Source organism: Psychrobacter sp. Ps6 (assembly GCF_022129235.1).
Classification (GTDB): Bacteria; Pseudomonadota; Gammaproteobacteria; order Pseudomonadales; family Moraxellaceae; genus Psychrobacter.
In genome coordinates this window covers 1-57,671 of sequence record NZ_JADQAI010000005.1, presented here as the reverse complement: position 1 = coordinate 57,671, position 57,671 = coordinate 1, and the positions used below count along the sequence as shown (strand labels likewise).

The following is a 57,671-nucleotide window of genomic DNA, read 5'->3' as shown; positions in this document are numbered from 1 at the left end:
GTCACGACGTATAGAATCCGCTACGTCGACCTGCGCTTGCACTTTGGCTTGCTGGATTTTAGAGACCAGCATTTTCATCGCATGCGCACGGTTTTTGTGCTGACTACGCTCTTGCTGACACTCTACCACAGTACCCGTCGGAATATGCGTCAAACGTACGGCTGAGTCAGTGGTGTTCACGTGCTGACCACCCGCACCGCTTGAGCGAAAAGTATCCATTTTGATATCGGCAGGATTGATATCAACGGTATCATCGATTTCAACTTCTGGCATGACCGCAACCGTACAAGCTGACGTATGCACGCGACCTTGGCTTTCGGTTTCAGGGACACGCTGTACGCGGTGAGCGCCAGATTCAAACTTTAAACGTCCATATACGCTATTACCCGACACGCGAGTGATGATTTCTTTATAACCACCATGCTCACCTTCATTTGCAGAGAGCACTTCTAGTGTCCAACCTTGACTCTGCGCGTATTTTTGATACATACGGAACAAGTCACCAGAGAAAATCGCTGCTTCATCGCCGCCCGTACCTGCGCGAATCTCCAAGAATGCTGGCACCTTATCGTTAGGATCTTTTGGTAGCATCATGACATTAAGCGCTTCTTCCATCTCTATGATGGTATCACGCGCCGTCTCAATTTCGTCTTGCATCATCTCTTTCATGTCAGGATCTGTCGCGTCAGCTAGCATCGCCTCAGCGTCGGCCTGATCCGTTTCTGCGCCCAAATAGTTCTGCCATAAGGTCGTGATATCCATCAAGTCGCTGTGCTCGACAGACAATTCGCGAAATTTATTATTATCACTGATGACACTAGGATCGGATAACAAGGCGGTGACCTCTTCATAACGGTCTACCATCTGGTCTAAACGCAGGCGTAAGGATTCTTTCATAAAAGGACTTTTAATTGGATAAGAGGAATAAGCCCGTGATTATAGCAAATTTTTTGGGGTAAATTAAAACCTCTAATCATTCTTCTCAATATTCTGAGCAATCTTGTCACTATACTCTCAAATATCTCTACTTATTCTTAAATAAAGATACTTGGTTCTGATATCAAGATTAGTAGACAAAAAAATAGCTAAGAAGACTCTCAGCTATTTTTATCTATATAAAGGTGTCGTATTGAGACGTTAGACTTTGCGAACCAATACTGAGCCAATAGAGTAACCCGCACCAAATGAGCAAATAACACCCAAATCACCTGATGCCAGCTCATCTTTATAGCGATGGAATACAATCATAGGGCTTGCTGAGCTGGTATTAGCAAATTCAGCAATGACGCTTGGAACAATCGCTTTATCTGCTTCTTTACCGATGACAGTGCGTAAAATCAAATCTAGCATATTGGCATTAGCTTGATGTAGCCACATCATCTTAACATCAGAGGTCGGTATATCATTTTCTTGTAGATGTTCAGTGATAACCTCAGATACCTTTGGACAGACTTCACGGAATACTTTGCGACCATTTTGCAAAAACAGTTTATCAGTGACCGGCGCTTTGATGTCTGGATACATTTCAGTCTGCGCGGCTAGATACTCTGAGCGATCCATAAAGCCATATTCGTTTTTGATATTGGTCGAAAACTGAGTAAACAGTTTAGCGTTTAGAATCTCATAACCCTTTGGTGTGTCTAATTCTTCAACAATAGAAGCTGTCGCCACATCACCAAAGATAAAGTGGCTGTCACGGTTGCGCCAGTTTAGATGCGCTGAAGTGATCTCAACATTAACCACAGCGATACGCTTAGCCAGACCAGAAACGATAGAGCCATGCGCTTGCGATAAACCAAACGTTGCAGCACTACAAGCAACGTTCATATCATAAGCAAACCCGCCAACCATCCCAATCTCATTTTGAATTTCGATGGCAACCGCTGGATACGTACGCTGAAAGTTTGAGCAAGCAAGGATGATACCATCTAGATCGTTGGCCTCAAGTCCAGCATCAGCCAATGCATCTTTTAACGCAGCCGCGCCCATTTCTGCCATCACAGAAAGCTCTTCGCCTAAGTTACGATAGGCAATAACTGGTGCCATGATTTCAGGGTCTAAAATACCGTCTTTTTCCATCACATAACGTGATTTGATCCCAGATACTTTTTCGATAAAAGCGGCTGAAGAAGGCTGAAGTGCTGTAACAGTCTCTGCTGCTATCTCATCAGCATGCTTTGCATTATAATTTTCAACATACTGGTTAAATGATTCTACTAACTCTTCGTTACTGATGCTGTAAGGTGGGATATATAGGCCTGTGCCTGTGATACAAGTCGTCATGATACGCTTCCTTGTCTACTACTGTGGTGCTTGGAATAAGCATAAAAGTGAAAAATAATAGCCATTCAGTTTCAGTGAATAACTGTAAACTTAAAATCAGTGTGTTTATTATGCCTGAATATTATAATTTTTCTAATACTTTGTTACAAATAATCTGTTTCTTGCCATAAATTAGCAAAGACTGGCGTCCTTTTGCGGTAGCTACGTTATAATTGACATCATTTTATTCTGTATTATTCATCGAACTATCTTAATTATTCAGAACATTGATACACGCTCACACTTAGGAATGCTAATGGCAGAACTTCTCAACTGGTTATTTGGTCAATATGCGGACTACTCTACGATATTCATCATTCTTGAACTGATTGCCGTTATCTTTGGTGTGGTTAGCGTATTGCTTGCCAGCAAAACCAATATATTAGTCTTCCCTATCGGTCTGGTCAGCACTGCTATATTTGTGTATTTACTATGGAAGTGGCAGCTGTTTGGCGATATGTTCATCAATGCCTACTATACGGTGATGAGTTTATATGGTTGGATTAACTGGTCAAAAAACAAAAAGAATCAGTCTATAGAGACTCATGAGTCAAACAACGTCCGTATTGAGCACTTACATGCAGGCGATATACCTATCTTGTCTGCTTTGGCAGTAGGAACCATGTCGTTTGTGGCGCTGATATATTATTTCCGTCCAGTGATTAATAATGGCTTTAGCTTTGATGGTGCCGTTCTTGGTGTGCATTTATTCACTTGGGTTGATTATACCGACATGCTCACTACAGCTTTGTTTCTAATGGCAATGTGGCTTATGGCAAGGCGCAAAATTGAGCATTGGATACTATGGATCATTGCTGATGCGATATCGGTACCACTATACTTTTATAAAGGCTTTACTTTTACCGCGCTACAATATGTAGTCTTCACTCTCATCGCAATCTGGGCATATTATGAATGGCAACGACGCTACCGTATACAACCTCAAGCAGCATACGCCTGAATCTGTCATTACTGTCGCGGTTTTGGGCGCAGAAAGTACGGGGAAGACGACCCTATGCCGTGATTTGGCAGCGCATTTCGATAGTCTGTGGGTGTCAGAATATATGCGTACTTACTTGCAAGCGAAGTGGGATGATGAGCAGCTGACTTGTACATGGGATGACCTGCTACCTATCGCACAAGGTCAGATAGCGTCAGAGAACAAACTGGCCAAACAAGTCACCCAAACGTCTGATAAAAACCGCTATTTGTTTTGTGATACCAGTCTGTTTGAGCTGATGGTCTACTCTCATTGGTATTATGGCGACTGCCCTGCCGCTCTTGAGCAAGCAGCATTGGCGCATCATTATGACTTGGTACTATTAACTGAGGTTGATATACCATGGGTGGCTGATGACCTGCGAGACAGTCCGCACCAACGTGATGAGATAAGCGCCTATTTTGCCAGTCAATTAAACAAGCATCAAAAACCTTTTCAGCGTATTAGTGGCGATAGAAAAGAACGTATCCGGCAAGTAGTAGCGCAGCTTACTGATATAGCCAACATATCGAACGACTAAAGCTAGATTTAATAATGCCCATAAACTTACCTATATTTATATCTTTAAAAATTTTTTGTATTTGAAACTGAAGAGATACCCATGCTAAAGAAGTTTGAGCTTTACTTAGAAAAAACCATATTTAATAGCCGCTGGATACTGGCACCTTTTTATCTAGGATTGGTGTTAGGTATTATTTTATTATTCATTAAGTTTGTCCAAAAGCTATGGTATATGTTCGCTGATATTTTTATAGCCTCTGAGGCCAGCGTGATCGTAGACATACTGGTATTGGTTGATATCTCGCTGGTTGCCAGCTTATTGCTCATCATTATATTCAGTGGCTACGAAATTTTTGTCTCAAAAATCGACACTGGCACCCATGATGATCGTCCTAGCTGGATGGGAAAGGTGGATTTCTCAGGCTTAAAACTAAAAGTCATCGGAGCGATTGTCGCTATTTCGGCGATTGATCTTCTGAAATCCTTTATGGATATCTCCAGTGATATGAGTGAACTTGATGCTGACAAGCTCATGTGGAAAGTTGTTATTCACATGACCTTTGTATTGTCTGGCTTGTTATTCGCTATTATGGATAAAGTCGTTGGCGATACCAAAAAGCATTAATACTCAAAAAACACTGATTCAAAAATATTGACTCAAAAATCCTGATACCTACCCTTTCACACTCTTTTCATAGTTCCTGCACATTTTCTCTTTATGCCCTCCCTATGATGTTTTTTAAAGCCACAGCCTGCTATCTCTGCAGCTGTGGATTAAAGACACGTAGGAGGCGACAACATGCAAAAAACATTATTGACTAAGTTATCCATCATTGTAGTACTTTGTATTGTCTTTTCGATTGGACTCACTATGATTAGCGATATCATATATGAGAGGCAATACTACGCAGCGTCAGTGATAAAAGAAATCACTCAGCAGCATGTCAATCCACAAGAAGTCATTAATCCATTTATCGCCATCCCTACGACAGTCACACCAGCATGTCAGGCAAATGCATCTGATACGCCAAATGTAAATAGCAAATGTGAACCGTCATACTCGAAGATTGAGACGATTTTTGCCTCTCAGACGCAGGCTGCACAAAACCTAAAAGTAAGCACAGACACTTATAAGCGCGGTATCTATAGTGCTACTAGCTATAATGGTCAGCTGACATTCGATCAGAGTTATACGTTTGCAGATACTTTAGAAAATTTAGATCAGGCTGGCACTACAATTGACGATGATGCAGATTCAGTCGGTATATCTTCTAATGCAGATAAGACACAGCCAGCCAAAACCATTACCCACTGGAATAAGGCAAAACTGATCATTCCTGTGTCTGATTTACGCGGTGTCGCTACCCTGCCTGCCGTCACAATCAATCAAAAATCGATTGCAGCGAGCTATCCTCAGATACCAATGATAGAGAACTTGACCTATGTTGAAGTCAATATTCCTGAAGACGTATTGGCTCAATTAATCAATCCTACTAGCCAGCAGAATAAAGAGACCCTCGTTGCCACAGGCGCAATGGATAAAAACCCAGATAAATCAGAGGTAGATCGCCAACCATCTAACCCCAAAGACAATCAAACGCTCAAGATTACGATCGATTTGCCCTTATCTGGTATTAGCAATTTGACGACGGTGCCTACTGGGCAGAACTTTACGCTGTCTATGCACAGTGATTGGCAAACACCAAACTTTATCGGCAAGGCGCTACCAAACACTAAAAGTATTACCGATGAAGGGTTTGATGCCAGTTGGCAAAATCAGTATCTGACCGTCGCCAACAATCAATCTCTCTCCCAATGTATCAGCACGCCTAATCATTACTGCACCATCATCAATCAACCCACTCTCAATCCCGATAGCCAGTCGTACAACCCTAATTCGTTTGACTCATCAAGAGGGATGACAGCAGACAGTGCGGCGGTAGCTGGTAGCAATCAAAGCTTTCTGCTAAACAGCTTTGGAGTTAGTTTCGCGAGTCCTAATGATGTCTACCTACAAACTGAACGAACCATGAAGTATGCCCTGCTATTAATTTTGGTATCGTTCGGCACTTTCTTTTTATTTGAAGTGCTTAAATCCAGTCGCATTCACCCTATTCAGTACCTGCTCGTTGGCTGCGCGTTATTTGTTTTTTATGTCCTATTGCTACCACTTGCTGAGCAAATCGTCTTTTGGCAAGCATATACTATAGCCGCTAGCGCGTGCGTGGGACTTATTGGTTGGTATAGCTACTATATATTTGGCGGTTTGAAACGGGCTTTAATCTTTACCGCAACACTCGCCGGGCTATATGCTGCCTTTTTCGGCATTCTAAGTACAGAAGATCTCAATCTATTACTGGGCGCGATATTCTGCTTTATGGTACTTGCCTGCGTCATGGTGATGACTCGCAAACTCGACTGGTACAAAGTTACATAAGTGATATAAGCCACTCGCTGTATGAAGAAAGCCACATAAACTGATAATAGTTTGAAATAATGCTGCCTTAGCTTAGTTGATAAGGCAGCATTATCGTTATATTAGCCTAGTCGTTACACTACTTGACTATCTGATTGTTTAACGCTTTAGCCCAGTTATTGCAATTATCCTCGCAGCGTGGGCAGCATTGATTAGGGTCAGAGATTTCATCAACGTAACCGCAATACATACAAGCATAGTAAACCCCTGCTTCTACTTGCTCGACCGGTTGGTATTGCTTGGGGAAAAGCGGCATCCCGTAGTCTGTTTTTTCAGAGGTGTGCAATAAAATACTAAAATTGCCATCAGCTTCGAGCAGACCGACACGAACTTGCCCTAAATGCTCAACCCCTTGTTGGCGCATTTCAGCAAAAAATTCATCGTGTGACATTTTGCCTTTTTTAATCTTATCCAATACCAGCATGCTATCTTCTACGATATAAAGTGATTTGCCTTCCAACAAGTCTTCAAAAGGCTGCCATTTCATCATAACCCATGTGCAGATTCGGTAAAGAATAATGACTGAACCCATGATCAGTACCGCTTGGATAATGGGCAGGTCTTCGGTGAACATAGGATCACCTGCAATAGAGCCAAGTGATAGGATAATGGTCAGTTCGAAAATAGAGAGCTGACGGACACCCCGCTTACCAGTAAATCGTAAAAATGTGATAATTAATACAAACATTACAGTGACACGTATTAAAATTTCTACGGCAAACAACCAAGTTGTGTCATAAATAAAAATACTTGCCCAATCCATATTCTCGTTTCCAATTTATTTATCTGATGTATTGTGTTTAATGAATGTTGTTCTAATAGTTCATTTGATACGACGGACGCACATCATCCCTATTTTTAGACCTTATCGTCAATACAACTATCGTTATTCTGATTTAAAAGAGACTTTTTGCCATAAGTACGACAGAATATCCTGTCCTGTGAGGGTTGCCCTACGAACCATAAATTGAATTAATCAGTTATGAATCTATTATCTTTGCTAAGAAATAAGCGTTCGTTATAACAGCGTATCTCAAGACCCAAAACTAAAATCCTATGCCTGCTGATTTTATGCTCCCTTATTCATTGTAGGAATTATTTTTGAAAGCTACTGTTTATACTATTATTGCGTTGATCGCATTTGCCGCAAATTCCCTGTTTTGCCGGATGGCACTAGCAGAAGGCTATATAGATGCTTGGAGCTTTACGGTCATTCGTCTGCTCAGTGCGGCTGTCTGCTTAGTGTTTATCATGACGATTCACGCCTACAGACTACAGCGTCAAGCACTCGCCGCTGACAAGCCTTCTATTGATGCTATCTTAAATGACAAAGGTAGTTGGCTCAGTAGTGTCAGCTTGGTCATTTACGCGTTATGTTTTTCGATTGCATATGTAGAGCTTGATACTGGCACTGGGGCATTGATTTTGTTTTCGGCGGTTCAGCTGACGATGATTGGCTGGGGTATCTACAAAAAAGAACAGCTCAGCACACTACAGTGGTTAGCGTTTGTCGTTGCAGTGGCGGGGTTTGTATATCTGATGTTGCCATCAGCTGCCATGCCGTCGACATTGGCGGCAGCGTTAATGGCTATGAGCGGTATAGCCTGGGGAGTATACAGCATACGCGGTAAATCATGCATCTCACCGCTACGAGCGACAGGGTTTAATTTTGTGCGAAGTTTGGTAGCCGTTCCGATACTACTGCTGGTGGGCCTAATGTATCTGGATGAAATGGGCTTAAAAAACATTAGCTTAGAAAGCATTACCAGCGAAGGGATATTGCTTGCCTGTGCGTCAGGAGCGATCGCATCAGGGATGGGCTACAGTATCTGGTATACTGCAATGCCATTATTAAAGAACACGCAAGCGGCTATTGTTCAGCTATGCGTGCCTGTGATTGCGACTGTACTAGGCGTGATATTTTTATCTGAGCAATTAACGTTACCATTTATTATTGCCAGTGCAGTCATTTTAGGTGCAGTCTTGGTCTTTACCTTAAATAAAAAAGTGTAAGCCTAGGGCTTGTCACTACTTTAAAAATGGTAATAAACGTTTGAATTAGGGACACGCCCTAGTACGGTGATTACTTATGATGCTCTATCACTAGCTCGGCTAATGACAAAAGTTTCGCGCTACTATTCTATTCTACTAGATAGCATAAAACCGCCCTGATTTATAAAAATCGGGGCGGTTTTGTGTAAGCTATCATATTGAATTAATGATTCGCTCGCTACCAGTAAAAGCTAAAAGCCTTTAAATAACGTTCACTTCTAAGCGGACATCTACATTGCCACGAGTGGCATTAGAATATGGGCACACCTGATGTGTGGCTTCGATCAACTGTTGTGCCTGCGCTTCGTCAACACCCGATACTTCAACGTGCAACTCTATATCCAAGTTGTAGCTACCATCTGCTTTCATACCGATACCGACTTGGGCAGAGGTTTTAGAAGCGGTAACAGGCAATTTCATGTGCTGTGCTGTCATGCTCAAAGCGCTATCAAAACAAGCGGCATAACCCATGGCAAAAAGCTGTTCTGGGTTAACGCCTTCTTTATCTTGTTCTTGAAAAGATACCAAGTCAAATCCTAACGAACCATCGTCTAACCCAGTATGGCCAGAACGTCCACCAGTAGCAGTTGCGCGTGTTTTATAAAATATTTTCATGATCTATAATTCCTTATCTATATTATTAGAGGTTGTGCTTACGCTGTTGCGATAAGACTATTATAGAATCGCTGGCAGTTATCCGTTAGAACAGACCTCTATAACTCTTGCCTAATCCTATAAATTTTTATACTATCAGTCAGTCTTATAACACAAGCTATCCTCATGAATCAAGAAACCATAGACCGACTTCTTAATATACTGCCTAGGAATCAAACCCTCGAATCTGCTGTCTCAGGGCTATTTTTTTACTGTGCCGATAAACCAAGCAAAGCTGTTAGCTATATCCAAGAGCCAAGCATCTGCATTGTCTTGCAAGGCGAGCGTGAGATTTACTTAGGAGCAGACTGCCAAAGATTCAGTAATAGCCATTTGATGTTTTGTCCTGTCAATATTCCGCTGAGCATGCATATAAAACATGCCTCAGTAGAGAATCCTGTTATCGTCTTATCTATGAAATTAAATCTCGCCATGATTAGGGAGATATTGGCACAAACACCCTCTAAAACACCCACAGCAAATGGTCATTTAGGCATAAAGTGGCCGTTAGATGATGCAATAATGGCGGCATTTGATCGATTGATACGCTTGCTTGATTATCCAAACGATATTGAATTTTTGGCGTCACTGATTCAGCAAGAAATATATTATCGACTACTCTCAGCGGAGCAAGGTAACAAGCTTAGGCAGTTGGTCGTTGATGGTAGCCATACACACCGTATTGCCCAAGCCACTGACTGGATCAAGTCACATTTAAATGAGCCTATTATGGTAGAGAGTCTAGCCAGTAGATGTGGTATGAGTGTCTCAGGGTTTCACCAGCACTTCAAAGAAATCACCCAGTTGAGTCCACTACAGTATCAAAAAAGCTTAAGATTAATGGAAGCAAAACGATTGATTAAGATACACGGGCAAGGAGCACAAATATCGCAAATAGCCATGCAAGTTGGCTATGAAAGCCCCAGTCAATTTAGCCGGGAATACAAGCGGCTGTTTGGAGTCAGTCCAAGCAGTGAGCTAATGTGATAACTGCCTCATCATGTATACCTATAGTGGCAAGATTTTATTATCGTTGTGATGGTAACTCTGAGACTTATCGAGTTTGGCATAACAGACTCAACATCAGGCCTACCTCCCTTATCTTGACCAACTTCAAGCGCTTATCAACGTGAGGTATATGACGCCTTTAGAGCAAAACCATCTCTGCAGCATACTTACAGAACGATTCAATGAATTGATCATTTATTTACCGCCACAGATTAGTGATTGATCAACTATCCTTCGAGTACTTTCTAGCGCTGTTATCTTGTGTCTACAAGAGCTCATCTGAGTATCGAGATATCTACTGATATAGTTAATTCAGTCTAAAAGAGATACAAGGCAACCGAGCGCAGATGTATATGTGATACTTCAAGTGAGGTTAACGCTATAACTGTTTCATAGAGGATTGACTATAAATAGGTTTTAAGGCAAATATCTACTTAAAATATCTCTATATTTTCTTATTTTTTAGCCAAAAGAAATTTGTTATTTGAATAAAAAAACAGTTGACTCACCAATATATTCGTATTATAACATATAATATATATTCAAAATTTTGGATATATAGCGTAGTTTTCTTTACGTATGTTTATCGAAAAGCTTGGGGAGGAAATGACATGATTCGTTTAAGCTACACTCTCAAATGCTGGGCGCTAGGTATCACTTTTTTTTCAGTGTTCTATTTTATGGTCGTCATGAGTGACCCAGGCTTTAGCAAATATATCTATATGTTAGCCCTTAGCACTCTACTCTTCCCCATCGCCAAGCGTGCAGTGGATGTGATGACAGATTTTTTTACCCCAGATCTCGAGCTATTTAATGGATTGCTGCCGTCAATTCTGATTAATGTGGTGATTTGGATACTCACACCATTTATCGTAGCACTGACATTGATTGCTTTCATGCTTTATAGTATGGGCGTGCTCACAGAAAAGATGAGTCATTAAAACCTACTTAAATAAAAGGCCAGATCAGCAGTTGCTAATCTGGCCTTAACATTCAAAAAAACTCTTGGTTCTAGCCCACTTTGTCCCACATTTTACTAAGACGCTTGGGCGAAACTGCCATACGAGTTTTCATTGGCTGAGCAAATAGCTGGATACGATACTCCTCCACCATCCAGCGATATTCGCTAATGGCTTCTTTGTCCGCACGCCCTGCCAATCGCTCCATATGCAAGTCAAGCGCGTAGACACCGTCGAGGTCGGCATCCAAATTATGCTCAAGACGCTCTAAGCGAATCTCTAGTGCCTCAAGATAACGTGGATACTGCTGCCAATGACTATAATCCATTCGATAAACAAAATCAGCCAAATACAAATCTTCTAATTGGTCTTCGATATCATCAATAGATTCTCCAAATATCTCGCGGTCCAACATCAATAGACTTTGGCGAATACGCTGCCAGCGCGTATAAACATTTTTCAGCGTTTTTATGACGCTTTGACCAGTCAATAAGAAGTTATTTAACACAACTTCTAGCGTCTGTGCATATTCCTCAGGCGTAAACGGTAACTCCTCGCTCAATCCAACTGCGATATCGTCAGCGCTCTCAGGCAGGCTCTCGGTATGATCAAATAACACATAATGCTCTTCAAGCGTAGCATCCAATGTGGCATCAATGACGATTGTCTTTAGCTTTTCCATATCACCAAGTGGTGCAAAAGCCAGTTTAAATATTTTATCTACTTGACTGGTGAGCTGTTTTTTCTTCGCGCCAAGTTTGCCTTTAATTAAGGTCAATACGCCGATACGATGCGCTTGTAGTGCTGCATTGACATCGGTGTACTGATGAATCGATACCGCTTCGCCTGCTTCATCAGCAACGAGAGCCGCAAACTGCTTCATGACCACGCCTGCACTATGATGGTTTTTGCTAAAGGCAAAATGCTCAGGGAATTCAGTATGCGCGCCTTGTTGCTCATTCACCGCTTGACTGGTCTCGGAGGCATGACGAATCTGTAGCGTTTGCAGATCACGACCTTTTTCGATAATGCGGTTTTTGTCATCGACCACACAAATTTGTGGCTGCAAATAACGGTCAATCGTAGAAGGGCTAAAGCTCTCCGGCGTCACCGACATGATACCGCGGCGATTGAGCGCTTGGCACAGTTGTTTTAACAGCCCTTGTCCACCTTGCTGCTGCAACTCATCAAACAAACTATCTGCGGTATCAGGTATCGGGACGATCTGACGACGGATATCTTTTGGCAATGATTTGAGCAACTGTAGCACCAACTCATAGCGCCAACCTGGTACACCCCATAGTAGCTCAATCGCGTCGAGCTGTGGTAATGCAGCAAGCGGTACGCGTATGGTCACGCCATCATCATCGCTTGCTGGATCAAAGACATAACGCAGTGGCAGTTTTAGATCGCCCAGCTTCCATACCTCTGGGAAGTCGCCCGTGGTCGGTGCTTGACTAGTAAGTACATCTTCATCGGTAAAAAACAAATACTTAGCATCGTTTTTTTCTACCTCTGCCCGCCAATCTTCAAACGTTTTGCGACTGGCGACGTGCTCGGGAATCTTTTTATCATAGAATTGATATAGCGTTTCTTCATCAACCAATAGATCCCGGCGACGTAGCTTGTCTTCGATGCGCTCAACATGAGCAATCTTGTCCATATTGTGCTGCAAAAATGGTGCATTGCGACCGAAGTTACCAGTCACTAGACCATCACGAATGAAAATCTCTCGTGATTCAGCCAAGTTTACTTGCTCATAATTGGTCAGCTGTTTGCTGATGATAATCAGACCAAATAGGCTGATCTGCGCGTAAGCTTTGACCCGTCCTGTTTTCTTGGACCAATGTGGTTCAAAGTAGTGATATTTAAGCAAGTCGCCTGCCGCTGAGATAATCCACTCGGGTTCGATTTTGGCAACGGTACGCATAAAGACTTGCGAGGTTTCAACCATCTCAAACGCCATCACCCAAGGCGGTATTTGTTTGAACACCGTACTCGCTGGGAATATCTTGGCTTTTTGCTGACGCGCCGCCAAATACTCACCGCGACTTTCGGTTTTATGCGCAATAATAGACAATAGACCCGTCAATAATGCTCTATGCAAATTGGCATATTTGACGGCTTTTAGTTCTTCATCTTCAATCGCAGTTGGGTCATTCTTAGCGACATTTTTATCAGACGCTTGTGAGTCATTGGCATCTGTCAATTTAAGCTCAGTCACCATTTGTACCAGTTGACGATGTGTCTGGTGCCATTCACGGACACGCGGGAAGCTCAGATAGTTCTTTTTCGCAAACTGCTTACGCTGATTACCAGACAGTTTGTTGCCGTCTTCATCTTTTTCAAACAGTGCTTTCCACAGACTTAAATAAAACAAAAAGTCAGAGTCGTCTTGACGGAAGACCGCATGCTTTTGATCCGCTTGCGTACGTTTATTGGCAGGACGCTCTCGTGGATCCTGTACAGCAAGCGCTGCCACAACGATTAGCATTTCACGAATACAATCAAAGTCGGAACCAGCCACCAGCATACGTGCCAGCCTTGGATCGATTGGCATACGTGCCATTTTCTGACCAGTCACTGTCAAGCGCAGGTGATCGAGTCCTTTTTGACGTTTTGGTTGTTTATTTTTGTCTTGAGCAGCGATGTCCTTTTTGGAAGTGATTGCCCCCAGCTCATCAAGCAATTTATGACCATCCGTAACCAAGCGGCTATCAGGCGGCTCAATAAATTCAAAGTCATCGACACTGCCCAATCGCAGGTTTGCCATCTGCAATATCACAGATGCCAAGTTGGTACGTAGAATTTCAGGCTCAGTAAATTCAGGACGACCGCTAAAGTCCTCCTCAGAATATAGGCGAATACAAACACCCGGAGCGACACGGCCACAACGACCTTTACGCTGGTTGGCAGCCGCTTGCGAAATCGCCTCAATCGGTAGACGCTGCACACGTGAGCGATACGAATAACGCGAAATCCGCGCAAATCCCAAGTCAATTACATAGCGAATACCCGGTACGGTCAACGCCGTCTCCGCAACGTTGGTCGCAATGACAATACGTCGACCTCGACCTGATGGCTGAAAGATACGCTGCTGCTCTTCATACGTCTGCCGTGCAAACAGTGGCAACACTTCGGTATGACGTGGACCATGGCGCTCAAGCACTTCTTGCATTTCACGGATTTCTGCTTCAGTCGCGGCAAATATCAGAATATCTGCTTGATCGGCATGACCCTTATTTTGCGCGTCGCTAAAACACTCCTCGACAGCAGCAACCACAGCACGCGGCAGGTTCTCTTCAAAATCGTCATAGCTGTCATCTTCTGAGCTGTTTACTGGCTCATCCGTCAGCGGACGATAACGAACTTCTACCGGAAAACTGCGTCCCTCGACATTAAAGATAGGTGCAGGAACTTGCCGTTTTAATTTTGCATCGTAACGACTAAAGTACTCACTAAAGCGCTTGGTATCGAGAGTCGCTGAGGTAATAATGACTTTTAAATCTGGACGCTTGGGTAACATCTTTTTGAGATAACCCATGATGAAATCGATGTTCAAGCTACGCTCATGCGCTTCATCGATAATAATCGTATCGTACTTACTTAAAAAACGATCATGACCAAGCTCAGCGAGCAAAATACCATCAGTCATCAGCTTGACTACAGATTGCGCTGAGCCTTGCTCATTAAAGCGAATCTTAAAACTGACGGTATTACCTAATGGCTCTCCCAGCTCTTCAGCAATACGGTTCGCGACACTGCGCGCGGCCAGTCGTCTTGGCTGCGTGTGCCCTATCTGTCCAGTAATACCGCGTCCTGCCAGCATGGCAAGCTTAGGTAACTGCGTGGTTTTACCCGAACCTGTCTCACCCGCCACGATAATCACTTGATTATCAATGATTGCTTGTACCAGATCTTCCGCGCGTTGACTAACAGGCAAATCAAGATTTAATTTGGCAGGTAAGTCGCTTGGGATACTATCAATACGTGCCTGCACTGCTTCCTGAGAGCGCGTTTTTATCTTGTCGTATTGGGCACGCTTCTTGGCAAGGACATCGTCGTGATTGTTTTTTTGCTCAGAAACATCATTGGATTTTTTATTTTTGGACACAGCAGCGCGCGCCAGCTCTCGTTCGAGACGGCTTAAGTAATAGCTGTCTTTGGCAAGCACTGGTAAATCACTCAGTAATTCCGCTGGTCGCTTTGCACTGTTAGTTTCATCTACAGTAGATGTTTTTAGACTGGTATTCTCAAAAGTATCAGACATATTTACTTAGGCTATTTATTATGTATAAGTGGTTAGATTATGGAGACAAATGCAGGGTGATTCAAGGTAGTTATGAGGACAATAACGCCTCTATCCCATAAGCAGTATTAAACGAAGATACACTTAGTCCATAAATATTAAATTTCATATCATTAAAGGCATAGAAATGGTCTAAATGAGAAAACTAATTACTAACAGTATAAATAACCTGTTGGTTAGTCGCAGCCCCCACAAAAAAGGTGTGCATTTTTTGCAGTGCCAGCCTAGGAAAAGGAAGATGTAGTGACAGTATCAATTTTTCAAACCCTAACATCTCATTAGCTAACTCTTTCGCTACGTCAGGATGAATCTGCGGGTTTTCATAAATATTGTCAATTAACCACGTTAATCGTGGAAATTTTGCGTTATCATGGATTTGATAAAGCGTAGGTAGTAGGTCATCAGATATCTGACAGCGCGCTTTGCGGATTAGACCACTTTTATAATACATATCTAGTGACATATCAGGATAATTTCCTTAAATTTTTAATACTCAGATAACCCACGTATTTTTTGTCCTCTTTGATATCGACACCGTCTGCATCAACGATAGGCTCAATCAACAGCTGAACATTTGAGAGCAAATCATTCACGTTATAGATATCATCTATATCGACCTCAAACTTATCATCGATATGAGAGGCAGCGTCGAAAGGTGAGTCTTTATCTTTAAAGGTGAACTGTTTATAAAACTCGCTTTGCTTTGCTTGCTTAATGGCTTGTGCCTGACTGGTGGCAACAATAAGCAATTTATAATGAAACTCTTCAAAACTACCCTGCTGATAGCCGCCCAAATTGATAAAAAACAGCTTTAAGTCAGTCTCTTTGTTTACTTGTTTATCTGACTCAACCAGTTTAATCGCATAGCCATCAACCTTAGTAATCGCTCGATATGAATCAATGTGCCATTTGTTTTTGACTTCTGGCCAATGCTGATTGATATCCTCTACCAGCTCGCTGACGTGATTGGCCACACCAAAAAAGATGTCATGCTGTTCAATCAAGCGACCTTTGGGACGGCCACCAAGTTGAGCCATATATAGAGTGAGCATATAACGTAGTCCTGATAAATTTTTCATTGTAGCTAGTTTTAATTGAGCATAATATCGAGCGCGTCTTATTACAATACCCGCCCGGTATTCAATGCAAATGCCCAATCTCTACGTCCATTTTTGAGCGCCAGTTCTGCTGCTGCTTCATGATCATAAGCGACCTTAATATGCTCAGTCTGCCAGCATTTACCTTGCGCCGTTTCTATACAGGTTATAAGCGCGTAGCTGGCATGAGGCGAATACGTTTGCATCTTATGAATAATCGGCAAATCATCTTCGTAAGCTGGGTAACCAACGCTACCACTATTAATAACCATTTGCCCTGATGACAGTGTGACTGTACGTGGAATATGCGTATGTCCACAGACAATGACAGGGCTATCGATACCATTCAATAATGACAAGATGTTCGAGTCGCTACGTACTGTCGGTGCGCCTGTTGCGATATCTTCAAGCAAATATACCATGTCATCGGTTGGCGTCCCATGACAAAGATAAATATACTCACTTAAATGACAATCGAACGGTAAAGCGCGCAGCCATTCAATTGCGTCTTTAGAAAGATCACTGACAATAAAATCCATCGTTGGATTATCAGCGATTTCTGCTTCAGTCGCTTCATAAATCTGCCTATCTTGATTACCCCGAATGGTAATAATATCATCTCGATGTGCCATTAATAATTCATAGGTCGCCCTAGGCGCTATCGGCCCATACAAAATATCACCAAGATTGACGATTTGATTGACACCGCGTTTTTTGATATCGCCAAGCACAGCGTCAAGCGCAAAGACATTGCTATGAATGTCTGAAATAGCAGCGATTGTAATGAGAGTCTTACAGCTAGAGGGTATCATGCGGTCTATTATCCCCATAAGTTATGATGTGATAAATGAATAGAGTATAAAAAATAAAAACCTGATGCCTCATTAATATTGGGACATCAGGTTCTATTTATTATGGTAATGCTAATGGTTCGTTAGACTTATAGTAGGAAAAAATACGCCCAACACCCAACGATAACAGTAGAGATGATATTGAGGATAACACCTGTACGCACCATCTCTGTTTGCTTGATCAAACCTGTACCAAACACGATAGCGTTTGGCGGCGTGGCAACAGGTAGCATGAAGGCACAAGACGCACCGATCCCAATAATAAGTACTAAGACTTCGCTCGGTATACCCATATGCTCTGCAATTGCCACAAACACAGGCACTAAGAGCGCGGCTGATGCGGTGTTTGATGCAAACTCTGTCAAGAAAATAATAAAAGCTGAGATTGCAAGCATTACGACCAATAGTGGTGCAGTTTGTAAGCCATTAGCAACCGTCTCGCCTAGTACTAATGATGCGCCTGATATTTTTAGAATATTTGATAGCGCAATACCGCCACCAAATAACATCAATACACCCCAATCCGTGTTGTCTGATACTTGTTTCCAAGACACCAGACCCAAACTCACGACCGCCACTGCTGCAAGTAATGCAATAACGGCATCCGTATCTTCGATACCAACTGCAGCACCAATTTGCTTAGACAGTATCCAGCTGACTGCTGTTATAACAAAAATGGCAATTGTCAATACGCGCGGCTTGGTCCAATGGATGTTCTCATCCTGTTGCAAGGTCATCGTGCGGTTTAGGTTCGGCTTTAGATACAAATACATCGCACCCAACAGTACTGGTAATAGTATCAGCATCATTGGAATACCAAACTTCATCCAATCAACAAACGCAATATCCAATGCTTTTGCGGCAATTGCATTTGGCGGCGAGCCGACAATCGTACCCAAACCACCGAGACTTGCTGAATAAGCAATACCAAGTAGTACAAACACAAACGTACCGCGATCTTCTTTACTATCGACTTGCGTCAAAATACCGAGTGCAAGCGGTAACATCATTGCCGTTGTCGCCGTATTTGAGATCCACATGGACAAAAACGCAGTCACGCCAAAAATCAACAAGACCGCGGTACTTAGCTTACCCCCTGATAAGGACAAGATTTTTAGTGCAATCTTTCTATCAAGTTTTTGTACATGTAATGCGGCTGCTAAGGCAAAACCACCAAAGAAGAGATAAATAATGGGACTAGCGAAGCTTTGCAGACCGACTTCAGCATTAAAATCAGGAATGCCAATTAATGTTCCAACCACAACCACCAAGATTGCAGTGATAGTGACATGTATCGCCTCAGTGAGCCATAACACGCCGATAAAAAACAGCATTGCTAGCCCTTTATTGGCACTGACCTCAAATGGCAATACACTGTAGATAATAAAACTAATGATTGCCGCAATGGCGACCACGATCAATCCTTTTCCCGTTCCCTTTGGGAATGTATCCGTAAATAAATACTCGTTACCATCATCAGGAATATGGCTATCCAGCTTTTTCTCTGACATAAATTATCCTTATCACATCCAGAGTGAGTATGAAGTCGAAAATTACTACAACACATACTTGTTATAAGACATCATAATATTCATATAGTGAACATTACGCGCGAAAATATCATATCAGAATAACTTATATATGAATATGGTTTGATTAATTTTTTTTAATGTATCCGCTTGATTTATTAACAATAGTAAACTCCTAACTTTATTTTATAATTTAGAAGTGGCTTTCTGCTTCTTATGAATATTCCGCTTGGTAAATTACACAAAGCTTGCAAAAATTCATTAATTAGCGCTATACAAGTAAAAACTGATACCACATAATTGTAAGGTTAGATAGATAATCATCAATAAAAACAAGAGGAATGATACTATGACAGATGCAAATAAAACCGATGCAACCACAAAAATGGCGCCAAAAGACATTAATCAAGATGGTCTGGCCAAAGAAGATCAACAGCGTACTGACGACTCAGCGCTAGATATGATGCAAGGTATGCATGAGCATGAAGATCATCAAGAAGAAGGCACAAAATAAAAGATGGTAGAACGGCAGATAAAGCCAGTTATCTAGCATTAACAGCAAAAATAAGAAGCGCTTGTCATGATGATGAGCGCTTTTTTAGTTTTGGTTCTCTTTGTTCTGGCAAGTGATTGGAGACATAGTTATATATAAATGCTGCTTCAAAATATAGCGCACACCTGTAACGACGGCCTAGTGTTGAGGATGTCTGTCCAATGACAAAACCGCTTAGTATTGCCCCTGACAAAATAGACAATAGTAGCGCACCTATATACAAAATACTGCGAGAATCTGAGTAAGCGATAGCTGCTGCAAATAAGCTGACATTACCAGTGACATGCGAGACCGATAAGTTAGCAAATCCCATTAATGCGGTTGTGTTCACGCAGCCGGCGCTAAATGCCAATACCGCCCCACCCCACAATATCCACCTTGGTAACTTGGTTATCATATTGGTCACCTAAAGGCACATTGACAAAAAGACTCATAGTATCACGAGAAAAGGCAGCCAATTGGCTGCCTTTTCAATAGTTGAGCAAATCATTCATAATGACCATCAACGCAAAAGATAGTTAAATGATTATTGCGCTGGCTCATCAAGCATCATCAACTGCTCACTGATAGCGACGGTATTAAAGCCTGCATCAACAAACATAATCTCACCCGTGATACCAGATGCCCACGGAGATAATAGGAATAGTGCTGCGTTGCCTACTTCCATCTGATTGACATTACGTTGTAGTGGCGCGATTTTTTCGCTGATATCGAGCATTTTGCGGAATGATTTAATGCCACTAGCAGCTAGCGTGCGAATTGGACCTGCTGAGATCGCATTGACACGAATACCTTCGCCGCCCATAGAAGTCGCTAAGTAGCGCACGCTGGCTTCAAGACTGGCTTTTGCCATACCCATGACATTGTAGTTTGGCAATACTGAGATACTGCCTTCATAAGTCAAAGTCAGCATAGAACCATGACGCATTGCCAGCAACTCACGAGCGGCTTTTGCCAATGCAACGAAGCTGTAGCTAGAGATATCGTGCGCGATGTGGCTGCCTTCACGCGTGGTGGCATTCACAAAGTCACCATCTAGCTGATCCATCGGTGCAAAACCAATGGCGTGTACCACACCATCAATACCATCACCCCAATGGGCGGTTACTTGCTCAAAACAAGCAGCAATAGACTCATCAGAGGCGACATCACATTCTAGTACCAAATCCGCTTCGAACTGTTCGGCAGCCATGTCCACACGCTTTTTGATTTTATCGTTCGGATAAGTCAAGATCAGTGAGGCACCTTCACGATGCAGTGCTTCTGCGATAGCCCAAGCGATAGAGAGTTTACTTGCGATGCCAGTTACGACAAATCGTTGTCCTTGCAATAGCATAAGATTTCCTTTTGAATCAATCGAGATGATTTAGAATATAGGTTTATTTAGAGTAATTAGAAAGTGACGCGTCATGAAATGATGCAAATCAAAAGATGACTTATTATACACGAATTAGTTTAAGTAAACAGTCGTAAACTGTACTTGGTTACTATCATTAGTGTCGCAATAATACTAATGAAATATCATCATTGTCACCGTTCTAATTGTATCTATAACAGTCCTATAATGACTAAACTCTGAACTACTCACCACAGCAGTATGAAGTTCAGCAGATTTCGAGTATAATCACAGCCCTTCCCAGCTTGCACAATTTTATAAGAATCCTGACATGATAGGATTCAACGTTAAGCTACACCCACATTTTGGATGGCTGCCAAACTTATGAGTAACACCCCAATAATAACCCCAGATTATAAAGAAAGTACCGAATCCTATCGCCAACTGATTGGTTCGACTGGCGAAGACTTAGATCGTCCTGGTTTATTAGACACGCCTGTACGTGCGGCAAAGGCTTTCGCTCACCTGACCAAAGGCTATCATCAAAGCATTGAAGAAGTGGTCAATGATGCTGTCTTTCCATCAGCCAATCGTGAGCTAGTACTGGTACAGAACATTGAGTTTTATTCACTGTGCGAGCATCATATGCTACCGTTCCATGGTGTCGCTCATATTGGCTACCTGCCTGATGGTCAAGTACTGGGACTGTCGAAGTTTGCCCGCATTGTCGATATGTTTGCCCGTCGTCTGCAAATACAAGAAAACCTGAGTGAGCAGATTGCACAAACCATCATGGATGTTACCGGCTGTCGCGGTGTAGCAGTAGTCATGGATGCCTCGCACATGTGTATGATGATGCGCGGTGTCAGCAAACAGCACTCAACCACGCGTAGTACCGCGATGCTTGGTGAGTATCAGCATAATAATCAAGCTCGGAATGAATTTTTGGGTGCCGTCCCTAAGCGCCAACCAGCGTTTTAAACTGTTAATGGCTTAGGCTATGTTAAATAAAAACCAAACAAAAAGGACGCATTATATGCGTCCTTTTTTTTAACTATATAAAGTAATATTTCAAGTTTTAGCAAATCAATGCTAGCTCACTGGTTTGACCTCATCTATCCATTGACCGTAACCAGCAGCTTCCATCTGTGCAAGTGGAATAAAGCGCAATGCCGCTGAGTTCATGCAATAGCGCTTACCTGTTGGTGCTGGACCGTCATCAAATACATGGCCCACATGTGAGTCTGCGTAACGACTACGAATCTCAGTACGTGTCCCAAAGATACCGCGATCTGCTTTTTCTACCACCATATTCGTGTTCAATGGACGAGTGAAGCTCGGCCAACCCGTGCCAGACTTGTATTTATCACGAGAAGAAAATAGTGGCTCACCAGATACGACGTCTACATACAATCCAGGCGCTTTATTATCCCAATACTCATTATTAAAGGCGCGCTCGGTACCATCTTTTTGAGTGACTTTATACTGGATATCAGTAAGCGATTTTTTTAGTTCATCCTGCGATGGTTTGACAAAGGTATCTGGGTTAAACCCTGTACTTGCTTTACTGTTTGGCGTTTGACTGGATGTAACTGGCTGTGCACTATCTGCAGTCGGCTTGAACTGACTAAAATCAAGCTCATAGTCTTTGCCGTACACACTTTCTATAAACTGATAGCGGCCAGAATTAAATGTGTAAGCCTTATAACGTATCGGATTCTTTTTATAATAATCCTGATGATACTCTTCGGCAGGATAGAACTTGCCGGCAGGAACAATCTCAATTACGACTGGTTTGTCATATACCCCAGAGTCTTGTAATGATTGCTTGGCAGCTTCTGCTATTTTCTTTTCTTGCGCATTGTTATAAAAAATAGCTGGACGATACTGTGTGCCACGATCGACATATTGTCCTTGATCATCAGTGGGGTCAGCGATTCTCCATAATGCTTGTACGATACCATTGTAAGTAATTTTCGTAGGATCATAATACACTTGCGCCGCTTCCGTATGACCCGTACCACCTGCCGACACTTCTTTGTAGGTTGGGTTTTCGGTATTGCCACCCGTATAGCCAGACACCACTTCTACGACGCCTGGGATTTTCTCGTAACCTGCTTCGACACACCAAAAACACCCGCCAGCCACTGTAGCAACTGCCAGTCCTGGGGTTGTCGGTGCATAGGGATTAGCAGCATCTGCATTTTTTACAGTAGTGCTATTGTCGGTAGACGCGCAGCCTACATAAAGGGCACTACTCGCTACGATAACCAGTCCCATAACTTTAGACGATAATGTGCGATTCATAAAAATCTCCCAAACGTAATATCATTTAACCATCGTAACGCTTATGTATCACTACAACATTCCTGTATTGTTATATATTTACAATTTATTAAGTTATTTTTTATTAATTAAGTCGTAGCACAAGATAAATTAAACGATGGTTTGATTATGACAAAGGCTTTAGTATAGTTAATATATAGAGATAAACCATTTTATTTCAAGATCTTATATTTTTTTAAACGCGTTAAAAAAGCCTATCCTCAAAAGAGTTATAGGCTTTTTTGTCTATCATAAGTCTGTCAGTACAAGCAAAAAGTTATGATGCTTTCTGAGTGTCTTTATCAGCGCACTCATCACTTACTTGCTTAATTTTTGTTAAGATTTCCTTAATTTCAGCTGCTGAGAGATAGGTTGGTACGGCATAAGTATCACTGACTTCTTTCGCTGCTGCTTTTGCAATATCATCAAAGTCACTGGCCTGCATACCGCTAACGGTCGGATCAATATTTAGATCTGCAATAAGCGCTCTGACTTGTTCAATGAGATGATTTGCTATTTCTTTATCGCCATGACCAGCTTGGCCGTCTGCTACCATACCCGTTCTTTTTGCCAGTGCGGCCAGTCTCTGCTTGCTTGCTTTACGATTAACATCAAGCACATAAGGCAACACGATCGCATTAGCACGACCATGAGGAATGCTATAGTAGGCACCTAATTGGTGAGCAATAGCATGCACATAACCCAAGCCTGCTTTGTTAAAGGCGATACCACCATAATGAGCGGCAATTCCCATCTCTTCTCTTGCTTTTAGATTGCCGCCGTCTTTGTAAGCTAGCGGCAGGTAATGCATGACCGATTTGACGGCAGAGGCCGCATAGTAATCCGTCTCCACACTGGCATTGGCACTCATCCAGGCTTCTAATGCATGGGTCAACACGTCAATTCCCGTATCAGCGGTGATATGTGCTGGCATACCTTTCATAATAACGGGATCAATCGCTGCGGCGAGCGGCACCATTCTTGGATCAATAGACAATGCTTTTTGGTGTGTTTTATCATCAGATATCACTGCACCAAGGGTTGCCTCTGAGCCAGTACCGGCTGTTGTAGGCACGCAATATAATGGCGCCGATGGCTTTCTTGCTTTAAGGATACCGATCAGTTGCTGAGGCTTGCATTTATTGCCTTGAGACATAGCGATCATTTTGGCAGCATCGATCACTGAGCCACCGCCAATGGCAATAATAGAGTCGCAATTTGCTGCTATAGATTGGCGCAGTCCTTCTTCGACTACGTTAAAAGTAGGGTCTGGTGTAATGCCATCATAGACATGATAGCTGATGTTTTTTGCATCTAGATAATCAGTGACTTTTGCAGGGATACCGAGTTTGTTTAGTACCGCATCAGTGACAATAAAGACATTGGTATTACCTTCGTTGATGAGCATGTCGCATAGCTCATTGCAAGCGGACTCACCTACAAATAACATCGGTCTTCTGATAGGTATCACGTAAGAGACTGCTTTGAGTACTTTAGCGCGTGTCTTAGCCACTGCCAAATAACCAGCATGCTGCAAGCTGTTGTTCTTTACTAATTTAGTAATACTGTTTTGTTTTTTCATGGGTACAAAAATCCTTTTCAATGATGATTTTAACCGCGATAACAATAATTCTAGTCAGTTGATAAAGGCTAATGAGCGTTTGCCAATAGCAAAGTAGATAAGTATATGTACAGCAAAGATGTTTGAATAAAGCAAACCACTGTCTAGCATGATTGTACCACTGCCTTTTTTGGTATGTCGCTATTATTGTGTACTGCTCGCCTTTAATAACTGCTTGGCATAGGGATGCTGAGGGCGACTAAAGATATCTTCGGTACGCCCAGACTCCACGCAAGCGCCTTGTTTTAGTACCATAATATGCTGACATAGTGCGCGTACTACTTTGAGATCATGACTGATAAAGACATAACTTATTTGCAGCTTTTGTTGTATTTCACGTAATAAACTAACAACCGTCACCTGCGTGGTGCTATCGAGCGCAGAGGTAGGCTCATCCAATATGAGTAAGCTCGGCTTCATAATGAGTGCACGCGCCAATGCCACACGTTGACGTTGACCGCCGGACAGCTCATGCGGATAACGCTGCGCGAATGCTAAAGGCAAATGGACGGTAGCCAAACTCTCCATCACCGCCTGCTGACGAGCAGCCTTATTCACGCCTTGTACCAACAATCCTTCTTCCACGATTTGCATGACTGTCATACGAGGGTTAATACTGGCAAATGGATCTTGAAATACCATTTGGATCTGCGAGCGAAAGTTACGTAGCGCTTTTTTGGATAATGCCGAGATGTCTTGCCCGTTGACCACTATCTGTCCACTCACAAGTGCTTGATTGCTTAGCAATTGACTAAGTGCCAATGCAATGGTGGTTTTTCCAGAGCCAGACTCACCGACGATACCCAGTGCCTGTCCTTTTTGCAGTGTCATATCGACATCTTTGAGCGCATCGAACCAGCGCTTGGTGCCCCCAAATAGGCTTTTTTCAATTGGGAATTGCACTTTAAGATTACTCACTTCTAGTACGCTTGATTGTTTATCTACGTTATCGTCTGCTATAACTAACGCTTGGCCAAAGTCTTGCTTGATAAGGGTACGCGTATAGTCGGCTTTAGGCTGATTAAATACCGCCGACGTTTGACCCTGCTCAATCGTCTGGCCTTGGCGCATCACGATGATCTCATCACTATAACGCCTAACCAGATTGAGATCGTGGCTGATTAATATCATCGCCATATTATGCTGGTGTTTGAGTTCATTCAGTAGCGCTAAAATCTCATGCTGTAATGTCACATCAAGTGCAGTCGTCGGTTCATCAGCGATCAAGATATCAGGCTGCTGAGCCAATGCCATCGCAATCATTACTCGCTGACGCTGACCACCTGATAACTCATGTGGATAACGATTCAACTTGTCAGCAGGATCGGTGATATTGACATCATTTAGCAAGGCAATGCTGGTGTCTCGCCATTGCTTTTTGGGTACGCCGCTTAAACGCAGCGACTCAGCAATTTGTTTAGCGACCGTATGTAGCGGATTCAGCGCTGTCATCGGCTCTTGAAACACCATACCGATCCGCTGCCCACGAATAGCACGTAATGCGGCATTACGCGATTTGTCATTGGCTATCGGTAGTTGAGACATGCCTGCTGCGCTTGCTAACTGAACCTCACCCCTAATCGTCAAACTCTCTGGTAGCAGACCTAGTAACGCAAGACTGGCAATCGATTTGCCAGATCCTGACTCACCAACGATAGCCAAAGTTTGCCTTTGTCTTAGCTCATAAGACAGCGCATCAACCAGCTGGATGCCTGTAGCAGTTGTAATACTTAGGCTATCTACTGTCAGCATGAGCTTGTTTTGCGCGCGATTAAGACTTTCATTTGGCGCGTTGTATTGCTCGGTAGCCATAATATTTTCGGTCATATCAAGAGCGCCTCGGATCAAACGCATCACGCAGTGCTTCGCCGACGAAGATGAGCAATGACAAAATAAAGGTCAAACTAAAGAATCCTGACAAGGCCAGCCAAGGGGCATCAAGGTTATTTTTTCCTTGTACCATCAGCTCACCTAAAGACGGTGAGCCAGGCGGCAACCCATATCCCAAAAAATCCAGCGCGGTCAACGCAATGATATTGGCCGTTAAGATAAACGGTAGCTGCGACAAGCTTGAGGCCAATGCATTGGGTAAAATATGCCTGAGCATAATCTGGCTGTCCGAAACACCAAGATTACGCGCGGCACGCACATAGTCAAAATTACGGGCACGTAAGAATTCTGCTCTTACCAAACCGACCAGACCCATCCAGCCGAATAACAGCATCATAGCAAATAACATAGTAATACTGGGACTAAACAGACTGACCAAAATAATAATCATAAACAGCTGAGGCATGCCGCCCCATACTTCCATAAAGCGCTGCCCAGCCAGATCTACCCAGCCGCCGTAATAACCTTGTATTGCACCGACAATAATCCCGATGAGAGCACCAGCGAGCGTCAGCGCCAGACCAAACAGCAATGAGACGCGCATACCATAAAGTATCCTTGCGAGCACATCGCGACCCATATCATCAGTACCAAGCCAGTTCTGAGCGTTTGGAGCCGCTGGATAAGGTAGACCAAGCTCGACATTTGGTGTCTGATCAGCAAACGGAATAGGCGGCATCACATAATAGCCTTGCTCATCAATCAGTGACTGTACTGCAGGGTCTTTATAATTGGTTTCGGTTTCGAACACGCCACCAAACGTTGTTTCAGGATAGGCCTCTAATACCGGAAAGTAATAATCGCCTTGATACTGCACTATCAGTGGCTTGTCGTTGGCGATGACATTGGCCGCCATGCAAATGACAAATATCACCGCAAAAACAAACAGCGATATCACCCCAAGACGATTTTGGCGAAAGCGATTGAGTCTGGCTTGCCATATAGGGTTCAATCGTTGCTTTTTTGTGGTAGATAGCTGCTCAAGCATTGGCGCTTTATCTGGTTCGCTATTAATAGGACTGCTCTTTGATGAAGATTGATTACTTGACATTAGCGCCCCTCAAAATCAATACGGGGATCAATTAAGTGATAGCTTAAGTCGCTGATTAATTGCAGTAGCAGCCCCACTAAGGTAAAGATAAATAGCGTGCCAAATATCACTGGATAGTCGCGTTGCTGAATGGCCTCAAAACCTAACAATCCCAAACCATCTAGTTTAAAGATAATCTCAATCAAAAAGTTACCGGCAAAGAAGATACCAACGATAGCGGCTGGGATACCTGCGATGATAATTAACATGGCATTGCGAAATACATGACCATACAACACCTGACGCTCACCCAGTCCCTTTGCGCGAGCGGTCAATACATACTGCCTGCCTAGCTCTTCTAAAAAGCTAAATTTGGTCAAGTATGTTAGGCCCGCAAAACCACCTACGGTACTGGCGAGCAACGGTAGTGCCAAGTGCCAAAAATAATCTTTAACCTTACCAAGCGCGCTGAGCTGGTCAAAATTTTCGGACGTTAGTCCCTGTAGCGGGAAAATATTCCAGTAGGTGCCACCTGCAAAAAATACCAATAAAATCACTGCAAACACAAACACAGGTATCGCATGTCCGGTAGCCAGCAGCATAGCAGTGAATTTATCAATACCTGAGCCATGATGCATCGCTTTATATACCCCTAATGGAATGGCGATCAGATAAATGAGCAGCGTACTCCAAAGCCCAAGTGATATCGAAACTGGTAGCTTCTCCACAATCAGATCCGTCACCGATTGCCCTTTAAAAAACGACTCACCGAAATCTAGCTGAGCGTAATTTTTTAACATGAGCCAAAATCGTTCTGGTGCCGATTTATCAAAGCCGTACTGGGCATTAATAGCAGCGACCATTTCCTCAGAGAGACCGCGCGTTCCTTGATAAGTGCTGTCATTGCCACCTGCACTACCCGCGCCAATATTACCACCAAGCGCGTTATCTTTTGCGCCCTGCTCAATAAGGGCAAGCTGCTGCTCAACAGGTCCGCCTGGTGCCGCTTGTACGATTACAAAGTTGGCAAGCAATATCAAAAATAGTGTCGGTAATATCAGTAGTAGTCTTTTTAAGATATAACGACCCATAATGGCGACTTCCTAAATAAAGAGAGAGGGCGATGACTACAGCAGTATATTCTTTCGTGCTAAAGGTCTACACAAACACATCTATGTATTAAAAACTTGCATTAAAAATTATTTTTCAGCTCGCGTAACGCTGCAAATACTGCCAAAGATTTCTCATCGTCGATAGTTACTTTTGATTTAACCCCTGCAATCACACTTGGCCCTTGGGTTCGCAAAAACACGTTTATCGCACGCTCATGCTCTAGCGTCACTGGCAGTGTCGGCGCACCTTGTGCAGTTTGTGCCTCAGCTTGCGCTAGTGCTTGTTGCATTGCCTCGTTGTCAGGCTCGATAGACAATCCAAAGCGTAGGTTACTAGCCGTATACTCGTGCGCAGGATACAGTAGTGTCTCATTAGGCAATTCATTTAGACGTTTAAAACTATCATGTAACTGCTCGATCGTACCAGTAAAAACACGTCCACAACCTGCACTAAATAGAGTATCACCGCAGAAGCAGTGTTTTTGCCCATCGATATCTAAGATATAAGCCATGTGGCTGGCGGTGTGTCCTGATACATCCCAGACTTGTGCAGAGCAGCCCCATGCGCTCACTGTGCTGCCATCTTTGATGGTTTGATCCTCATCAACCCCATGCTCACTATGTGCAACCAGATGAGTCATTGGATACGACTCCTGCAATTCTGCCACACCACCAATATGATCATGATGATGATGCGTGGTCCAAATCGAGGTTAGCTCTAGTCCATGCGTCTCTAGATAATCGATAACTGGCTGGGCTTGACCTGGATCAATGACGATCGCCTGCTTATTATTTTCATTAATTAAGGTCCAAATATAATTATCATTAAACGCTTTAATGGGGTGAATACGGATACTCATGTCAAATCCTTACCAGTAGTTATTTTTTTGCTCGTTATTTTGAATTATTTCGCTTTGATTTTACTTCTCGTTTTTACTGCGTGGTGACAGCTTATACGTTTGACAGTCAGCTATTACTAAACCAGATCCTGTCAAAAGGTATTGCTTACTGCTTCAAATATTTGTTGATGCGTCCTTCTGCCTCTTTATCCACCCACCAGTAATCGATGCCGACGGCGTTGGTCGGTAATGTGTCTGTATGACGGTATTGATCCCAATAAGCAACATTGGTGCCAGACTTGCCATATAATGGTACGACATAATGACCCGCTCGCAACAACCGATCAAGCACCTGCGTATATAACACAATTTCGTCACGATTTTTGGCATTCCCAAGATCAGCAACCACCTGATCGATGGCTACATTTTTGATACCAGCACTGTTGTGATTGCCAGGCTCATCAGCCGCCGCACTACCCCAAAATGCAGCCTGCTCAGCACCAGGGGACAGACTTTGGGCAAACACATCGACGACCATATCATAATCAAAACGGCGCGTTCGCTCATAATATTGCGGCCCATCCACTTGGCGCAAGGTTGCCTCAAATCCTAAGCGTTTTAAATTACGAATATAAGGCAACAAGACACGGCCCATGGTCTCGCCTGTCATCAAAATCTCAATTTGGGCAGGCTGACCATTCGGCTGATATAGCTTCATATCATCATAATAAAATCCAGCATCTAACAATAACTGCCGCGCTTTTAGTAAGCCTTGTCGATTAAAGCCATTGCCATCACTGGTGGGTAGCTGCCATTCTGCTAAGACGGCTTTACGCTGAATCGGTTCAAGCTCAGACAATAAAGGCGTTAACACCTGCATCTCTTCACTAGACGGTGTACCAGTTGCCGCAAGCTCCGACCCGTGAAAGAAACTCTGCAATCGCTCATACTGCCCGTAAAACAAAGTTTTATTCATCCACTCAAAATCATAAACAGCCGTCAGTGCTTGGCGCACCCGTATGTCCTGAAAGATTGGGCGGCGCAAGTTCATTACCAACGCCTGCATTGGTACTGGATTTTGACTGGTTATGGTCTCTTTTTTGATAAGACCTGCTTTCACTGCAGGGAAATTATAACCACTCACCCAATTTGATGCTTTGTTTTCAGGGCGAAAACGGTATTGACCAGATTTAAATCCTTCAAAGGCAATCTCATCACTTTGATAATAAACGAACTTAATCATGTCAAAATTGTAGCGACCACGATTGACCATCAAATCACGACCCCAGTAATTGGGATCACGTATGTAGCTCACCGAACGCCCTGCATCGACGCGTCCCAGCTTATAAGGCCCACTACCCATCAAGGGTGTCAGACTGATCTTTTCAAAATCTGTATCGATTGAGGATTTTGCAAAAACAGGAAACTGACCAACCGTCAGTAGGATTTCTTTGTTCTCAGCAGAGGCAAAGACAAATTTGACTTGCTGCTCGTCAATAATTTGAATGTCCTTGATATCACCCAAATAGCTGCGAATATACATCGGACCTTTATTCAATATTGCATCAAAAGTCGCTTTGACATCATGACTGGTCACAGGTGTCCCATCCCAAAAACGGGCGGCAGGGTTGATGTGATAGACAATCCAGCTCGTATCTTCTGGATCATAGGTTACCTTGTTTGCCAGCTGTGGATACATGGTAAACGCTTCATTTAATGAGCCCGTCATCAAAGTATCATACAGATAATCCGTACCGATCATCGCCACACCCGTCGTCATCCATTTATTAGCACTGTTGAACGTACCGCGGGTATCTAGCGACAGCGTACCACCTGACGGCGCTTTTGGATTGGCATAGGGCATATAAGGTGCATTAATGTACTCAGTCGGGCTATTGTGCCCAAGCGCTGTCGTTGTGATAGGTGCAGCAATACTGCTCGGTATCCAGCTGACGGTGATGGCTAGCAAAAAAGCTTTTAGCAGGGCATTTTTTTTCATCATAACGTTATAACAAACCTCTATGCTAACCAATGCGAGTATCAAAAATTAAGCGCTGACGGCAAAATAGCGATATAGCAAAATTTTATCATAACAAACTTAGGTTTTTTAACCTAATGGTTTGCTATGTTACGCGGCATCAGTGCGACATCCATCAGTATTAGATGTAATGGCAGCAGATATTGAACGCTTCTTCCTAAAACTACGCATCGATAAATATACTCATAAAAAAAGACGCAACTTGTAAAAGCGGCGTCTTTTATTTTAAAGGCTATTATGACTTATGCATGCTTTTTTTCGAACGCTATCATAAAGTCGACTAATTGCTGTACCCACTCAAGTGGTACGGCGTTGTAAATACTGGCTCGCATACCGCCCACATCGCGATGGCCTTTTAGATTGAGCAAACCAGCTTTTTCTGACTCTTCTAAGAACACTTTATCAAGGCTACTATCCGCTAAAGTAAATGGCACGTTCATGATAGAGCGATATTGAGGATCGACTGGGTTGTTATAAAAAGGGCTGTCGTCAATTGTTTTGTAGAGCAGATCTGCTTTTTGCTGGTTGATTTTGCCAATAGCAGCCACACCGCCCTGCTCTTCCAACCAATCAAATACCAGTCCTGCTAAGTACCAAGAGTACGTCGCGGGCGTGTTAGACATAGATTCTTTATCTGCTTGGTGCTCATAATTCAGTAGCATGGGGCACCACTCACTTGCCTGCCCCAACAGATCATCACGGATGATTGCAATGACCAAACCTGCAGGACCAATGTTTTTTTGAGCGCCCGCGTAGATCATGCCAAATTTAGACACGTCTATCGGCTGTGACAAGATACACGATGACATATCAGCAATGATTGGCGCCTCTACTTGTGGTGGCTCGAATATCTGTAGGCCATGAATAGTCTCATTGGCACAGTAGTGAAAATAAGCGGCATCGTCACTCACATTCCAATCACTTTGGGCAGGTACAGTCGTAAAGTTGTCCTCTTTACCAGTCGCAACCAAGTTTATCTTACCCAGACCAAGTGCTTCATAGCGCTGAGCTTCTTTAATCGCCTTACCTGACCATGCACCCGTCGTCAAATAATCGCCGCGTCCACCATTTAGTAGGTTCAATGGAATCGCAGAAAACTGCAAGCTAGCGCCGCCTTGTAAAAATAGCACTTTATAGTTATCTGGGATCTCCATAAGCGTGCGTAGCTTAGCTTCTGCTTTGTCAGTGATCGCCATGTACTCTTTGCTACGGTGACTGACTTCCATGACCGATAGGCCGCGACCTTGCCAGTCGAGCAATTCGCTCTGAGCACGCTCCAATACGGATGTTGGCATCGTGGCAGGACCAGCACAGAAGTTTGGCAGACGATGCGGGGTACTATTATTAGCAGTGGGTGTAGACGTTTGGGTTGTAGACATGATCACAGTCCTAGGTATGATGAAATAAAGAAGCGACCTTTATTTCAGTTTGTTGATAAAAAAATTTACATCAATATCAGTTTTAATATAGCTCAATGAGATATGCGCTCCCACAGCTGACGTTTAGCATCACTATCTGCAATCATGTCGTCTAATGTAGGCACAGTCATAAGGTTGGGGTGCTGAAGACCTTCAGGTAGTACTGTTAAAGCAGCAACTTTTATCTCTTCGCGCAGACCAATTCTAAAGACATATCCAGCAAGGCTGGCATTGGCAAGCTCTACTGTGTCCATACCGGCACAAATTGGGAATGAGGTCGTCTCATGAGTCATTGAGAGTGCTTGAGTGATATTATTCCATAGCTTTTGGCTATCACTATTAAGTGCTTGAATATCAACCAATATCACCCAGTCACCATAGCGTCCACCTTGTAAGCTAAATGGTGCTACCTTTTTCAAGCTGTCGTCGTTTACACTATCACTATTATGACTGCTTTGAGACAATTGATGTGACGCAATAGGCGCAGTTGTTGACTGCACTGCTTCATCTATAAAAAATGCGGCGGTTTGGTTTGATTCGATATCTGGACTATTGTGAAGACGAGTTACATTTGAATTAGCAGATGCCTCATTGCTCACACTATCAAAACTATAGGTGACTGGGCTTTGCTCAGTGGCTGCCTGTTCATGAATACCTAGACCATGAGCATCGTTATTCACATTGTCATGGTCACTGCTATAAAAGTCATTCGTATCATAACCACGGGTCGGCTGATCGACTGTCTCTATGGTTTCAGCGATGGCTCCAGCGCTCGCGGGTTCATTATTTGCGGATTCAGTATCAGTAGAGACAGTATTTGAGTGCTCAACCGAATCTATCATGATATCCGCTATATTTACGGTATTTGACTCAGGCCGCACCCATTGATTGATACCCATCATCGCTAGGATTTGGCGTTGCTGCACACGGCGCTGCAATACACTTAGCGGGTCTTGGATATCACTCATACGACTCTACTATCCTAATTATGTTGTATATATAGTTTTCTAGAGGGTTTTGGTAGTTCTTATCAAAAAAGCTGCCGAACGCCTAGCCAGCGCTCTGACATTGCGAGCAGGCAATCATATTCATCTTGGCTGATTATCGTATCGTGTAACATCACGGTATGCAATGTACTTAGCCATTGTCGATACTCATGATGAGCATATCTTACCGTGCTATCGTCATTATAATCTATTTGACTACCATCCTGTTGTCTCTCTGGATAATTACTACTATCCAAAGTATTTATTGGGCGCTTGATAGAATGATTAGTAGACGTAGGAACCATAGCAATAATCGCTAATAACTGAATACTATTTAAGTGTTGTGCCGTTAATAACAACCATTGCAAGTTGACATCGCTCACTGTCGTCAAATCAATATCAACCAAACGCGCATGACGTCTTAAATCTACAATGTAATGCGCCACACTCTCATCACCTTCACTCAATAATGAGCGCTCATACATTGAGATCATCTGACCTTTAGCGTCTTTTGATAGGCGATAAGCCAGTAGAACCACCATCGACATCTGAGCATCGCTCAGTGCTTCAAATACTTGCCCTGAAGGATCTAGCTGTACCTTCATTCCTTCTATACCAGTTTTGAGTGTCTGTGAGGATAGAGTTTGCGCATCCGTATCGCGTACAACCTCAGACAATATCGGTAGTAACTGCTGTAATTGTAATGCTTGCCAGAGTGACAGTATGGGTGATTTTTTCCTCTCTACAGCTAATGAATGATTGAATGAATTCGCTGCTGAGTGAGAGCGATCACTCGATATTTTTTGATCTGCAGAATCACAAGCTAAGCTTTTGGTTAAATCAGATGTCATCTGTTGGTTAAACAACTCAACTATGCCTTGTTGATAACGCAACAACATCGTACGGCATTCTGCTTGTTTTTTATAGTACTGATCGCTTTCGTGACTGTGTTCGCTGTCACTTTTAAGCTTTAATTTTTTGATATGTATTTCAGATAAGTCATGTCGACGTAACTGGGCTAATGCAAATACAATCAAAGCACTGTCCAAACGTCTATCCAAATTGGCCACTATGGTCAGTAGCTTAGCATCTATCCTATGCGGTAATACTTGCTGATGACTAGTAGTGTCACTTTCAATAGAAAAGCCCTCACCCCAAATATCTGCCAAACCATATAGTGCATTTGTTGACAGCGGTCGGCTTTGATGGCAAAGCATTACTGCTTCTATTAGCGCTTGCGCACCAAGTGGATGATAAATATGATCGAGTATATATTGCGGGAGTGACACCTTTTGAATATCGCTCGCTTCAATCAGTGTATCTTTTGGCAGGTCAGCGTCAGGTTTGGCCTGCCAAGGCTTCAGCAAATTATCGGTATCTATAGGTGCTATTTCTACCTGCAAGCGACCATCGATAATTGTATCTACCTCTTTAGTGAACTCAAGACCTTCATCTGTCTGGCTCTCACTGTTATTTGTAGCTTTATCAAGAGTAGCGGTCTGCTTATGGTCTTCTTCTATATCAATATTGAATAATGATTGATGCGGTAATTGAGACTTTTTCTGTGAATTTTCACTTAGGCTATTTTCTGTAATACCTCCCCAGTTTCCTGAGCGACGCTGCCGATATATTTCTTTTATTTTCTGCTGATTGATGCGCTTTTCTTTAGCGACTTGTACGGCAAACTTGCGATAGGCATCAGCATTAATGGCACTCATACGCTCTGTCAAGCTTGGATGAGTGGCAAACCAAGACACATCACCCAAGTCCGCGCCACTACTGGCAAAGAAAAAATGGCTGAGTCCGTTGATATCAGCAATACTCGATAATCGTGAGCCAAGTGAATCTTGGTGAATAGCTTTTAAAGTTTCTATGATCGCAGGCGAGCGCGTTAACTGCACGCTGGTTGCATCAGCAAGTAACTCACGCTCACGATTAAAGCTATGCTTAATCAACTGCGCACTTGCCATACTTGAGAAACTTAGACCATGGAGCAGTAATGTCCAGACACTACGGGGTGCTTGACGATCAATCGCAGGTCTGCTTTGCACCCACCGAGACTCACGTTTAGCTGAGGCCTGCTGTTGCTGTGATTGTGTCTGCCAGTACGCAACCCACTCACTGTGCGTGGTAAAACGGGCGGTCTGTGCCTCTATACTGCGTGCACGACTGTCAACTTGTCTCTGTGAAAAAGGAATATCGGTGGCAATTGTATTATCAAGATGGCGACTGTTAGGAATTGAATCGCTCCAATCATATAATATCTGTAGCCCAGCTAATACCACCATCAGCTGTAGATTGAACGTGGCATCACCATGCAATATATGACCATACTCATGACCAATTAGCCCGTATAGCGCCTCATCAGACAGCTTATCTAGCGCACCTTGGGTGACGACAAGTACCATATCTTGGCTATGACGACCCGCGACGAAGCCATTAATACCTTGCTCATTAGGCAATACATATAAAATCGGTGTACTCAAACCTGCCGCAATCGCTAACTGATGGGCAATTTCATAATAACGACGATAGACAGGTGGAAAGTCGCGCTCATCGCGTACGGCTATATGACGTGAGCTATAGTGAACTTTCTCTTTGGTTTGATGTTGATGCGCAACCCCATGACTGTGCTCCCATGGTGCCTGACTGTTATCAATAAATAGTCTGACTGCCCCTACTCGCTGAGCAATAGCGCGACCACCCGCTCTCAAGCGCCGATATTCTAAAAAACTCCCACCAACGAAACTGCCTAATATAAAGAGAATGACGAGTATCAACACCCAATGATATATACCACCCGTGAATATCGTTAACAGCAGTCCCATGATAGCCAGTGCCACCGCCATATGAGCAAGCACAATCAGAAAAAACAGTCCATAGAGTAATAGACTGCGCCGTGTACGTACCCGCTGTTCACCAAAAAAATCCATCAACTGGGCTACCTAACATTGGCCAAATTTATCTAAATCCTAGCCCAGATTAACATTTGGTGCTTTGGCAATGGCATCTCTGTCTGCGAATACCAAAGGACTAAGCGGACGAAAGCCAAAAGTCGTACTGACAAGATTGTTAGGAAACACTTCACGATCATTGTTGTAGAACATCACGCTATCATTATAATGCTGACGAGCAAAACCGATGCGATTTTCTGTGTTGGTCAGCTCATCCATCAACTCTTTGAGCATACTGTCCGCTTTGAGCTCAGGATAGGCTTCTACCACTGCCGAAAACTGACTCAACGCTTTGGACAACATGCCTTCTGCTTTGGCAAATAGTGCCATGTGCTCTTGTGAGTCTGGCTGATGCTTATGCGAATCTTGTAGATTTTGAGCATGATTGCGTGCGCTAATAACTCTTGTCAGTGTCTCTTCCTCGTGAGTCAGATAACGCTTGGCTGTTTCGACGAGATTTGGAATCAAATCATGGCGACGTTTGAGTTGCACATCTATCTGCGCAAAGCCGTTCTTTGCTTGATTACGTGCACGTACCAATTTATTAAATATGGACACCCCAAATATAACGATTAGCACCACAAATACAATGAACAACCAAACAAACATCTTCATAACCAAACCTCAAAGTATCCAGAATGTTAATAAACGTTAATACATTGTATTTTAACGCATATTAATCAATGAAGCTTTTAATTTAAATAAGAAACCGAATAAAAATTGAGACAAAAAAAGCCCTTTACAATGAAGGGCTTAATACAGAATACCAATATATTGGGTACTTTATTAGAATATCTATCAAATTTTAGACAAAAAAAAGCGACTCCATCAGCACATCCTCGGCACACATCAAATCTATTACCGTTGCTACCTTCCGGTCCTGGCGGGATTCATAGAACAATGTTGCGAGGCTACCAATGGAGCCACCGGATGAGATTATACAAGGATTTTTTAACTTTACAACCCCTATCTCAAAACTGTTTGTTTTAATCGAAAAATAACCCAGTAACCTAGCTCACAAAATTCTCACAGCAACTTATACAGATTTTGCTATTTTAGTGAATGAAGTTGCACACATGTCCGCATTTAGAAAATGAGATGCACAGCTTCCCATATGAAAATGGATTTTAAAAACATTCATATGAAAACTAATTTAGGAGATAATAATGAAAAATGCTCTACTGAATAAAGCGGCACTCGCCTCTGGTACGGTTTGTTTAATGACTGCAATGATGGGCAGCGCCCACGCAGAGCCAACAGGCTACGACCAACTGACGTTTCAGACAGAAATAAAAGAAGAAATCCAAAACGATGAAGTACGTGCCAGCTTATATAAAAAAGCACAAGCAACTGACGCTAAAACATTAGCGACAATGCTCAACACGTCAATCAATAATGCCATGAAAATTGCCAAGCGCTACCCAAGCGTGACTGTGAGCACCGGGCAGCAGCGTACCTATCCACGCTATGACAAAAACGACAAAATCATTGGCTGGACAGGTCAAGCAAGCATAGACTTGAAAAGTACAGACTTTGCAGCAACCAGTCAGCTGATTGCGGATCTACAAGAAACCTTAGTCATGGACAATCTTAACTTTGGCGTCTCAGATACCAAAAAAGATGCGCTAGAGCAAAAACTAATGACCGAAGCATCTCGCGCTTTTCAGCAGCAAGCGAAGAGCCTAACTCGTGCTTGGGATGCACGCGGCTATCGCGTCGTGAATGTTAATTTGAATACCGGTAGCAACTATCCACGTCCAATGTATAGCGCTATGAGCATGAAATCAGGAATGGCAGACGAGTCAGTACCAAGCCAAAGCTTTGAGTCTGGTAACAGCACTATCTCAGTCACTGCCAATGGTACAATCGAGCTGACCAAATAAATAGTAATAAGCTCATATAATGTTAAATAGAATCAACAAATAATAATGAGGGCAGACGCGATGATCACGTCTGCCCTTTTTATTTATATATTACTAATGACTTTGTTACTGAGATACAGCGTCATTACCGCGCATTTTTAACAAGACCTTTTGGTGCCATGGTAAGCGCTTATAAGCCAAAAGCTGCTCGGCAAGCTTCTTCTTATTCTGTAGAATCAGGGTGTTTTGAATGACATATACCATGCGATTGACTTGCTGTCCTGTTTGTCCTGATACCTTCTTAACTACAGCGCGGATGCTATGAGGGCCTGGCTGCAGATCGACTGTCGCGACAGAAGCACTTAATCCTTGGGCGATTTCTTTATCATCCAAATAGATACTTACTTGATCACCATTCTGTAGCGCAGGCTTTACATCAAGCGCGATGACGATACTCTGTGCAGGACGCTGATAGGCACGCTCAGTACTCGGCTCAATCATACTCAACTGATAGTTGATATTCACCGCAGGTTTGGTGGCAGCGGCGGCTGGAAGGTCAGTATTGCCTCTGACCTCACTTGGCGTGCCTTTTGGGGCGCTACTTTCGCCGGTATTGACGCTGGTCTGGCTGACTTGTTTTCCTGCTTGATCCTCATAGGACTGCGGACGATCGGTAAAAGTTACTTGACCTGTCTGCTCATCAATCACTTTGTAGATGGGTGCTGCATTGCTGAGAGGCGCACAAAGGCTAGCGATGATAGCCAATGCTCCTAACTGTATATTGCCTCGTAACAAATTCCGCTTTGATAACAAACTCATAGTCAGTCAACCTAATTAGTATTTACTATTAATATACTTTTATAAGAACTATTATGCGATACTTTTGATGCAAAATCAGTAGGATTTGATGTGAAATCAATGGTATTTAAAAAAATATCATCCATTTATACCACTATCTTTTTAAACAGGCACAAAAAAACCAGCCAAGATTCACTTGACTGGTTCTTTTTTATTGAATTAACTTAACCGACTAATTCATTATTAGCAGCTGTAGTACATATCAAACTCGACAGGGTGTACAGTCACGTTTAGACGTTGTACTTCATCTTCTTTAAGTGCGATGAATGCGTCTAGCATGTCTTTGGTGAACACATCGCCTTTTAATAAGAACTCGTGGTCATCACGCAGCGCTTGTAGTGCGACATCTAGACTTTCTGCAACCGTTGGGATTTGCGCTTCTTCTTCTGGTGGCAAGTCATATAAGTTTTTGTCAGCTGCTTCGCCTGGGTGCATCTTGTTCTGGATACCGTCAAGGCCTGCCATTAATAGCGCAGCAAATGCCAAGTATGGGTTCGCCGTTGGATCAGGGAAACGTGCTTCAATACGGACGGCTTTTGGGCTGCTTACGTGTGGAACACGAATCGACGCTGAACGGTTAGACGCTGAATACGCAAGCTTAATAGGTGCTTCATAATGCGGTACAAGACGCTTGTAGCTGTTCGTTGATGGGTTGGTAATCGCGTTCAATGCACGAGCGTGCTTGATGATACCACCAATGAAGTACAATGCGGTCTCAGACAGACCAGCATACTCATCACCAGAGAACGTGTTTACGCCATCTTTTGAGATTGACATGTGTACATGCATACCTGAACCGTTATCACCAACGATTGGTTTAGGCATAAAGGTCGCTGTTTTACCAAACTGGTGCGCCACGTTATGAACAACGTATTTCAATTGCTGAACTTCATCCGCTTTACGTACCATTGTGTTGAACGCTACACCAATCTCAGACTGGCAAGACGCCACTTCGTGGTGATGAACTTCAACGCGGCCTTCGCCAACGATTTCTTCGATACGTTCACACATCACAGCACGCATATCGTGTGAGCTGTCGATTGGGGGTACTGGGAAGTAGCCGCCTTTGACGCGTGGACGATGCGCCATGTTGCCCCACTCATAAGTCTCGTTAGTTGACCATGCTGCCTCTTCAGCAGTGATTTTATGACTGACGCCAGACATATCAACTGACCATTTTACATCGTCAAATACAAAGAATTCAGGCTCAGGACCGAAGTAAGCAGTATCACCGATACCAGTTGACTTTAAGTACTCTTCAGCGCGGCGTGCGATAGAGCGTGGATCGCGATCATAGCCTTGTAGCGTTGATGGCTCGATAATGTCACAAGTCACGACGACAGTAACCGCATCAAAGAACGGATCAACGAACGCTGTTTCTGGGTCAGGACGCAAGATCATATCAGACGCTTCGATACCCTTCCAACCAGCAATAGATGAGCCATCAAACATTTTACCATCTTCCATGACATCTTCATCGATAGTAGATGCTGGGAAGCTGATGTGCTGCTCTTTACCGCGCGTATCAGTGAAGCGAAAGTCAACCCATTTAGCATTAGAGGATTGAATAAGATCTAATAATTTGTTCGACATACATAATCTCCGTTGTATTGGTCACGTTATTGCAATTTAAAATTTTTGGTGCCATTTCTTGTGTAAGAATTCCAAATGTCCTTCCAATACCAAACAGCGCATTCGATATTATGCTTATTATCAGCACTATTTATCGTATTAGTCAAGACACTCATCTAAGACGTTTTCTTAATTAGACCAATAGTCACCTCAATGGTCTACAAACATCCTAAGTCAATTCTCATATCATTCTAGCAATATATAACTCGTCATGCTGAACTCTTCTGACAATTATAAATAATTATTTTTAGACCCGTCTTTATGGTCATCAACAATCATACCAGAAATAATGCAAAGGCTATGCCAATATCTCAAAGCAATTACCAACCACATCAATTAAGACAACATATTTCCAATGATTACAGCGCCTTACATCAAGTTATTTTCATATAAAAATGTATTTTTGCTGATAGTCTTTATATTAAGAGATTGTCTGATGCACTAATTATGCTATTTTTGCACTATATTAGTGCTTAAAAAGCCTTATAATTGTCAGAGCGTTCTTTTGCGGTGCAATAATAAAATATCGATTTGTTGATTTGGTACTGATTGTAAAATAGCTATGATCAAAGAAAAATATTTTTATGTAGTGCTTGTCTAGCTAGACTATGCTCTGCATTTGATAGAGAACAAAATAGTGGTAAGATAACCGCGCGCCATAATGCCCTCTGCCGTAATCATAGCTGCTTTTGTTTGGTAACTAAAGCCCTGAACAACAGTAGACGTATATCCCATATTACAAACAGAATAAAACTGATAAGTTGACACCTTCATGATTTTGATGATCGATAATTACGACAGCTTTACGTACAATATCGTACAGTATTTCGGTGAATTGCAGCAGGACATCACCGTTTGGCGTAATGATCAGGTCACTATCGAGCAGATTCGAACGTTAGCACCGGACGTGATTGTTATTGGCCCAGGTCCATGCGACCCTGATCGTGCGGGTGTTTCGCTCGAAGTTATCGAGACATTCAAAGGCATTATTCCGATACTTGGTATTTGTTTGGGTCATCAAGCGATTGGGCAGGCGTTTGGTGGACAAGTCGTCAAAGCAGGTGAAGTTATGCACGGACGGTTATCAGCCGTCTATCATAATGACCAAGGCGTATTTGCCGGACTACCAAACCCATCGCAAGTCACACGCTATCATTCACTTGTCATCGATAAGCGTACCCTGCCAGATTACTTTGAGTTGACCGCATGGACGCAGAATGTTGATGGTAGTATCGAAGAGATCATGGGTATCCGACACAAGACACTTGCCATAGAAGGCGTCCAGTTTCATCCTGAGTCCATTTTGAGCGAAGCAGGTTATCAATTACTCAATAATTTTTTACATACTTATGGCTTGGCAAAACTAGCATCAGATGAGCTACCACAGGTAGGCTAGTTTTGACTTAAGAACCTGCTTTCATTACTCTATCTCAAATCATAGACAGATTCACATAAAAAACAGATTCACATAAAAAACAATCATAAGCGAGATCATCATGAGTACGACAAAAACAGAAGAAGCTCACACGCCAGAGGGTATTGCAAAACTGTCTGATGCCCAAATACATCAACTATTGACGACGGCTTTGGGTAGAATCTTTCAGCACATCGATTTGACCTTTGATGAGATGTATCAAGTGATGCTGATCATCATGCAAGGTAGATGTAGCGACGCGATGATGGGCGCTATCTTGACAGGTTTACGTATGAAAGGTGAATCTATCGATGAGATCACCGCATCAGCCAGTGCGATGCGTGCGCTAGCCGCCAATATTGAGCCAAAAAACTGTGACTATTTGGTCGACATCGTTGGTACTGGCGGTGATGGTGCCAATTTATTTAACGTATCGACTGCATCGGCATTCGTTGTCGCGGCGGCTGGCGCACAAGTTGCCAAACATGGTAATCGCGGTGTCTCAACCAGATCTGGTAGCTCAGATTTGCTTGAGCAAGCAGGCATCAGTCTTGCGCTGACTCCAGAACAAGCAAAAGATTGTATCGAGAACGAAGGGGTTGGGTTTTTGTTTGCGCCCAACCATCACAGCGCCATGCGTCATGCCAATCCTGTACGCCGTGAGCTAAAAGCGCGTACCATCTTTAATATTTTAGGCCCCTTAACAAACCCTGCTGGTACGCCCAACTTAGTTATTGGTGTCTTTACCGCGCAGCTCTGTGAGCCAATTGCCAAAGTCATGAAAAACCTAGGCGCACGGCATGTCATGGTCGTGGGCGCAAAAGATGGTCTGGATGAAATCAGTCTAGCAACCTCGACCACAGTTGCTGAACTAAAAGATGGCGAAATATCCGTTTATGAGATGATGCCAGAAGATGCAGGTATCGAATCGCAAACTCTGATTGGTCTAGACGTCGACTCTCCAGAGCAAAGCCTTACATTGATTCGCGCTGCTCTATCTGGTGCTGATACCCATGACCGTGCTGTACTTAAAGCCCGCGACATGATTGCTTTGAACGCAGGTGCGGCAATATACACCGCCGGACTTGCCAGCAACTATCCTAATGGCGTTAGCCGAGCTCAAAAGATTATCCAAAATGGTGATGCTTTACTCAAGCTTGAGTCTTTGGCCAAATACACGCAGCAGCTAGTGACTAAAGATTAATTTATGCGCATCAATAAAGTGCAAAACTATATATCACTGCCTATTTACCTTTAATAATATTCGGATAACAGCATGACCACAACTCATTCAGACATACCTTCGGTACTACAGCGCATTGTCGCAACTAAAGTAGAAGAAGTAAAAGCAGCGCGCGCGGCGCTATCTCTTGAAGATTTGAAAGCGCAAGTCGCAGCTGACAACAAACCGCGCCGAGGTTTTGCTGCTGCCTTACGTGCTGCTAGCACTGAAAATAATGGTGTTGGCATCATTGCTGAAATCAAAAAGGCCTCGCCATCTAAAGGTATTATCAATCACGATTTTACTCCTGCTCTATTTGCGCAGCAGTATGAGAAAGCGGGTGCTAGCTGTCTATCGGTGTTGACTGATCGCGATTATTTTCAGGGCGATGATACGTATCTTATTCAAGCGGCAAATGTCTCAAGCTTACCGATACTTCGCAAAGATTTTATGATTGATGTCTATCAAATATATCAATCTTACTTAATGGGCGCTGACTGTATCCTACTCATTATGGCCTGCCTAGATGACACACAAGTACAAGAGTTGCATGCGCTAAGTATTGAGCTTGGCATGGATGTGTTGATAGAAGTGCATACACAATCTGAGCTTGAGCGTGCGCTACAATTACCACGCTCAGAGCATAATATTTACGGTATTAATAATCGTGACTTGAACACGTTTGATGTGGACTTACAAACCACACTCGATTTAAAAAATATCTTAATCGAAGCACTTTCTGCTGATGCTGATAATGCCGATCAAAAACCACTGATCGTGACTGAGAGCGGCATTCATAGCAGTGATGATATTAGTCTTATGCTAAGTCATAATATTCAGCACTTTTTAATCGGTGAGCAATTCATGAAAACCGATCATCCGGGACAAGCGTTACAATCCTTACTTGCGGGCGTCGTAGTAGACGAGTAAAGTAACTCAATAATTCAAGCTTCAATAGAATCAGATAGCTTGAATAAAATATTTACCCTATAAATTACTCAACCTTTCATTCACCCATCAACAATACGTTAACTTTTATGTCAAACTCTCTGTTTTCAAAAGAAATGCAAGACCAGCTCAAAGAATTAAAAGGCCAATTAAGTAAAGGCCGTGATACTAATTCACCTGAAGGTGAAAACCAAAAGCCCACTGAGCCAGTGTCATTACTGACTCAAAAACAAGTGAAAAAGACCGTCAAGCAGCTAGACAGTGAACATGTCGATGATGACAAAGTACTGTTCATGCAAGCCATGCATGGTGTCAGTAAACTAGAAGACAAAAACGTACGCTCACCTACTAGTACGGCAAGAGCGGGTAAACCTGATGCAGCAACACTATCAAAACGTGCGGCCGCTCAAGGCAGTGAAGCTAGTGATTTAGGCGCTGGCTTGTCAGATATGCAAGCCCTGCTAAACCCTGTCGCTGCTGAAGCCTATTTGTCATATAAGCAGCCAACCTTGCAAAATAAAATCTTTGATCAGCTCAAAAAAGGTAAGTTGCGTTGGTACGATGCGGTAGACATTCATGGCTGTACGATAGAAGAAGCACGTGACGCCATGACGCAACTGCTAAGCCAAGCGAAGCAAAAAAATGAAACCATGGTAAAAATCGTCCATGGTAAAGGTAGCGAAGCGATTCTAAAAACCTGTATCAATGGTTGGTTACGCCAATTGCCAGAAGTATTGGCATTTTGCTCTGCCCCGCCAAAGGATGGTGGCAATGGTGCGGTATTGGTACTGCTCAAAAAACCTAAAGCAGATGGCGAATAGAAGTCATCGCTTATGATAACTCTATTAAACAAAAAAGGACTGCTTATTTGCAGTCCTTTTTTATCTATAACTCGTATATCAATCTTTAACGATTTTCCCTTTAATGTGTGCCTCCTACCCTTTACTATTAGGTCTATTCGAGCACTGTTTAATGAGCCAAGCGAAGTCCTTATGAGTATCAAAACCATTGAAAATAAAAAAGAACTACAGGAAAATATCACCGCATTGATTGCTATCGAACCAAAATTTTCTGCTATCTACGAGCAGGTTGGTCTACCTGATCTTAGGCACAATGCAGGTGGGTTTGAGCAATTAATGAGAGCGATGGTTGGTCAGCAGCTGTCTGTCGCCGCTGCAGCTAGTATCTGGAAACGGTTGGTTGATGCGGATTTGACAACGCCGCATAAAATCAATGAAGCAACTGACGAGGCTTTAAAAGCTCAGGGATTGTCTAAGCAAAAAACTCGCTATATCCGCTCTTTAGTCAATCATGGTATAGATTTTAAGGCTTTAGAAAACATGCCTGATGAAAAAGTGATACAGACACTTACCGCTGTTACGGGCATCGGACGCTGGACCGCTGAGATGTACTTGCTCTTTTCTTTAAAACGCGCAGACGTGCTTGCTGTCGATGACTTGGCCATTAAGGTTGCGGCGATGGAATTATTAGGCTTAGCAGAACGACCAACGCCCAAGCAGCTCAAAAACCTTACTCAGCACTGGTCACCGTATCGCAGCGCTGCCAGCTTACTGCTCTGGTCGTACTACGGCTTATTACGTAATAAAACTGCAGTACCTTTATAGCTGACCGTGCAGAATAACTGCCTATATGGAAAAACCGTTTCTAAGGCTGATTCCATATAGATAAGCTAAATTTATTTTTGGTGTGCTTAAATTTGCTTTTTCTTAGCATACGACTTTTGTGTTTGAGCGCTTTGAGCGCTCCCTTTCTACTGACAGTTGCCATAGATGACTTTTGCTTATTTGCCATATCATCATTAGCATTGTCGGTGTCTTTGTTTATATTCACACTGTCAGAATTATTATCATCATTGCTTTCTAGACTGACATTTGTTTCATTGCTATTCGTATCGCTATGGTCTTCTGAAACATCATCTTCTGTTTCAGCAGTATTGTTTTCCATATGATGTTCAAGCTCAGCTTGATTGACGATCAGCTGCTGGGTTGGCAATGCATGTTCGAGATCATATTTTGCAACTTGGTTTAATACATCAACGAATACCACGTTTTGCTTATCATAAAACTCCATCACATTATTGGCATTGATATATGCTTGTAACTGAATAACATAGCAGTCTTGGCGTAGCTCTAAAATATTAACCTGATTCCATTCTTGATTGGTCAAGTAATGCTCATTTAAAAACTCATCTAAGTCTTTGACCATCTTGAAGACCACATCGATATTCGCGGTGCGCTTCAGATATAACTGATGAAAGAAGCGGAACATATCACGCGAGGTAAAGTTTTCAATTTGCATCGATGAAAAATCACCGTTTGGCACCGTGACAACGGTCCGTGTCAATGTGCGCACACGTGATGAGCGAATACCGATGTCAATAACCGTGCCTTCATAAGTGCCAAATTTACAATAGTCACCGATACGTACTGGTGAATCCGCGACGACTACGACACTACCAACAAGGTTTTCAATTGTTTTTTGTGCACCAAGTGCCAATGCTAAACCACCCACACCCAGCGCGGCAATACCTGTGGTTAAGTCAAAACCCAAATTACCAAAAATGACAATGACCGCAAATATTAAGAGTAGCGCTTTGACGACTTTTCGCATCAGTCCCAAGATTGAGACACGCTCAGTATAGTTTTTCTTATAGCTTAGGTTGACCGCTCGAGTAAATATCGCATCAATAACTCGTAATAATAGCCAAGTTAGTGCGAGCCAAGAAGCAATATCAGTAAAGCGATTGACTGGTTCGCGTAGCGTGACGGACACGCCTGCGTAGACCATCACTTCAGATAAGATCAGCGCCATAATGACCACAGAAAGCGGCAGTATCACTTTGTCAGGTAATGGCAAAGGCACGCCGCGCACACGAGGATAAACCATCCTCAATAGGTGGTATAACAGCCATACTGCGATATAAGTGAGGACAAAACTGCTCACGATCATAGATAGCGCAGCAACCAAATCAGCCAGCTGATAACCAAAGAGCTTTTTGCCTTCTAATGAATCCACCGTATAGCGAGATACCAAAGTCGGCTCTGAGTTTTCTATCACTTCTGGTATGGAACTCAGCGTCTCACTCGAAAACTGCCAATACTGCTCGTTCTCTTTAGAGACCACTCGTTCTAGTAACAACGACACGCTTTTTTCACCGATATTAATCACACCGACATTTTCTTGATTCGGTGGTAGTTGATCGGTGAGATTGCCCTCAGGGGTATTACTGATTTGCAAATCAGGCTGGAATCGGCCACCTGCATCGAGTGCTTGCTTAAACTGACGTACGACAGTCGTTGGGTTATCAGACTTGGACAAATTGAGATAGTTACTTGCCAGCAAGTAGTCGTTTTCGCCCAATGCACTGATAAAACCCTGCACGGTATGACGCGGCGTATCTCGCCCAAATGAATCAGGTAAGGGTGTAGCTACTGTCTCTTCATTACTATCACCACTAACGCCAAGCGTACCAGCGTCGACAGCAAAAGCAGTTCTTGGCAACACAATACTTAATATCATCGCCAGCAGAAGCAATACGACCGCAAATGGTATCTTAAGAGTAGAGTTCGATGAAGGGAACGCGGTACTGGAAGTCAGATTATGCTGAGTAGACAAAACAAACCTCTTAACTTTATGAGTGGCACAATGAAGAACACATAATATCCGCACTATGATAACAATTATTTATAACAGCAGTGCTTTTGATTATACGTTTTTGTCGCTAACTGTGTGAGTCAATTATTTTATCGCTCTGTACAGTCTCGTCCGCTTACTGAAATTGATAGACATTAATAAAAAAGTAGCTATCTAACGAATAACTAGCATCTCATCATGAATTATATTCACCCTATGGTGAAGAAACATTAGGTTAAAGTGGTTTATAAAGACGAAACTTTTATAGATAATGAGCGCAGTTTTGCTTATATACTGTTTTTTGTAAATTTTGATACCTTTTACGTTTTAATAGTTATTTCTTATGTCTGCATTTTTTCATTTGATTACTTTGGAATCAACCATGTCTTTATCACGCTCATCTTCACGTACCTATCTTCGCCTAAGTGTCTTAAGCGCACTTGGTTTATTTGCAGTCAACACAGCGATGGCGGCGACCTCTGATGTAACTAATACTAACGATAGCGAGATGCCACAAGTTGAGCTTGATAAAATTGTCGTGACAGCGACTCGCACACCCATTAAAACCAGTAATGTGATTGCACAAACTCGCGTCATTGATAAGGAAGAGCTACAACGTTATCAAGGTCAAACCGTAACAGATGTATTAAAGAATCAACCGGGCATCAACATTACTCAAAGTGGTGGTATGGGAAGTGTTAGTAACTTTTACATGCGCGGTTACGATAGCAAGCAGATACTTGTACTTATTGATGGCATCCGCTATAGCTCTATTTCTTTAGGCACGCCAGCATTAAACTTACTTTCTGCTGATCAAATTGACCGTATCGAAATACTATATGGTGCATCAGGCTCTAGTATATATGGCTCTGACGCTATGGGCGGTGTCATTCAAATATTTACCAAAGGCTCTAACATCGAGCAAAACAACGTTTCAGTCACGGCGGGAGCAGGGTCTCACAACCTCTATAACTTGGGAGTAAATGGTCAATTTACCAATCAAGATACAACGCTTAGCTTAGGCATTAGTCATACTGATACTGATGGTTTCAATGCTGTCGAAACTGGAAGCAATTTCAATCCAGATGACGATGGATTTAATATGACTTCCGCAAGCCTTGCTGTGACAAAAAAAATCGCACCTAATGTAAAAGCAGGTCTAAGCGCTTTATACAACAAATCAACGTCTGAATTTGATGGTTTTGCTGATTGGACAACTGGAGCTGTACATCCTGATGCTCATAGTGATCAGAAAAATGGTTCAGCAACAGCATTTATTGAACATATTAACGATCTTGCTACTACTAAGCTAAGCTATGGTCGTAGTATCGATAAAATCTCTACTTATGAAGATGGTAATGATTTAAATAACAGCACTGTTTTTGATACTGAGCAAGACCATGCACGTTTAGAGAGCCAAATTAAAGCAGGTGATGGTCATGCGATTTTGGGACTTGAACACCTAAAGCAAAAGATAGACTCTACTACTGAATACGATGTCGATAGCCGCACTATAAAAAGTGCTTTTATCGGCTACCAATTAGCCGACACGTATTACGACTTGCAAGCTAATTACCGTGTTGATGATAATTCCCAATATGGCAATGAAAGCACCTACAATATAGGTGCTGCTATACGTCCGTTGAAGGGTGTACGTATTGGTACAAGTTATGCCACAGGGTTTCGTGCTCCTACGTTTAACGATCTATACTTCCCAGGCTATGAAAACCCAAACTTAAAACCTGAAACCACTAAGAACACCGAAATCTTCGTGGAGTATGTCACTGATAATCAGCTATCACGACTTACTGGTTACCATACTGATGCAGAAAACTTAATAGCATCTGGGGAAAATATCGGAGAAGCAAAGATCAAAGGCTTAAGTTTAACGTCAGATTGGCAAATCAATTCTTTCTTATTTGGCTTTGGATATAATTATTTAGACGCAGAAGATAGAAACCCTATAAAACCTGCATTTGGTGAGCCTACTTATGGTAATTACCTCGTTTACCGCCCTAAAAATAGCGGTTCAATTTATGTAGGCTATCAACAGCCAAAGTTTGATGTACGATTAGAAGCTAAGTATACCGACGAAAGATTTTCCGACGCTGCAAATACAACTAAGTTAGATGATTACACCTTACTAAACTTAAGTGGCTCTGTTTACATTACACCTAATCTTCGTGCTAATTTGCGCGTTGACAATATCACTGACGAAGATTACATGTTATCTAATCAGTTCGGCACAGAATACAGCACTGACGGCACTAACTACTTTACCTCTCTAACTTACAACTGGTACTAAGCTGACTTAGCACTATAAAACTCTAGCGCTTGTTTAAATATAAAAGGTCATCTACAGGTGGCCTTTTTTATACCTATGAAAAATATACAGGTACTTATGCCATGATTGCTTGTCATTTATCTCAGTCAATAGGTGACAATTAACCACTCATCTATTACAATAACGACCTCCGAGAGGTGTTGCGCCATAATAGTGATTTACTGCATTAACATTCTATAGTTATGCAATCACAGGTTATGTTAGGCTCGGTTAACTGTCGAGAGACCATGTCTTTGGTCGCTCACAGCGCAAACAACGGCACCTGCGTTTTTATTCTTTTTATCATTCGTTAACCACTGATAGGAGCATATTATGGACGCAGTGTCTACTACACCATCTGCCCATACGATCGATCCCTCTTTCACTGACTATAAAGTCGCTGATATCAGCCTTGCTGATTACGGCCGCCGTGAAATCACCCTTGCCGAAGCTGAAATGCCTGCTCTAATGGGCTTGCGTCGTCGCTACGAAGCAGACCAGCCGCTTAAAGGCGCTAAAATCGCTGGCTGTATCCACATGACCATTCAAACTGCTGTCCTCATCGAGACACTAGTCGCGCTAGGTGCGGAAGTCCGCTGGACCTCATGTAACATCTTCTCAACGCAAGACCATGCTGCTGCTGCGATTGCTGCTGCTGGTATCCCTGTTTATGCGTGGAAAGGCGAAACAGAAGAAGAGTATGAATGGTGCTTGCGTCAGCAAGTACACGTTGGCGGTGAAGCCTCAGGTCAACTTTGGGATGCCAACTTAATCTTGGATGATGGTGGTGATTTGACCGCTTTGATTCACGATGAGTATGCTGAGCTTCTTGACAACATCCATGGTATCTCAGAAGAGACCACCACTGGTGTACACCGTTTGGTTGAGATGTTGAACAAAGGTACATTAAAGGTGCCTGCTATCAACGTCAACGATGCTGTGACCAAATCTAAAAACGACAACAAATATGGCTGCCGTCATAGCTTAAATGACGCTATCAAACGCGCCACTGACATGTTCCTTGCTGGTCGTCGTGCGCTGGTTATCGGTTATGGTGATGTAGGCAAAGGCTCTACACAAAGCTTACGCCAAGAAGGCATGATCGTACGCGTCTCAGAAGTTGACCCTATCTGTGCGATGCAGGCATGTATGGACGGTTTTGAAGTATTATCACCATACATCGACGGTGACAACACGGGCGGCGCAGACAGCATCAACAAGCGCTTGCTTGAAGACACTGACATGATCGTCACCACGACTGGTAACTATCACGTTTGTGATAGACATATGCTAGCAGCCCTTAAGCCTGGTGCAGTCGTTTGTAACATCGGTCACTTTGATACTGAAATTGACACACAGTTTATGCGTGATAACTGGCGCTGGGTTGAGATCAAGCCACAAGTTCATCAAATCTTCCGCTCAGATGATGAAAACGATTATTTGATCTTGCTTGCTGAAGGTCGTCTGGTTAACCTAGGTAATGCTACTGGTCACCCATCACGCGTCATGGACGGCTCATTTGCCAACCAAGTATTGGCTCAAATGTATCTGTTCGAAGAAAAATTCGCTGACTTGCCAGCTGACCAACGTACTGACAACCTATACGTAAAAGTATTGCCTAAGAAGTTAGACGAAGAAGTGGCCGCTGCGATGGTTGCAGGTTTTAACGGTACGCTAACTAAACTGACTGAAAAGCAAGCTGAGTATCTGGGTGTGCCTGTCGAAGGTCCATTCAAACCTGACGCTTACAAATACTAAAAGGAGCCTGACTGTGAGTAAGCCTGCTTTCTCCTTTGAGTTCTTTCCTGCAAAAACCGAGCAAGGTCACGAAAAGCTTCTCAGTACTTATGATGAGCTGAATAAGTTGTCACCAGCGTATTTTTCGGTGACCTATGGTGCGGGCGGTTCAACTCGTAGCCGTACCTTAGACATCGTACAAGCACTAAACGCGCGCGGAGACACTGAAATTGCGCCGCATATGTCTTGTATCGGTGATGACAAAGCAGAAATTGCTGAGTTGCTTGAGTTTTATAAAAGCTTAGGCATCAGACGTCTTGTCGCATTGCGTGGCGACTTACCGTCAGGTCAGGTTGGCATGGGTGAGCTGCCATTTGCAGTAGATTTGGTCAAGTTCATTCGTGAGTACTCAGGTGATCACTTCCATATCGAAGTGGCGGCCTACCCTGAGATGCATCCACAAGCGCGTAGCTTTGAGTTTGATGTCGACAACTTGGTGAATAAGTACCGCGCTGGTGCCAATGCATCGATTACGCAGTTCTTTTATAATGCAGATAGCTATCTGTATTTGCGTGACACGTTAGAAAAGCGCGGTATCGATACCACTGCCCAGCCATTGGTAGCTGGCATCATGCCGATCACCAACTCTAGCAATCTGATACGCTTTGCTGATAGCTGTGGCGCTGATATTCCACGTTATGTGCGTAAGCGATTAGCCGACTTTGGCGATGACAGCAAATCTATTCGTGAGTTTGGTTTTGATGTGGTGTATCGCTTATGTGAGCGCTTAATGAGCGAAGGCGTGCCGGCCATGCATTTTTACAGCATGAACAAAGTTGAGCCAAATAAACGCTTGGTTGAAGCATTAGGACTTATTGCTTAATACTTGATAATTAAGCAAATATATAATGAATCTATAACTAACTGGCGCTCTTCGGAATGCCAGTTTTTTTATTGGAAAATTTTGTCTACTGGGCATTCAGGTATCAAAAAATACGTTTCATCTTAATGTGTTTCTTAAATTGTTCTTACTATATGATAATGTCATTTATCCGTTGAGCGCTGTTATCTAGCAGTAATTATCATAAAAGGAATGCCTTTATTAGCATCAAATGATATTCTACTGGGTCAATAATAACTGCTCACAATTAAATAATAGGAATAAGACCACGTGCGACGTTTTTTTTATGCCATTAATAACGACAACACTGATGCCCTACCCTTACCTAAGCTGGGTGACCTACCTCTAGGGAGCCACGTTGAGTTGCCAGATAGCATCGTCCATCATTGGTGCCGAGTGCTGCGTGCAAATATCGGTGATCAAGGTATCTTGTTCGATGGATTTGGTGGTGAATATAAAGTAGAGCTACAAACAATCAGTAAAAAAAACGCGACGGCTACCCTCCTCACTCATCTAAAGGATGATCGCACGGCGCCTATTATTAGCAAAATTGGCTTAGTAATGAGCCGCGGTGAGCGTATGGATTACGCAATCCAAAAAGCAACAGAGCTTGGTGTCACGGCTATTCAATTGCTGAGCAGTCATCATGGCGAGGTCAATCTAAAACCCGCCCAAGTCAACAAGAAACTGGCTCACTGGCAACAAGTCGCTATAGCAGCCTGCGAGCAATGCGGCCTCAATCGCCCACCTATTATACTTGCCCCACTATCTATCCATGAATGGCTAAACCAACCTGCGTCTAATGCTTTGAATATGGCAAAAATGGTCAGCCCCATCGTCTCTATACTCAGTCAAGACATTTATTATCAGGTGCTACGTAGCGCTGCAGATCTACGTATGCAGATGAGTGTGCCTGCGGCAGGACAACCTGCTAAACCAGAGAGACTGGCCTCGGTTCTCAAGCAACAATCCCCTTATATTGAACTATTGATTGGCCCTGAAGGCGGTCTCAGTGACGATGAGTGTCAAAAAGCAGAATCTGTAGGTTTTATACCTTGGCAAATTGGCAGTAGAGTATTACGTACAGAGACAGCGCCCGTGGTTGCATTGACTACTTTACTCGCTTTGTATGGTTAAAATTGGTATCAGTAATGAGATTTACTATCGTTTATAGATACTTTAAAATAGAACTTTTGTTTTATATTGTGTAGAATCAAAAGTGATCTTAGTTCTAATTTAGTAAATTGAATCACAGTACTTATTTTTTATAAGCCTTTATTTTTTGTGAGACATTATTATGAGCAACTTTGACCCCATTCCAGTATCGATTAAACAGCAACTTATGGCCCAACTGTGTGAGCAGATCGAAGATGCTGTTTTTGTATTAGATAGCAATTTACGCTATCTATCTGTCAATGCCAGCTATGAGCTTATGATTGGCTATAAAGAGTCATTTTTGGTTGGTCGGCCACTTGGTATTTACGTGGCTGAATTTTTGTCAGAAGAAGAGCAGCTTATCTTAAAAGACATCAAGAGCAATTTAAAAGAGTCTGGTTTTTACGAGATGGACTTTTCAATGGCCAATCGCTATGGAGAGACTATCGATTGTCATATTACCTATCGTAAAATTTGTATCGATCAAGCTGTCTATCATGTGGGTATGCTACGCGACATGTCGTCGGTCGTTAAAGATCAAAAGCAGGTTGCTCATTTACTCAACTACGATCAGCTCACTGGATTGCCTAATCGTAAAGTATTTTTGAGTCAGGCCAGTGATATTTTATTAGATACCTATCAAGAGGTTGTCCTTGTACGTTTAAATATTGACCGCTATCGTAACCTTGCAAGCTTGTTGGGTTCTGATGGCGTTAACTCGTTAATACAGAGCTTTGTAGAGCGAGTCAAAACCCTCGAACTAGAAAATTTACGCTGCTTTTCTCATTTTGGTGGTGATGATTTTGCCTTACTGTTTGAGTGTAAAGATGGCAATATAGTGCGTCATCAGCTAGATACGCTCATGCAAATGTGCGAGCTTCCCTTTACTATGACTGAGAAAGCGGTAACGGACGCCCATATCTATTGCCATGTCTCTGTTGGGGTCAGTTACTTTCCTAAAAACGATGCTCAGGCAACAGGCTTATTGACCAAAGCAGAGAAAGCCTTACAATATGTCAAACAACACGGCGGCGATGATATCCGTTGGTATGACAAAACGATTGAAAAAGCCACTTCAGGTAGCCTACAGTTAGAAGCTGATCTGAGAGCAGCGGCGGCTGAAGGACAGTTCGTACCGTATTATCAACCAAAATTTTTATTGGATACTGGAATAGTTACGGGATTTGAAGCACTGGTTCGCTGGCAACATCCTACTCGCGGCCTACTAAAACCAAAACATTTTATCGATGCTATTTTGACCCATAAGCTATCGTTTGAGCTGTTTTCACAGATGGCTAACAAGATTGCTAACCAGTTATCTGAATGGCGACAGCAAGGTTTTTGTCAGCATATCTGTATCAATGCTGATGCTGCTGAATTTAGTCATCCTGAATTTTTTGATATGGTGAGCGGCCTATTGGTACAGCACAATATTGCAGCGTGTCAGTTGCATATCGAAGTGACCGAATCCTCTTTGATTCAGCGCCATGACGATGTCAGAAAACAACTCAACTCCCTCAAAGAATTGGGCGTTTGTCTTGCCTTAGATGATTTTGGTACGGGTTATGCATCCTTGAGTTACCTGCAAGAATACCCCTTTGATTTTATCAAAATTGATAAGAGCTTTATCTCAAAAATTGATACCGACCGTACTCAGCATGCCATTGTAAAAGCCATTCTAGACTTGGCAGATGCTCTAGACATGCATGTAGTGGCAGAAGGTATAGAAAATGAACAGCAGCGCGATGTGTTACTGGACATGGGTTGCAAAAATGGACAAGGCTATTGGTTTGGCAAACCTGTGCCCGCTGATGTTGCCACTGAGATGCTGGTCAAACAATATACTGCCCAATCATAGATATCTTGATATTTGCCCTTCCATCATGGCTGGGCTTGACACACTCATGCATTGGGTGGCTATCAAATACTCACGTTTGTTAAATATCACAAGACCGCTTGTTGGTGCATTTGCTCTAAAAGCGGTTTTTCTTTATTTGGTCGATATTGCCTTTTATTTTATATCCAGTAATTCAAGGGATAGATTCTGCCTTGTATCACTAGCTTTTTCATAGAGTTATTAACGATCAAAACTGCGCCTAACGTCGATTGCATAACCGATGCAAGATAGGTTCATGACTTATCAGTCCTGTCACCAAACTTGTATATTCGCCTATGAAAGCCTATCTTTTATAGTGAATTTGTTAGAGCACATTTAATCTTTCTTCGACTCTGACAATCACCATTCTTTTTAACACTATTTTATGTAATCGATAGCATGGTTGACCTGCTTCACTGTTTATCATTTGTTTAGATTTCCAGACTGGCTAGGTAAGAATAACGCACTAGAGGATAGTGCGACCATATGCTCATTATTGGCTATGATCGGTTACATTCCAAAAAGGACAGGAAGTTATGCAATACAAAGCGCCCTTACGTGATATCCAATTCGTTATGCATGAACTACTCGATAGTGAAAGCCATTACAAAACATTACCAGCGTTCCAAGAAGCTGACCGCGAGCTAATGGACAGCCTATTTGAAATGGCTGCAAGCTTTGCTGAAAACGAACTGTCACCACTGAACCAAAGCGGTGATGCTGAAGGCTGTAAGTTTGACAATGGTAAGGTCACCACGCCAAAAGGCTTTAAAGAAGCTTATGACGCGTATTGTGAGCTTGGCTTCCCTGCTTTATCTGCTGAAGAAGCATTTGGTGGTCAAAACATGCCGTTTTCATTGTCTACTGTCATTAATGAAATGGTTGGTACCGCCAACTGGTCATTCTCTATGTACCCTGGCCTATCACATGGTGCTATTCAGACCATCGAGCATCATGGTACTGACGAGCAAAAACAAACTTACCTAGAAAAAATGGTTACTGGCGAATGGTCGGGCACTATGTGTCTTACTGAAGCCCATGCTGGTTCTGACTTGGGTATTATCCGTACCAAAGCTGAGCCTAAAGAAGATGGCAGCTATAGCATTACTGGTCAAAAGATTTTCATCTCTGCCGGTGAGCATGACTTAACCAGCAATATTATTCATATTGTATTGGCTCGTCTACCAGGCGCACCTGCTGGCACAAAAGGTATTTCACTGTTTATTGTA

The 57,671-nt window shown here is 42.8% G+C and carries 45 protein-coding genes, 1 other RNA gene and 1 pseudogene (1 of these 47 running past the window's edge); 21 read left to right on the top strand and 26 right to left on the bottom strand.

Going from position 1 to position 57,671, the window contains the following annotated elements; translation table 11 throughout:
• A protein-coding gene (gene prfA / locus I3255_RS07445) for a peptide chain release factor 1 (RefSeq protein ID WP_238038259.1) crosses the window boundary here: on the bottom strand, positions 1 to 897 show its 5' portion. 192 nt of this gene lie to the left of the window's left edge; the window shows 897 of its 1,089 coding nt (coding positions 1–897); it begins with the start codon at positions 895 to 897; the stop codon falls past the left edge of the window.
• Positions 898 to 1,137: 240 nt separating this feature from the next.
• Entirely contained in the window at positions 1,138 to 2,283 is a 1,146-nt protein-coding gene (locus I3255_RS07440; protein ID WP_238038258.1) for a beta-ketoacyl-ACP synthase III, read from the bottom strand.
• Positions 2,284 to 2,578: 295 nt separating this feature from the next.
• On the opposite strand from I3255_RS07440, the gene pnuC reads away from it, so the two are divergent.
• The 4 genes from pnuC (at position 2,579) to creD (ending at position 6,260) form a co-directional block, all read left to right on the top strand.
• On the top strand, positions 2,579 to 3,283 hold the full coding sequence (gene pnuC / locus I3255_RS07435; protein WP_238038257.1) for a nicotinamide riboside transporter PnuC: 705 nt from the start codon (positions 2,579 to 2,581) through the stop codon (positions 3,281 to 3,283).
• The gene (locus tag I3255_RS07430; RefSeq protein ID WP_238038256.1) at positions 3,234 to 3,842 is read left to right on the top strand and encodes an ATP-binding protein; all 609 of its coding nucleotides are present in this window, start codon (positions 3,234 to 3,236) and stop codon (positions 3,840 to 3,842) included. Before pnuC ends, I3255_RS07430 begins: the two co-directional genes overlap by 50 nt.
• Positions 3,843 to 3,923: 81 nt before the next feature.
• Positions 3,924 to 4,448 carry a TIGR00645 family protein gene (locus I3255_RS07425; protein ID WP_238038255.1) on the top strand — a complete coding sequence of 175 codons (525 nt, stop codon included), beginning with the start codon at positions 3,924 to 3,926 and terminating at the stop codon, positions 4,446 to 4,448.
• A gap of 174 nt (positions 4,449 to 4,622) precedes the next feature.
• Entirely contained in the window at positions 4,623 to 6,260 is a 1,638-nt protein-coding gene (creD, locus tag I3255_RS07420; protein WP_238038254.1) for a cell envelope integrity protein CreD, read from the top strand.
• Positions 6,261 to 6,378: 118 nt separating this feature from the next.
• Here the strand turns inward: creD and I3255_RS07415 are convergent, their stop codons facing one another.
• On the bottom strand, positions 6,379 to 7,062 hold the full coding sequence (locus tag I3255_RS07415; RefSeq protein ID WP_238038253.1) for a YetF domain-containing protein: 684 nt from the start codon (positions 7,060 to 7,062) through the stop codon (positions 6,379 to 6,381).
• A gap of 338 nt (positions 7,063 to 7,400) precedes the next feature.
• Here I3255_RS07415 and I3255_RS07410 point away from each other — a divergent pair, with 338 nt between their 5' ends.
• Complete coding sequence (locus I3255_RS07410; protein ID WP_238038252.1) at positions 7,401 to 8,312, top strand: DMT family transporter; 912 nt, start codon at positions 7,401 to 7,403, stop codon at positions 8,310 to 8,312.
• A 240-nt stretch (positions 8,313 to 8,552) separates the two neighbouring features.
• Here I3255_RS07410 and I3255_RS07405 read toward each other — a convergent pair whose 3' ends face one another.
• Positions 8,553 to 8,966 (bottom strand): organic hydroperoxide resistance protein, encoded by a 414-nt coding sequence (locus I3255_RS07405; RefSeq protein WP_238038251.1) that lies wholly within the window; start codon positions 8,964 to 8,966, stop codon positions 8,553 to 8,555.
• Positions 8,967 to 9,131: 165 nt separating this feature from the next.
• On the opposite strand from I3255_RS07405, the gene I3255_RS07400 reads away from it, so the two are divergent.
• Both I3255_RS07400 and I3255_RS07395 read left to right on the top strand, forming a co-directional pair.
• On the top strand, positions 9,132 to 9,992 hold the full coding sequence (locus I3255_RS07400; protein WP_238038250.1) for an AraC family transcriptional regulator: 861 nt from the start codon (positions 9,132 to 9,134) through the stop codon (positions 9,990 to 9,992).
• 632 nt (positions 9,993 to 10,624) lie between these two features.
• The gene (locus I3255_RS07395; protein ID WP_238038249.1) at positions 10,625 to 10,954 is read left to right on the top strand and encodes a hypothetical protein; all 330 of its coding nucleotides are present in this window, start codon (positions 10,625 to 10,627) and stop codon (positions 10,952 to 10,954) included.
• Between the two features lie 70 nt (positions 10,955 to 11,024).
• Here I3255_RS07395 and hrpA read toward each other — a convergent pair whose 3' ends face one another.
• The 5 genes from hrpA to I3255_RS07370 form a co-directional block, all read right to left on the bottom strand.
• Positions 11,025 to 15,242, bottom strand: a complete 4,218-nt coding sequence (gene hrpA / locus I3255_RS07390; protein WP_238038248.1) for an ATP-dependent RNA helicase HrpA — start codon at positions 15,240 to 15,242, stop codon at positions 11,025 to 11,027.
• A gap of 184 nt (positions 15,243 to 15,426) precedes the next feature.
• Positions 15,427 to 15,744, bottom strand: coding sequence for a hypothetical protein (locus tag I3255_RS07385; RefSeq protein ID WP_238038247.1), 318 nt, complete (start codon positions 15,742 to 15,744; stop codon positions 15,427 to 15,429).
• A 1-nt stretch (position 15,745) separates the two neighbouring features.
• Positions 15,746 to 16,333 (bottom strand): DUF1543 domain-containing protein, encoded by a 588-nt coding sequence (locus tag I3255_RS07380; RefSeq protein WP_238038246.1) that lies wholly within the window; start codon positions 16,331 to 16,333, stop codon positions 15,746 to 15,748.
• Positions 16,334 to 16,401: 68 nt separating this feature from the next.
• On the bottom strand, positions 16,402 to 17,190 hold the full coding sequence (locus tag I3255_RS07375) for a metallophosphoesterase family protein (RefSeq protein WP_238038245.1): 789 nt from the start codon (positions 17,188 to 17,190) through the stop codon (positions 16,402 to 16,404).
• Positions 17,191 to 17,318: 128 nt separating this feature from the next.
• The gene (locus tag I3255_RS07370) at positions 17,319 to 18,740 is read right to left on the bottom strand and encodes a DASS family sodium-coupled anion symporter (protein WP_238038244.1); all 1,422 of its coding nucleotides are present in this window, start codon (positions 18,738 to 18,740) and stop codon (positions 17,319 to 17,321) included.
• A gap of 367 nt (positions 18,741 to 19,107) precedes the next feature.
• Between I3255_RS07370 and I3255_RS07365 the strand changes: the two genes are divergently transcribed.
• A complete protein-coding gene (locus tag I3255_RS07365; RefSeq protein WP_201598769.1) occupies positions 19,108 to 19,272 on the top strand; it encodes a hypothetical protein in 165 nt (54 codons plus the stop codon).
• A 133-nt stretch (positions 19,273 to 19,405) separates the two neighbouring features.
• Here I3255_RS07365 and I3255_RS07360 read toward each other — a convergent pair.
• Together I3255_RS07360 and I3255_RS07355 are read right to left on the bottom strand one after the other, a co-directional pair.
• Positions 19,406 to 19,708 (bottom strand): annotated as a pseudogene (locus I3255_RS07360) (DUF1275 family protein); the annotation flags it as partial.
• Positions 19,709 to 19,837: 129 nt separating this feature from the next.
• Positions 19,838 to 20,647: an enoyl-ACP reductase gene (locus I3255_RS07355; RefSeq protein WP_165596971.1), complete on the bottom strand. Its 810-nt coding sequence runs from the start codon at positions 20,645 to 20,647 to the stop codon at positions 19,838 to 19,840.
• A 384-nt stretch (positions 20,648 to 21,031) separates the two neighbouring features.
• On the opposite strand from I3255_RS07355, the gene folE reads away from it, so the two are divergent.
• Complete coding sequence (folE, locus tag I3255_RS07350) at positions 21,032 to 21,628, top strand: GTP cyclohydrolase I FolE (RefSeq protein WP_238038243.1); 597 nt, start codon at positions 21,032 to 21,034, stop codon at positions 21,626 to 21,628.
• A 111-nt stretch (positions 21,629 to 21,739) separates the two neighbouring features.
• Here folE and msrB read toward each other — a convergent pair whose 3' ends face one another.
• From msrB to ffs, 12 genes are all read right to left on the bottom strand, one after another.
• Positions 21,740 to 22,954: a peptide-methionine (R)-S-oxide reductase MsrB gene (msrB, locus tag I3255_RS07345; protein ID WP_238038242.1), complete on the bottom strand. Its 1,215-nt coding sequence runs from the start codon at positions 22,952 to 22,954 to the stop codon at positions 21,740 to 21,742.
• A gap of 295 nt (positions 22,955 to 23,249) precedes the next feature.
• Positions 23,250 to 24,554: an iron-containing alcohol dehydrogenase gene (locus I3255_RS07340; protein WP_238038241.1), complete on the bottom strand. Its 1,305-nt coding sequence runs from the start codon at positions 24,552 to 24,554 to the stop codon at positions 23,250 to 23,252.
• 183 nt (positions 24,555 to 24,737) lie between these two features.
• On the bottom strand, positions 24,738 to 26,405 hold the full coding sequence (locus tag I3255_RS07335) for a dipeptide ABC transporter ATP-binding protein (protein ID WP_238038418.1): 1,668 nt from the start codon (positions 26,403 to 26,405) through the stop codon (positions 24,738 to 24,740).
• A gap of 16 nt (positions 26,406 to 26,421) precedes the next feature.
• Positions 26,422 to 27,435, bottom strand: a complete 1,014-nt coding sequence (locus I3255_RS07330; RefSeq protein WP_238038417.1) for an ABC transporter permease — start codon at positions 27,433 to 27,435, stop codon at positions 26,422 to 26,424.
• A 98-nt stretch (positions 27,436 to 27,533) separates the two neighbouring features.
• Positions 27,534 to 28,604, bottom strand: a complete 1,071-nt coding sequence (yejB, locus tag I3255_RS07325; protein WP_238038240.1) for a microcin C ABC transporter permease YejB — start codon at positions 28,602 to 28,604, stop codon at positions 27,534 to 27,536.
• Positions 28,605 to 28,705: 101 nt separating this feature from the next.
• Complete coding sequence (gene gloB / locus I3255_RS07320) at positions 28,706 to 29,485, bottom strand: hydroxyacylglutathione hydrolase (protein ID WP_238038239.1); 780 nt, start codon at positions 29,483 to 29,485, stop codon at positions 28,706 to 28,708.
• A gap of 145 nt (positions 29,486 to 29,630) precedes the next feature.
• Positions 29,631 to 31,463, bottom strand: coding sequence for an extracellular solute-binding protein (locus I3255_RS07315; protein ID WP_238038416.1), 1,833 nt, complete (start codon positions 31,461 to 31,463; stop codon positions 29,631 to 29,633).
• Positions 31,464 to 31,744: 281 nt separating this feature from the next.
• Positions 31,745 to 32,881: a 3-phosphoserine/phosphohydroxythreonine transaminase gene (gene serC, locus I3255_RS07310; protein ID WP_238038238.1), complete on the bottom strand. Its 1,137-nt coding sequence runs from the start codon at positions 32,879 to 32,881 to the stop codon at positions 31,745 to 31,747.
• A gap of 92 nt (positions 32,882 to 32,973) precedes the next feature.
• A complete protein-coding gene (locus I3255_RS07305; protein WP_238038237.1) occupies positions 32,974 to 33,888 on the bottom strand; it encodes a DNA polymerase III subunit psi in 915 nt (304 codons plus the stop codon).
• Between the two features lie 62 nt (positions 33,889 to 33,950).
• Complete coding sequence (locus I3255_RS07300) at positions 33,951 to 36,839, bottom strand: M48 family metalloprotease (RefSeq protein WP_238038415.1); 2,889 nt, start codon at positions 36,837 to 36,839, stop codon at positions 33,951 to 33,953.
• A 39-nt stretch (positions 36,840 to 36,878) separates the two neighbouring features.
• Positions 36,879 to 37,475 carry a LemA family protein gene (locus I3255_RS07295; RefSeq protein ID WP_238038236.1) on the bottom strand — a complete coding sequence of 199 codons (597 nt, stop codon included), beginning with the start codon at positions 37,473 to 37,475 and terminating at the stop codon, positions 36,879 to 36,881.
• A 208-nt stretch (positions 37,476 to 37,683) separates the two neighbouring features.
• Positions 37,684 to 37,780, bottom strand: an RNA gene (gene ffs / locus I3255_RS07290) — signal recognition particle sRNA small type.
• A gap of 246 nt (positions 37,781 to 38,026) precedes the next feature.
• Between ffs and I3255_RS07285 the strand changes: the two genes are divergently transcribed.
• Positions 38,027 to 38,743 (top strand): SIMPL domain-containing protein, encoded by a 717-nt coding sequence (locus I3255_RS07285; RefSeq protein WP_238038235.1) that lies wholly within the window; start codon positions 38,027 to 38,029, stop codon positions 38,741 to 38,743.
• Between the two features lie 105 nt (positions 38,744 to 38,848).
• Here the strand turns inward: I3255_RS07285 and I3255_RS07280 are convergent, their stop codons facing one another.
• Both I3255_RS07280 and glnA read right to left on the bottom strand, forming a co-directional pair.
• The gene (locus I3255_RS07280; protein ID WP_238038234.1) at positions 38,849 to 39,541 is read right to left on the bottom strand and encodes a DUF4124 domain-containing protein; all 693 of its coding nucleotides are present in this window, start codon (positions 39,539 to 39,541) and stop codon (positions 38,849 to 38,851) included.
• Positions 39,542 to 39,763: 222 nt separating this feature from the next.
• On the bottom strand, positions 39,764 to 41,173 hold the full coding sequence (gene glnA / locus I3255_RS07275) for a type I glutamate--ammonia ligase (protein ID WP_238038233.1): 1,410 nt from the start codon (positions 41,171 to 41,173) through the stop codon (positions 39,764 to 39,766).
• A gap of 811 nt (positions 41,174 to 41,984) precedes the next feature.
• Between glnA and I3255_RS07270 the strand changes: the two genes are divergently transcribed.
• From I3255_RS07270 to I3255_RS07250, 5 genes are all read left to right on the top strand, one after another.
• Complete coding sequence (locus I3255_RS07270) at positions 41,985 to 42,608, top strand: aminodeoxychorismate/anthranilate synthase component II (RefSeq protein WP_238038232.1); 624 nt, start codon at positions 41,985 to 41,987, stop codon at positions 42,606 to 42,608.
• A gap of 100 nt (positions 42,609 to 42,708) precedes the next feature.
• The gene (gene trpD, locus I3255_RS07265) at positions 42,709 to 43,830 is read left to right on the top strand and encodes an anthranilate phosphoribosyltransferase (RefSeq protein ID WP_238038231.1); all 1,122 of its coding nucleotides are present in this window, start codon (positions 42,709 to 42,711) and stop codon (positions 43,828 to 43,830) included.
• A 72-nt stretch (positions 43,831 to 43,902) separates the two neighbouring features.
• The gene (gene trpC, locus I3255_RS07260; RefSeq protein ID WP_238038230.1) at positions 43,903 to 44,778 is read left to right on the top strand and encodes an indole-3-glycerol phosphate synthase TrpC; all 876 of its coding nucleotides are present in this window, start codon (positions 43,903 to 43,905) and stop codon (positions 44,776 to 44,778) included.
• A gap of 107 nt (positions 44,779 to 44,885) precedes the next feature.
• Entirely contained in the window at positions 44,886 to 45,617 is a 732-nt protein-coding gene (locus I3255_RS07255; protein ID WP_238038229.1) for a Smr/MutS family protein, read from the top strand.
• Between the two features lie 171 nt (positions 45,618 to 45,788).
• A complete protein-coding gene (locus tag I3255_RS07250; RefSeq protein WP_238038228.1) occupies positions 45,789 to 46,421 on the top strand; it encodes a DNA-3-methyladenine glycosylase 2 family protein in 633 nt (210 codons plus the stop codon).
• A gap of 40 nt (positions 46,422 to 46,461) precedes the next feature.
• On the opposite strand, the gene I3255_RS07245 is transcribed toward I3255_RS07250, so the two are convergent.
• The gene (locus I3255_RS07245) at positions 46,462 to 48,432 is read right to left on the bottom strand and encodes a mechanosensitive ion channel family protein (RefSeq protein ID WP_238038227.1); all 1,971 of its coding nucleotides are present in this window, start codon (positions 48,430 to 48,432) and stop codon (positions 46,462 to 46,464) included.
• 400 nt (positions 48,433 to 48,832) lie between these two features.
• On the opposite strand from I3255_RS07245, the gene I3255_RS07240 reads away from it, so the two are divergent.
• The 6 genes from I3255_RS07240 to I3255_RS07215 all read left to right on the top strand — a co-directional run.
• Positions 48,833 to 50,755, top strand: a complete 1,923-nt coding sequence (locus tag I3255_RS07240) for a TonB-dependent receptor (protein WP_238038226.1) — start codon at positions 48,833 to 48,835, stop codon at positions 50,753 to 50,755.
• Positions 50,756 to 51,106: 351 nt separating this feature from the next.
• Positions 51,107 to 52,531, top strand: a complete 1,425-nt coding sequence (ahcY, locus tag I3255_RS07235) for an adenosylhomocysteinase (protein WP_238038225.1) — start codon at positions 51,107 to 51,109, stop codon at positions 52,529 to 52,531.
• Positions 52,532 to 52,544: 13 nt separating this feature from the next.
• Positions 52,545 to 53,393: a methylenetetrahydrofolate reductase [NAD(P)H] gene (metF, locus tag I3255_RS07230; protein WP_238038224.1), complete on the top strand. Its 849-nt coding sequence runs from the start codon at positions 52,545 to 52,547 to the stop codon at positions 53,391 to 53,393.
• A gap of 288 nt (positions 53,394 to 53,681) precedes the next feature.
• On the top strand, positions 53,682 to 54,548 hold the full coding sequence (locus I3255_RS07225; RefSeq protein WP_238038223.1) for a 16S rRNA (uracil(1498)-N(3))-methyltransferase: 867 nt from the start codon (positions 53,682 to 53,684) through the stop codon (positions 54,546 to 54,548).
• A 160-nt stretch (positions 54,549 to 54,708) separates the two neighbouring features.
• Entirely contained in the window at positions 54,709 to 56,424 is a 1,716-nt protein-coding gene (locus I3255_RS07220) for a GGDEF domain-containing phosphodiesterase (RefSeq protein ID WP_238038222.1), read from the top strand.
• A gap of 554 nt (positions 56,425 to 56,978) precedes the next feature.
• The coding region (locus tag I3255_RS07215; protein WP_238038221.1) for an acyl-CoA dehydrogenase family protein at positions 56,979 to 57,671 on the top strand (693 nt) is incomplete at its 3' end.

Coding starts and splice junctions, on each gene's coding strand:
- hrpA (WP_238038248.1), bottom strand. CDS start 15,242: ATGTCTGATACTTTTGAGAATACCAGTCTAAAAACATCTACTGTAGAT.
- I3255_RS07270 (WP_238038232.1), top strand. CDS start 41,985: ATGATTTTGATGATCGATAATTACGACAGCTTTACGTACAATATCGTA.
- I3255_RS07340 (WP_238038241.1), bottom strand. CDS start 24,554: ATGAAAAAACAAAACAGTATTACTAAATTAGTAAAGAACAACAGCTTG.
- glnA (WP_238038233.1), bottom strand. CDS start 41,173: ATGTCGAACAAATTATTAGATCTTATTCAATCCTCTAATGCTAAATGG.
- I3255_RS07295 (WP_238038236.1), bottom strand. CDS start 37,475: ATGAAGATGTTTGTTTGGTTGTTCATTGTATTTGTGGTGCTAATCGTT.
- I3255_RS07220 (WP_238038222.1), top strand. CDS start 54,709: ATGAGCAACTTTGACCCCATTCCAGTATCGATTAAACAGCAACTTATG.
- I3255_RS07395 (WP_238038249.1), top strand. CDS start 10,625: ATGATTCGTTTAAGCTACACTCTCAAATGCTGGGCGCTAGGTATCACT.
- I3255_RS07280 (WP_238038234.1), bottom strand. CDS start 39,541: ATGAGTTTGTTATCAAAGCGGAATTTGTTACGAGGCAATATACAGTTA.
- serC (WP_238038238.1), bottom strand. CDS start 32,881: ATGTCTACAACCCAAACGTCTACACCCACTGCTAATAATAGTACCCCG.
- folE (WP_238038243.1), top strand. CDS start 21,032: ATGAGTAACACCCCAATAATAACCCCAGATTATAAAGAAAGTACCGAA.
- I3255_RS07430 (WP_238038256.1), top strand. CDS start 3,234: ATGAATGGCAACGACGCTACCGTATACAACCTCAAGCAGCATACGCCT.
- I3255_RS07400 (WP_238038250.1), top strand. CDS start 9,132: ATGAATCAAGAAACCATAGACCGACTTCTTAATATACTGCCTAGGAAT.
- I3255_RS07355 (WP_165596971.1), bottom strand. CDS start 20,647: ATGCTATTGCAAGGACAACGATTTGTCGTAACTGGCATCGCAAGTAAA.
- I3255_RS07405 (WP_238038251.1), bottom strand. CDS start 8,966: ATGAAAATATTTTATAAAACACGCGCAACTGCTACTGGTGGACGTTCT.
- I3255_RS07365 (WP_201598769.1), top strand. CDS start 19,108: ATGACAGATGCAAATAAAACCGATGCAACCACAAAAATGGCGCCAAAA.
- I3255_RS07425 (WP_238038255.1), top strand. CDS start 3,924: ATGCTAAAGAAGTTTGAGCTTTACTTAGAAAAAACCATATTTAATAGC.
- I3255_RS07255 (WP_238038229.1), top strand. CDS start 44,886: ATGTCAAACTCTCTGTTTTCAAAAGAAATGCAAGACCAGCTCAAAGAA.
- I3255_RS07380 (WP_238038246.1), bottom strand. CDS start 16,333: ATGCTCACTCTATATATGGCTCAACTTGGTGGCCGTCCCAAAGGTCGC.
- msrB (WP_238038242.1), bottom strand. CDS start 22,954: ATGAATCGCACATTATCGTCTAAAGTTATGGGACTGGTTATCGTAGCG.
- I3255_RS07335 (WP_238038418.1), bottom strand. CDS start 26,405: ATGGCTACCGAGCAATACAACGCGCCAAATGAAAGTCTTAATCGCGCG.
- I3255_RS07305 (WP_238038237.1), bottom strand. CDS start 33,888: ATGAGTGATATCCAAGACCCGCTAAGTGTATTGCAGCGCCGTGTGCAG.
- I3255_RS07370 (WP_238038244.1), bottom strand. CDS start 18,740: ATGTCAGAGAAAAAGCTGGATAGCCATATTCCTGATGATGGTAACGAG.
- I3255_RS07315 (WP_238038416.1), bottom strand. CDS start 31,463: ATGAAAAAAAATGCCCTGCTAAAAGCTTTTTTGCTAGCCATCACCGTC.
- I3255_RS07375 (WP_238038245.1), bottom strand. CDS start 17,190: ATGATACCCTCTAGCTGTAAGACTCTCATTACAATCGCTGCTATTTCA.
- I3255_RS07440 (WP_238038258.1), bottom strand. CDS start 2,283: ATGACGACTTGTATCACAGGCACAGGCCTATATATCCCACCTTACAGC.
- yejB (WP_238038240.1), bottom strand. CDS start 28,604: ATGGGTCGTTATATCTTAAAAAGACTACTACTGATATTACCGACACTA.
- trpC (WP_238038230.1), top strand. CDS start 43,903: ATGACCACAACTCATTCAGACATACCTTCGGTACTACAGCGCATTGTC.
- I3255_RS07415 (WP_238038253.1), bottom strand. CDS start 7,062: ATGGATTGGGCAAGTATTTTTATTTATGACACAACTTGGTTGTTTGCC.
- trpD (WP_238038231.1), top strand. CDS start 42,709: ATGAGTACGACAAAAACAGAAGAAGCTCACACGCCAGAGGGTATTGCA.
- I3255_RS07285 (WP_238038235.1), top strand. CDS start 38,027: ATGAAAAATGCTCTACTGAATAAAGCGGCACTCGCCTCTGGTACGGTT.
- I3255_RS07240 (WP_238038226.1), top strand. CDS start 48,833: ATGTCTTTATCACGCTCATCTTCACGTACCTATCTTCGCCTAAGTGTC.
- I3255_RS07385 (WP_238038247.1), bottom strand. CDS start 15,744: ATGTCACTAGATATGTATTATAAAAGTGGTCTAATCCGCAAAGCGCGC.
- gloB (WP_238038239.1), bottom strand. CDS start 29,485: ATGAGTATCCGTATTCACCCCATTAAAGCGTTTAATGATAATTATATT.
- pnuC (WP_238038257.1), top strand. CDS start 2,579: ATGGCAGAACTTCTCAACTGGTTATTTGGTCAATATGCGGACTACTCT.
- creD (WP_238038254.1), top strand. CDS start 4,623: ATGCAAAAAACATTATTGACTAAGTTATCCATCATTGTAGTACTTTGT.
- I3255_RS07250 (WP_238038228.1), top strand. CDS start 45,789: ATGAGTATCAAAACCATTGAAAATAAAAAAGAACTACAGGAAAATATC.
- I3255_RS07300 (WP_238038415.1), bottom strand. CDS start 36,839: ATGGATTTTTTTGGTGAACAGCGGGTACGTACACGGCGCAGTCTATTA.
- ahcY (WP_238038225.1), top strand. CDS start 51,107: ATGGACGCAGTGTCTACTACACCATCTGCCCATACGATCGATCCCTCT.